The organism is Mycobacterium sp. IS-1496, assembly GCF_001499995.1.
Classification (GTDB): domain Bacteria; phylum Actinomycetota; class Actinomycetes; order Mycobacteriales; family Mycobacteriaceae; genus Mycobacterium.
Genome location: NZ_LQIU01000005.1, coordinates 56,747 through 114,417, shown reverse-complemented (window position 1 = coordinate 114,417; position 57,671 = coordinate 56,747). Strand labels below are relative to the sequence as shown.

The 57,671-nt window shown below is 70.3% G+C and carries 42 protein-coding genes (2 of these 42 running past the window's edge); 16 read left to right on the top strand and 26 right to left on the bottom strand.

What is annotated here, in order from left to right:
• Positions 1–97, bottom strand: partial view of a hypothetical protein gene (locus AU195_RS04275; RefSeq protein ID WP_059157816.1) — the start only. 152 nt of this gene lie to the left of the window's left edge; 97 of the gene's 249 nt are visible here — the first part of the coding sequence; the start codon lies at positions 95–97; its stop codon lies off the left edge, out of view.
• 131 nt (positions 98–228) lie between these two features.
• Positions 229–2,391 carry an acyl-CoA dehydrogenase family protein gene (locus tag AU195_RS04270; RefSeq protein ID WP_059157815.1) on the bottom strand — a complete coding sequence of 721 codons (2,163 nt, stop codon included), beginning with the start codon at positions 2,389–2,391 and terminating at the stop codon, positions 229–231.
• Between the two features lie 161 nt (positions 2,392–2,552).
• Between AU195_RS04270 and AU195_RS04265 the strand changes: the two genes are divergently transcribed.
• Positions 2,553–3,776, top strand: a complete 1,224-nt coding sequence (locus tag AU195_RS04265; RefSeq protein ID WP_059157814.1) for an alpha/beta hydrolase — start codon at positions 2,553–2,555, stop codon at positions 3,774–3,776.
• A 26-nt stretch (positions 3,777–3,802) separates the two neighbouring features.
• Entirely contained in the window at positions 3,803–5,221 is a 1,419-nt protein-coding gene (locus AU195_RS04260; RefSeq protein WP_059157813.1) for a WS/DGAT/MGAT family O-acyltransferase, read from the top strand.
• 16 nt (positions 5,222–5,237) lie between these two features.
• Here AU195_RS04260 and AU195_RS04255 read toward each other — a convergent pair whose 3' ends face one another.
• Positions 5,238–6,458 carry an alpha/beta hydrolase gene (locus AU195_RS04255; RefSeq protein ID WP_059157831.1) on the bottom strand — a complete coding sequence of 407 codons (1,221 nt, stop codon included), beginning with the start codon at positions 6,456–6,458 and terminating at the stop codon, positions 5,238–5,240.
• 142 nt (positions 6,459–6,600) lie between these two features.
• Entirely contained in the window at positions 6,601–7,344 is a 744-nt protein-coding gene (locus AU195_RS04250; RefSeq protein WP_059157830.1) for a lysophospholipid acyltransferase family protein, read from the bottom strand.
• Positions 7,345–7,511: 167 nt separating this feature from the next.
• Between AU195_RS04250 and AU195_RS25605 the strand changes: the two genes are divergently transcribed.
• From AU195_RS25605 to AU195_RS04225, 5 genes are all read left to right on the top strand, one after another.
• Positions 7,512–7,847 carry a DUF8129 domain-containing protein gene (locus tag AU195_RS25605; RefSeq protein ID WP_059157812.1) on the top strand — a complete coding sequence of 112 codons (336 nt, stop codon included), beginning with the start codon at positions 7,512–7,514 and terminating at the stop codon, positions 7,845–7,847.
• 104 nt (positions 7,848–7,951) lie between these two features.
• Complete coding sequence (locus AU195_RS04240) at positions 7,952–8,893, top strand: pentapeptide repeat-containing protein (RefSeq protein ID WP_059157829.1); 942 nt, start codon at positions 7,952–7,954, stop codon at positions 8,891–8,893.
• A gap of 30 nt (positions 8,894–8,923) precedes the next feature.
• Positions 8,924–9,703 (top strand): crotonase/enoyl-CoA hydratase family protein, encoded by a 780-nt coding sequence (locus AU195_RS04235; RefSeq protein ID WP_059157811.1) that lies wholly within the window; start codon positions 8,924–8,926, stop codon positions 9,701–9,703.
• Positions 9,700–10,302 (top strand): hypothetical protein, encoded by a 603-nt coding sequence (locus AU195_RS04230; RefSeq protein ID WP_059157828.1) that lies wholly within the window; start codon positions 9,700–9,702, stop codon positions 10,300–10,302. The genes AU195_RS04235 and AU195_RS04230 overlap by 4 nt, the downstream gene beginning before the upstream one ends.
• 38 nt (positions 10,303–10,340) lie before the next feature.
• Entirely contained in the window at positions 10,341–10,586 is a 246-nt protein-coding gene (locus tag AU195_RS04225) for a hypothetical protein (RefSeq protein ID WP_059157810.1), read from the top strand.
• A 4-nt stretch (positions 10,587–10,590) separates the two neighbouring features.
• On the opposite strand, the gene AU195_RS04220 is transcribed toward AU195_RS04225, so the two are convergent.
• Positions 10,591–11,424: a DUF1206 domain-containing protein gene (locus tag AU195_RS04220; RefSeq protein ID WP_059157809.1), complete on the bottom strand. Its 834-nt coding sequence runs from the start codon at positions 11,422–11,424 to the stop codon at positions 10,591–10,593.
• Positions 11,425–11,440: 16 nt separating this feature from the next.
• Complete coding sequence (locus tag AU195_RS04215; RefSeq protein WP_059096717.1) at positions 11,441–11,635, bottom strand: CsbD family protein; 195 nt, start codon at positions 11,633–11,635, stop codon at positions 11,441–11,443.
• Positions 11,636–11,768: 133 nt separating this feature from the next.
• On the opposite strand from AU195_RS04215, the gene AU195_RS04210 reads away from it, so the two are divergent.
• On the top strand, positions 11,769–12,593 hold the full coding sequence (locus tag AU195_RS04210) for an arylamine N-acetyltransferase family protein (protein WP_059157808.1): 825 nt from the start codon (positions 11,769–11,771) through the stop codon (positions 12,591–12,593).
• Here the strand turns inward: AU195_RS04210 and AU195_RS04205 are convergent, their stop codons facing one another.
• The gene (locus AU195_RS04205; RefSeq protein ID WP_059157807.1) at positions 12,594–13,604 is read right to left on the bottom strand and encodes an acyl-CoA dehydrogenase family protein; all 1,011 of its coding nucleotides are present in this window, start codon (positions 13,602–13,604) and stop codon (positions 12,594–12,596) included.
• A 28-nt stretch (positions 13,605–13,632) separates the two neighbouring features.
• A complete protein-coding gene (locus tag AU195_RS04200) occupies positions 13,633–14,790 on the bottom strand; it encodes an acyl-CoA dehydrogenase family protein (RefSeq protein ID WP_059157806.1) in 1,158 nt (385 codons plus the stop codon).
• A 79-nt stretch (positions 14,791–14,869) separates the two neighbouring features.
• Here AU195_RS04200 and AU195_RS04195 point away from each other — a divergent pair, with 79 nt between their 5' ends.
• Together AU195_RS04195 and AU195_RS04190 are read left to right on the top strand one after the other, a co-directional pair.
• Positions 14,870–15,787 (top strand): helix-turn-helix domain-containing protein, encoded by a 918-nt coding sequence (locus tag AU195_RS04195; protein WP_059157805.1) that lies wholly within the window; start codon positions 14,870–14,872, stop codon positions 15,785–15,787.
• Position 15,788: 1 nt separating this feature from the next.
• A complete protein-coding gene (locus AU195_RS04190) occupies positions 15,789–16,310 on the top strand; it encodes a dihydrofolate reductase family protein (RefSeq protein ID WP_059157804.1) in 522 nt (173 codons plus the stop codon).
• Between the two features lie 5 nt (positions 16,311–16,315).
• Here AU195_RS04190 and AU195_RS04185 read toward each other — a convergent pair whose 3' ends face one another.
• The 4 genes from AU195_RS04185 to AU195_RS04175 form a co-directional block, all read right to left on the bottom strand.
• Complete coding sequence (locus AU195_RS04185; protein ID WP_286149120.1) at positions 16,316–16,930, bottom strand: TetR/AcrR family transcriptional regulator; 615 nt, start codon at positions 16,928–16,930, stop codon at positions 16,316–16,318.
• 10 nt (positions 16,931–16,940) lie between these two features.
• On the bottom strand, positions 16,941–17,072 hold the full coding sequence (locus tag AU195_RS26110; RefSeq protein WP_286149119.1) for a hypothetical protein: 132 nt from the start codon (positions 17,070–17,072) through the stop codon (positions 16,941–16,943).
• A gap of 214 nt (positions 17,073–17,286) precedes the next feature.
• Positions 17,287–18,765, bottom strand: a complete 1,479-nt coding sequence (locus AU195_RS04180; protein ID WP_059157803.1) for an aldehyde dehydrogenase — start codon at positions 18,763–18,765, stop codon at positions 17,287–17,289.
• 46 nt (positions 18,766–18,811) lie between these two features.
• On the bottom strand, positions 18,812–19,573 hold the full coding sequence (locus AU195_RS04175) for a class I SAM-dependent methyltransferase (protein ID WP_059157802.1): 762 nt from the start codon (positions 19,571–19,573) through the stop codon (positions 18,812–18,814).
• A gap of 84 nt (positions 19,574–19,657) precedes the next feature.
• Between AU195_RS04175 and AU195_RS04170 the strand changes: the two genes are divergently transcribed.
• A complete protein-coding gene (locus AU195_RS04170) occupies positions 19,658–20,818 on the top strand; it encodes a glycosyltransferase family 4 protein (RefSeq protein WP_059157801.1) in 1,161 nt (386 codons plus the stop codon).
• 112 nt (positions 20,819–20,930) lie between these two features.
• On the opposite strand, the gene AU195_RS04165 is transcribed toward AU195_RS04170, so the two are convergent.
• Complete coding sequence (locus AU195_RS04165; RefSeq protein ID WP_502687313.1) at positions 20,931–22,571, bottom strand: MmpA family trehalose lipid delivery protein; 1,641 nt, start codon at positions 22,569–22,571, stop codon at positions 20,931–20,933.
• A complete protein-coding gene (gene pgfA / locus AU195_RS04160; RefSeq protein ID WP_059157799.1) occupies positions 22,571–23,773 on the bottom strand; it encodes a cell envelope lipid trafficking protein PgfA in 1,203 nt (400 codons plus the stop codon). Before pgfA ends, AU195_RS04165 begins: the two co-directional genes overlap by 1 nt.
• Before the next feature lie 131 nt (positions 23,774–23,904).
• Here pgfA and AU195_RS04155 point away from each other — a divergent pair, with 131 nt between their 5' ends.
• Positions 23,905–25,083 carry an acyltransferase family protein gene (locus AU195_RS04155; RefSeq protein WP_059157798.1) on the top strand — a complete coding sequence of 393 codons (1,179 nt, stop codon included), beginning with the start codon at positions 23,905–23,907 and terminating at the stop codon, positions 25,081–25,083.
• Here the strand turns inward: AU195_RS04155 and AU195_RS04150 are convergent.
• On the bottom strand, positions 25,052–26,527 hold the full coding sequence (locus tag AU195_RS04150; RefSeq protein ID WP_059157826.1) for an AMP-binding protein: 1,476 nt from the start codon (positions 26,525–26,527) through the stop codon (positions 25,052–25,054). The genes AU195_RS04155 and AU195_RS04150 overlap by 32 nt on opposite strands.
• A 148-nt stretch (positions 26,528–26,675) precedes the next feature.
• Between AU195_RS04150 and AU195_RS04145 the strand changes: the two genes are divergently transcribed.
• Positions 26,676–28,277 (top strand): MFS transporter, encoded by a 1,602-nt coding sequence (locus tag AU195_RS04145; protein ID WP_059157797.1) that lies wholly within the window; start codon positions 26,676–26,678, stop codon positions 28,275–28,277.
• On the opposite strand, the gene AU195_RS04140 is transcribed toward AU195_RS04145, so the two are convergent.
• From AU195_RS04140 to AU195_RS04135, 3 genes are all read right to left on the bottom strand, one after another.
• Positions 28,252–32,421 carry an alpha-(1->3)-arabinofuranosyltransferase domain-containing protein gene (locus AU195_RS04140; protein ID WP_216636374.1) on the bottom strand — a complete coding sequence of 1,390 codons (4,170 nt, stop codon included), beginning with the start codon at positions 32,419–32,421 and terminating at the stop codon, positions 28,252–28,254. The two genes, AU195_RS04145 and AU195_RS04140, sit on opposite strands and share 26 nt — an antisense overlap.
• 64 nt (positions 32,422–32,485) lie before the next feature.
• Positions 32,486–32,659, bottom strand: coding sequence for a DUF2613 domain-containing protein (locus tag AU195_RS25045; RefSeq protein WP_011557654.1), 174 nt, complete (start codon positions 32,657–32,659; stop codon positions 32,486–32,488).
• Between the two features lie 25 nt (positions 32,660–32,684).
• Positions 32,685–33,179 (bottom strand): universal stress protein, encoded by a 495-nt coding sequence (locus AU195_RS04135; RefSeq protein WP_059157796.1) that lies wholly within the window; start codon positions 33,177–33,179, stop codon positions 32,685–32,687.
• An 88-nt stretch (positions 33,180–33,267) separates the two neighbouring features.
• Here AU195_RS04135 and AU195_RS04130 point away from each other — a divergent pair, with 88 nt between their 5' ends.
• Positions 33,268–34,461 (top strand): glycoside hydrolase family 3 N-terminal domain-containing protein, encoded by a 1,194-nt coding sequence (locus AU195_RS04130; protein WP_172800467.1) that lies wholly within the window; start codon positions 33,268–33,270, stop codon positions 34,459–34,461.
• 6 nt (positions 34,462–34,467) lie between these two features.
• On the opposite strand, the gene AU195_RS04125 is transcribed toward AU195_RS04130, so the two are convergent.
• Entirely contained in the window at positions 34,468–35,637 is a 1,170-nt protein-coding gene (locus tag AU195_RS04125) for an amidohydrolase family protein (RefSeq protein WP_059157794.1), read from the bottom strand.
• A gap of 97 nt (positions 35,638–35,734) precedes the next feature.
• Between AU195_RS04125 and AU195_RS04120 the strand changes: the two genes are divergently transcribed.
• Positions 35,735–36,391 carry a TetR/AcrR family transcriptional regulator gene (locus tag AU195_RS04120; protein ID WP_059157793.1) on the top strand — a complete coding sequence of 219 codons (657 nt, stop codon included), beginning with the start codon at positions 35,735–35,737 and terminating at the stop codon, positions 36,389–36,391.
• On the opposite strand, the gene AU195_RS04115 is transcribed toward AU195_RS04120, so the two are convergent.
• The 4 genes from AU195_RS04115 to AU195_RS04100 all read right to left on the bottom strand — a co-directional run bounded on the left by AU195_RS04115 (position 36,388) and on the right by AU195_RS04100 (position 40,220).
• Positions 36,388–37,476, bottom strand: a complete 1,089-nt coding sequence (locus AU195_RS04115) for a methyltransferase (RefSeq protein WP_059157792.1) — start codon at positions 37,474–37,476, stop codon at positions 36,388–36,390. The genes AU195_RS04120 and AU195_RS04115 overlap by 4 nt on opposite strands.
• 50 nt (positions 37,477–37,526) lie before the next feature.
• A complete protein-coding gene (locus tag AU195_RS04110; protein WP_059157791.1) occupies positions 37,527–37,925 on the bottom strand; it encodes a hypothetical protein in 399 nt (132 codons plus the stop codon).
• An 86-nt stretch (positions 37,926–38,011) separates the two neighbouring features.
• Complete coding sequence (locus tag AU195_RS04105) at positions 38,012–38,857, bottom strand: MaoC family dehydratase (protein WP_059157790.1); 846 nt, start codon at positions 38,855–38,857, stop codon at positions 38,012–38,014.
• A gap of 1 nt (position 38,858) precedes the next feature.
• Complete coding sequence (locus tag AU195_RS04100) at positions 38,859–40,220, bottom strand: 3-oxoacyl-ACP reductase (protein WP_059157789.1); 1,362 nt, start codon at positions 40,218–40,220, stop codon at positions 38,859–38,861.
• Positions 40,221–40,330: 110 nt separating this feature from the next.
• On the opposite strand from AU195_RS04100, the gene AU195_RS04095 reads away from it, so the two are divergent.
• The gene (locus AU195_RS04095; RefSeq protein ID WP_059157788.1) at positions 40,331–41,632 is read left to right on the top strand and encodes an acetyl-CoA C-acetyltransferase; all 1,302 of its coding nucleotides are present in this window, start codon (positions 40,331–40,333) and stop codon (positions 41,630–41,632) included.
• A 415-nt stretch (positions 41,633–42,047) separates the two neighbouring features.
• On the opposite strand, the gene AU195_RS04090 is transcribed toward AU195_RS04095, so the two are convergent.
• The 3 genes from AU195_RS04090 to AU195_RS04080 all read right to left on the bottom strand — a co-directional run.
• Positions 42,048–43,883 (bottom strand): acyl-CoA dehydrogenase, encoded by a 1,836-nt coding sequence (locus tag AU195_RS04090; RefSeq protein WP_059157787.1) that lies wholly within the window; start codon positions 43,881–43,883, stop codon positions 42,048–42,050.
• 274 nt (positions 43,884–44,157) lie between these two features.
• Positions 44,158–48,288, bottom strand: a complete 4,131-nt coding sequence (locus tag AU195_RS04085) for a serine/threonine-protein kinase (RefSeq protein WP_082702957.1) — start codon at positions 48,286–48,288, stop codon at positions 44,158–44,160.
• 150 nt (positions 48,289–48,438) lie between these two features.
• On the bottom strand, positions 48,439–57,671 hold the 3' portion of the coding sequence (locus AU195_RS04080) for a type I polyketide synthase (RefSeq protein WP_059157786.1). Its footprint extends 1,792 nt past the window's final position; the window shows 9,233 of its 11,025 coding nt (coding positions 1,793–11,025); its start codon lies beyond the right edge, outside the window; its stop codon occupies positions 48,439–48,441.

Genomic DNA, 57,671 nt, shown 5'->3' with positions numbered 1-57,671 from the left:
CGGGTCCGGAGGGGGCGGCCTGGGCGGGGGCGGCGAAGGCCAGGAATCCGGTGGCCAGTCCGCCGGCGATGATGGTGGCGAATCCGAACTTGTTCATGTTCTTGCCTCTTCGTGTCCGTTCGGTCTGGAGGGATTTCCTGGCCGGTCTGACTGCATCAACCTGCAGGTCAGCGCCATCCATCCCGTTGGCAGTGATTGACCGACGGCTGGCAGGAACCGATCGCCGGGTCAGCGCAGCAGCGGATCGCGCGGCAGGCCGAGGATCCGCTCGGCGATCGTGTTGCGGGTGATCTCCGAGGTGCCGCCCGCGACCGTCATCGCGCGGTTGCCCAGGTAGGCGCGGGTCAGCAGCGGGGTCTGGCCGACCACGGCGGCGGCGCCCGCCAGATCCATGCCGAGTTCGGTCTGCCGCTGGCACTGTTCGGCGACCAGAAGCTTGGTGACGTTGCCCTCCGGGCCGGGTTCGGCACCGGCGATGGCCCGGAGGGCGCGACGCAGGTTGAGCAGCCGCAACGTGTGCGCCTCGGCGATCACCGCACCGGCGCGACGTACATGAGCGGCGGCGACGTCGGCGGGTGCGGCGTCGAGCAGTGCCACCAGGTCGTCGGCCGAGAAGCCGGTCGGCGCCCCGGAGCCGCCCCCGATGGAGATCCGTTCGTTGCCCAGCGTCGCGCGGGCCACCAGCCACCCGCGGTTGACGTCGCCGACCACGTCGGCGTCCGGCACGAACACGTCGTCGAAGAACACCTCGTTGAAGTGCGCGTCACCGGTGAGCCCGCGCAGCGGATTGACCGTCACCCCGTCGGCGGACATGTCGATCGCCATCATCGTCACGCCGGCGTGTTTGGGCGCCTCCGGATCGGTGCGCACCGTCGCCAGCCCCCACTGGCACAGGTGCGCCAGGCTGGTCCACACCTTCTGGCCGGTGACCCGCCAGCCGCCCTCGACCCGCTTGGCGGCCGTGCGCACCGCAGCGGCGTCGGATCCGGCGCCGGGTTCGGAGAACAGCTGACACCACATCACCTCGCCGCGCAGCACCGGTTCGACCCAGCGTTGTCGCTGGTCGTCGGTGCCGGCCTGGGCGATGGTCAGCGTGACCCACCCGGTGATCCCCATATCCGGGATGTCGACGTCGCGGAACTCCTCCTCGATGACCAGTTGTTCGAGTGGCCCGGCCGCCCGCCCCCACGGTTTCGGCCAGTGCGGCACCAGATACCCGGAGTCGACCAGGAAGTCGCGCCTGCGGTCGTCGGGCAACGCACGCCACTCCGCCGCCGCCTCACGCGCCGCCGCCCGGTACTCCTCGGCCTCGGCGGGCAGCGTGAACGAGGCGCCGCGGGCCCGGCCGTCGCGTTGGGCGTTCACGATGTCGGCCAGTGGATCGGATCCCTCGCCGAGCAGCGCGGCGAGCGAGCGTGCCCGCCGCAGGTACAGGTGGGCGTCGTGCTCCCACGTGAAGCCGATACCCCCGTGGAGCTGAATGTTGTTCTGCGCGAGGAACACCGACGCGCGGATGGCGTGCGATGCGGCGACCGCGGCGGGAAACCATGCGCTGTCGAGGTCGTCGGCCCGCGCGGCGTCCCACACGGCCGCGGTGGTCTGTTCCGCGTCGACGAGCATGTTCGCCGCGTGGTGCTTGACGGCCTGGAAGGTGCCGATGGTGCGGCCGAACTGCTCGCGCACCTTCGCGTACTCGACGGCCATGTCCAGGCACGCCCACCCCACCCCGGCCGCCTCGGCCGCGCCGAGGATGCGGAACACCGTCCGCGCGTGGCGGGCAGCCCCGGTCAACACCCGGGCGGGCGATATCCGCACATCACGGACGGTGACGGCGCCGATGGAGCGGGTGGTGTCGATCCCGTCGAGGGCGGTGACGGTGACGTCCGCCGCGTCGAGCACCACCACGTCGTCCCCGGCGACCAGGACCAGCAGGTCGGCGTCGGGCGCCCCGAGCACCGTGGGCGCCTCCCCGGCCACCGATCCGTCCGGACCGATGGTGAAGGTGCCGGTCAGACCCAGGGCGGCGACCGCGTCGCCGTTCGTCAGCGCTTGCAGCAGATCGGCCCGCACCTCGTCGCCGGCGCACCGGTCGAGCACCACCGAGGCCGCGACGGACGGCAGGAACGGGCCCGGGGTGAGTTCGCGGCCCTGTGCCTCCAGCACGATCGCCAGTTCGGCGAGTCCGAAGCCGGCTCCGCCGTACTGTTCAGCCACCGCCAGACCGGTCCACCCCAGGTCAGCGGCCGCGCGCCACAGATCGTCGGGGTGCGCCGGCCTCTTCTCGAGGGTGGCCCGGGCGGCTGCCCGTGACCCGGACCGGTCCAGCCGGCCGAGCGCCGATTCGGCGAGCGCGATGTGGTCGTCGGTGATCGCCAGGGCGGATTTGCGCACAGTTGGTCCTCTGATTTTTTTCGGCCGGATCGGCTGACGCTAACCCATAAGGGCCGGTCAGCACAGGTGTGAGCGACGTTACAAAATCGCTGTCGAAATGATGGGTAGACAACTTGGCGATCTTGTCGTTTGGGAATTCGCCACAGGGGTACAGTCGCGCCATGACGGTACGACCGGACACCCGGTATCCCGGTCCGACATTGTGGTCTCGCGCAAGGTGGTTGCTCAACGCCAAGCCGGCTGATCACATGCTCGCGATGAGCGTCGCCTCGGCTTCGCTGCCGGTCATCGGCAAGCATCTCGAACCCCTCGGCGCGCTGGCGGCGATGGGGGTGTGGGGTTACCGCCAGATGCCCGAGCTGCTCTCGGCGTCGGCCAAGTCGTGGTTCGACCCCGGTAACGCCGAAGTTCGCCAACGTGAGCGCGACCTGACCCACCAGGTCTCCGATCAGGCGCTGCGCGGAGTGGTTCCCGCCGCCGATCTGGCGATCGACTGGCCGGCGCCCGAGAAGGTGCCGCCGCTGTGGAAGACCTTCGAACACCGCCGCAACGTCCACAAGTCCTCGGTGCGCTACGGGCCGCTGCCCTCGCAACTGCTCGACGTCTGGCGTCCCAAGAAGCTTCCGACCGAACCGGCCCCGGTGTTGGTGTTCGTCCCCGGCGGCGCGTGGGTGCACGGCAGCCGCCTGCTGCAGGGATACGCGATGATGTCGCACCTGGCCGAAATGGGCTGGGTCTGCCTGTCCATCGACTACCGGGTGGCGCCGCACCACCCGTGGCCCGCCCACCTGCACGACGTCAAGACCGCGATCGCCTGGGCGCGGGCCAACGTGGACAAGTACGGCGGCGACCGCAATTTCGTCGCGATCGCGGGGTCATCGGCCGGTGGCCACCTCGCCGCGCTGGCCGGCCTGACGATCAACGACCCGGAGATGCAGTGTGAGCTGCCGGAGGGTTCGGACACCTCCGTCGACGCGGTGGTCGGCATCTACGGCCGCTACGACTGGGAGGACCGGTCCACCGCCGAGCGTGCCCGCTTCGTCGACTTCCTCGAACGAGTCGTGGTAAAGCGCAAGATCTCTCGGCATCCCGAACTGTTCCGTAAGGCATCGCCGATGGCGCAGGTGCACTCGGAGGCGCCGCCCTTCCTGGTCATCCACGGCAGCGGGGACAGCGTGATCCCGGTCTGGCAGGCCCGCAGCTTCGTCGAGAAACTCCGGGCGAAGTCGAGGTCGGTGGTCAGCTACATGGAACTGCCCGGCGCAGGACACGGTTTCGACATGATCGACGGCGCCCGAACGGGTTCGATGGCCACCGCAATCGGGTTGTTCCTCAACCAGATCCACAAGAACCGTACTCTGATCGGCGCGCGAGAGGTTATATAGACGCCTCGAGCAGGAGGAGGCGATTCGTGAAGCGGCTCAGTGGGTGGGATGCGTTCTTGCTGTACAGCGAGACGCCCACGGTGCACATGCACACGCTCAAGCTGGCGGTGATCCAGCTCGACGACCTGGGTGGCCGCAGCTTCGGCGTCGAGGAGTTCCGTCAGGTCATCCACAGCCGGCTCTACAAACTCGACCCGTTCCGCTACGAACTGGTCGACATTCCGTTCAAGTTCCACCACCCGATGTGGCGGGAGAACTGCGAGGTCGACCTTGAGTACCACATCCGCCCGTACCGGGTCGAAAGCCCAGGCGGGCGACGGCAACTCGACGAAGCGGTGGGCCGCATCGCCAGCACGCCGCTGGACCGCAGCAGACCGCTGTGGGAGATGTACTTCATCGAGGGGCTGGCCGACGGCAAGATCGCCGTGCTCGGCAAGATCCACCACGCACTTGCCGACGGCATCGCCTCGGCCAACCTGATGGCCCGCGGCATGGACCTGCAGCCCGGCCCGCAGCACGACCGCGACTCGTACGCCACCGACCCGGCCCCGAGCCGCGGAGAGCTGGTCCGCACGGCGTTCCGCGACCATCTGCGCCAGATCGGCAGGCTGCCGGCCAACTGGCGCTACACCGCCCAAGGCCTGCAAAGGGTTCGGCGGAGTTCCCGCAAACTCTCACCGGAACTGACCCGGCCCTTCACCCCGCCCCCGTCGTTCATGAACCACAAGGTCGACGGGGTCCGCAAATTCGCCACGGCCACACTGGCTCTCGCCGATATCAAGCAGACCGCCAAACACCTCGGGGTGACGCTCAACGATCTGGTGCTGGCCATCTCGGCCGGAGCGCTGCGGACGCTGCTGCTGCGCTACGACGGGAACGCCGACCACCCGCTGCTGGCATCGGTGCCGGTGAGCTTCGACTTCAACCCCGAGCGCATCTCGGGTAACTACTTCACCGGTGTCCTGGTGTGCATACCCGTGCAGATCGAGGATCCGCTGCAGCGCGTGCAGGAGTGCCACAACGCCGCGGCGTCGGCCAAGGAGAGCCACCACTTGATCGGCCCCGAACTGGTCAGTCGGTGGTCGTCGTACTTCCCGCCCGCGCCGGCCGAGGCGCTGTTCCGGTGGCTGAGCAACAAGGACGGTCAGAACAAGGTCCTCAACCTGCCGATCTCCAACGTGCCGGGCCCGCGTGAGCGGGGCCGCGTGGGGGGCGCCCTGGTGACCGAGATCTATTCGGTCGGCCCGCTGACCACGGGCAGCGGGCTGAACATCACCGTGTGGAGTTACGTCGACCAGCTGAACATCTCGGTGCTCTCCGACGGCGCGACCGTCGAGGACCCGCATGAGCTGACCGACGCCATGGTCGAGGCGTTCATCGAGATCCGTTCGGCGGCAGGCCTTTCCGATGATCTGACGGTGGTCGAGACCGCGATGGCGCCGTGAGGGGCGGTTCAGCGGCTCAGCGGTGCTGTGCGTGCACCCAGGACAGGAAGCGTTCGATCGCCCGAGCGGTGTAGTGCCCGCGCGGGGAACCGAAGAAGTCGAATGCGTGCTGGGCGTGCGGGATCTCCGAGTACGCGACCGGAGCCGTCGACACCTTGCGTAGTTCCTCCACGAACTCCCGGCCCTCCGGAACGGGGATGATCGAGTCGTCCTCGCCGTGCAGCACGAAGAACGGTGGTGCGTCCGGGTGCACCTTCGTGATGGGGGAGGCGTCGAGGTACTCGCGACGGTTGCCCCGGAACGGCTTCTTGACGACGAACTTCTGCAGGAACGCGATGAACTGCGGCCGGCCTTCCCCGTCGCCGGAGAACCAGTCGTAGCGGCCGTAGACCGGGACCGCGGCCCGCACCGACGTGTCGGCGTCGGCGAAGCCGGGTTGCCACTGCGGGTCGTTCTGGGTCAGCGCGGCGAGTGCGGTCAGATGCCCGCCGGCCGATCCGCCGGTGATCGCGACGAAATCGGGGTCACCGCCGTAGTCGGCGATGTTCTCCCGGATCCAGGCCAGCGCCCGTTTGACGTCGACGATGTGGGCCGGCCAGGTGTGGCGCGGGCTGATCCGGTATCCCATCGACACGCAGACCCAGCCGCGTTCGGTGAGGTGGCTGAGCAGCGGATAGGCCTGCGGGCGGCGCATTCCGATGGCCCACGCGCCGCCGGGCACCTGCAGCAGCACCGGGGCGCGGCCGTCGCGCGGGAGGTCACTGCGGCGCCAGATGTCGGCGGTGTTCGCCCGGTGCGGGCCGTACCGCACGGTGCCCTTCTTCTCCACGTACCGCCTGCGGGACCACCCGGTCCGGAAGATGCCGCCGCGACGGCGCGCGGGTTGGGACTCCGCCGCCACCGACGTGTAGTCCTCGCCGAGCGCCTCCCGGAGGCCGACCTCGAAATGCGGTTCGGACTTGATGTTTCGATGCTGGGTGAGCGCGAGCAGGCCCCAGGTGAGGATTTTGAGCACCAGTGCGGCGCGGCCGGTCGGGGTCCTGAAGTGCCCGCGCAGGCCCCGACGGACGGCGTCGAGCACCGAACCGGTCAGATACAGCGGGGCGAGTTCCGACGTCGGCCAGCCGAACGCGAACGTCGGTATGGTCACGTAACCCTTGCGGCCCAACGGCTGTACGGCGTTGGCGGCGTTGAGCAGTTCGGCGCTCGTGGCGAGCAGCGGCCTGGGCTTCGACAACACCCGCCTCGGCTTCGCGGTCTTGCGGGTCACGTAGTCGAGCACCGTGATGTCTCTGTGCACTGTGTGATTCGCCAGATTCTCTCGGACGTGCAAAATCGGTCCCCCGGGGGTAGCCGGTGCACGGGCGGTCGAAACGCGGTCAGCCCAGCACCGGGAAGCGACGCTCGGCGGCCAGCTCGTCGAGCGCCCGCTGCATGACGTGACGGACGTGGGCGTCGACCTCGTCGATGTCGGGTTCCTCGCCGAACTCCGCGGTGATGTCGATGGGCGGGAGCACCCGGGTGACGATCTTGGTGGGCAGCGGCAGGTTGACCGGCAGCACAGCGGAAAGGCCGAAGGGAAAGCCGAACGAGATCGGCAGGATCTTGGCCCGCAGCAACTTGTCCAGGCGGATCGTTTTGGCCAGCCACTCACCGCGGCTGAGGTAGAACTGGCTCTCCTGACCGCCGATGGACACGGTCGGCACCAGGGGCACGCCGGCGTTCAGCGCGGCCCGCACGTATCCGGTGCGCCCGCCGAAGTCGATCTTGGACTCGGCCAGCGTCGGCCGGTAGACGTCGTAGTCCCCGCCGGGGAACACGATCACCACGCCACCCGAGCTCAGCGCCTCGTCGGCGTTCTCGTGGTTGGCGCGGATGAAGCCGATCCTGGTGAAGAACTCGGCCGTCGGCCCCGTCATCAACAGGTCGTGCGACAGCGTGAAGACCGGCCGGTCGTAGCCGAACTGCTCGTAGAAGCCGGCGGCGAAGACCGGCACGTCCATCGCGAACAGGCCACCGGAGTGGTTCGACACGACCAGCGCGCCGCCCGCGGACGGGAACTCCTCGAGACCGCGCATCTCGGCGCGGTGGTAGGTCTTGAGCAGCGGTCGCAGCACGCCCATCACCCGTTCGGTGAAGGCCGGATCCCATTTCGCGATGTCCGACGACGGCACGGCTCTCCCCCTCGGGTCGAATTGAAACGTGTTCTAGTTTTATGGTACCCAGCCCAGCCGCGCTTTCCCAACCGCGCGCCTGGTTATCGAGCGGCCCCGGTGGGCACCCGTAGCGTATGGCTACCCGTGACGAACTCCCGCTGAAGGACTACGACCAGCTGGCGCTGCCCGATCTGCGGCACCGCATCCGGTCGCTCGACGAACCTCAGCTGCGGTCGTTGTTCGACCACGAGACCGAGCACGGCAACCGGATCCCGGTGCTCGAGGTGCTGCACGCCCGGCTCAAGGAACTGCACGGCGGGGCGGAGCCGTCGGGCGGTGACCAGTCCAACGCGCCAGGGGTGAGCGGCACCGCGGGCGGCTCGCGAGTCCAGGAATCGACCGCCGCCGAGGCCAGCACGCCGCTGCGTCACGGCGTCGCCAACCAGACGCCGTCGCGGGGCAAGCCCTGAGAGGCACGTAAGACTCTCGTCAGCACTCCTTGCGTTTGTAGCTACTACGGGCAGTGAATCTCACGGTCACCATCCGCCTGTTCCGCACCTCACCAGGAGTGACCATGAAAGTCTCCGCCCGTTCGTATCTCATCGCCGGTGTCTCCCTCGCCGGCGCGGGCCTGATCGTCGGCGGGTCCAACGCCCCCGTCCTGGACCCCACCCGGGCCGACGTCGCCGTCGCGCCGATGGCGGCCAGCACCACCGTCTCGCCGGTGAACGGACCCACGGTGGGATCCGCGGCGGCCGCCTCCGGATCGGTCACGGCGGCGTTCGTGGCGCCCGCGCCGGAACCGGACGTCTCCGCGCGGATCGCGCTTCCCGACGTCGGCGGCCTCGACCCCGAGGACGGCAGGCCGGGTATCCAGCTCAGCCTGCTCACCGGCACGCCCAACCTCGGCTACGGCAACGAGGGTCTGTTCAACGCCGGGGCCAACAACACCGGTGATTTCAACATCGGCGGCGACAACGACGGCGACTTCAACATCGGTACCGGCAACGTGGGCGACTTCAACATCGGCTACGACAACGACGGCGACTTCAACATCGGCGGCGACAACGAGGGCGACTTCAACGTCGGGTTCGACAACCGTGGCGGCGAGCGCAATTTCGGCGCGGGTAACACCGGTTCGTACAACGTGGGGTTCTTCAACACCGGCGAGTTCAACTTCGGAGTCGGCAACACCGGTGTCGGCAACGTCGGGTTCTTCAACACCGGCGACTACACCGTCGGCGCCTTCAACGTCGGCATCCGCTACGCCGGGAACCCGGGCATCAGCACCGGCCGCACCGCCGACACCGGCGACGAGGAGCCGAGCACCAGCGCGCTGAGGACCACGGCCGCCCAGGATGAGGACGACACCGGCGGCGAGGCCGTCACCCGGAGCGGCCGGAAGGCCGAAACGGGCGCCGCCGACAACGACGACAACGGTGGCGGCGACGGTGGCGACAGCGGCACCGCCAAGGCATCGGACACCAAGGACAACGGCGGCGGCGACGACGATTAGTCGACGACCACGCGGGTTAGCATCAGCCGCGTGAGCAACGAAGCCAACAGTGAAGACGTCGTCCTCGTCGAGCAGCGGGATCGCATCCTGGTGATCACCATCAACCGGCCCAGGGCCAAGAACGCGGTCGACGCCGCGGTCAGCCGGGGCCTGGCGGATGCGATGGACCGGCTCGACGGGGACGCCGGCCTCTCGGTCGGTGTCCTCACCGGTGCAGGTGGGAGCTTCTGCGCGGGAATGGATCTCAAGGCGTTCGCCCGCGGTGAGCGGGTCGACATCGAGGGCCGCGGGCTCGGTTTCACGGAGCGGCCGCCGGTCAAACCGCTGATCGCGGCCGTCGAGGGTTACGCGCTGGCGGGCGGCACCGAACTGGCGCTGGCCACCGACCTGATCGTCGCGTCCCGCGAATCGGCGTTCGGCATCCCCGAGGTCAAGCGCGGTCTGGTCGCCGGGGGCGGCGGGCTGCTGCGACTGCCGCAGCGCATCCCCTACGCGATCGCGATGGAACTCGCCCTCACCGGGGACAACCTGCCCGCCGAGCGCGCCCACGAACTCGGGTTGGTCAACGTGCTGGCCGAACCGGGCGGTGCGCTGGACGCCGCGCTCGCGCTCGCCGAGCGCATCACCGCCAACGGGCCGCTGGCCGTGGCCGCGACCAAACGCATCATCGTCGAGTCGCGCGGCTGGAGCCCGGAACAGCAGTTCGCCGAACAGATGAAGATCCTGATGCCGGTGTTCGCGAGCAACGACGCCCGAGAAGGGGCGGTCGCATTCGCGGAGAAGCGGCCACCGAGGTGGACCGGCAGCTGAGACACGTATTCACCGGCCACATCGCCGGGTTCGGGACCGAGGCAGGCGTGCGCATCGTCGTCGGCAGGTGGCAGACGTCGCCGCTCGGTGCGTTCACCGACGTGATGGTTCAGCAGCCCGACGAACAGCGCGTCCTGTTGGCCCCGGGCGACGCGGTGGCCGACTTCGTCGCCTCGACCTATCACTTCGACCGGGTCGAGGTGGGGCCGGTGGCCGCGACGCTGGAGAGCGACCGGTTGAGCGTGCGCAGCGCGGCACTCGACGTCGACGTGTCGATCGGGGGGCCCGCGCCGCTGGACCGGCTGCTGCGGCTGATCCCCGGCAGGCTCGCGACGGCGCCCTGGTGGCTGCGGGCCATCGACCCGGTGGCGTCGCGCCTGGTGCGCGGCGTGCACACCGCGGGCACGGCGGGCAACGGCCGACGGGAGTTCTACGGGGTGCGTCGCTCCCGCCGCATCACCGCGGTCACGGGCCGTTACCGGGATACGGATTTGATTGCGCTGCAACCACTTCGGCCGCCGGTGAACTTCGGCTTCGCCTCCGCGCCTGCCGCCCCGCAGCTCGTCTCGGTCACCACGACGATCGTCGAGACCGGTTGACGGGTTTTTCGAGGGCCGGTCGCGGGCACAGTGACGGCATGGACACGGTGAATCGACTCCGGCACGCCCAGCAGCGACTCTTCAAGGTGCAGCGGCGGCTGTGGCTGGCGCAGCTCGCGATGTGGCCGACGCTGATCGTCACCGGGGTGGCCGTCGCCGCCGGTGTGGTGTGGCTGCTGCGCAGACGCTCCGCCGGTGGCCGGCACGAACTGCCCGAGTCCCCCGGTGCGCACCGGGTCGAGACGGTCGCCGAACACGACGGGCAGGGCGTCATTCCGGAGTGAGCGCTCACATCCGCGCGTAGCGGGTGAGCGCGAAGCTGTACAGGCCGTAGGCGGCGAAACCCGCCGCGGCGACACCGATCAGCACCGAACCGGCCGGCATCTGCCCGAGCGCCTTGACCGCGCCGTCGAGTCCGGTGGCCTTCGACGGATCGGCCCGCACCGACGCCACGATCACCAGCACCCCGGCGACCGCGAGCACCAGGCCCTCCGCCACATGTCCCAATGCCCCGAGCACCGTGAGCAGCCGTCCACCGGAGATGTTGAGGTCGCCGCGGAATCGCCGCGACGCACCCTTGAACGCGAAGTAGCAGCCCACCGCGGTGATGCCGAGACCGATCAGCGCGAGCACCGCCTTGCCTTCCGGCGTGCGCATCAGCCAGGTGCTCAGGCCCACGCTCCGCTCGGCGCTGGAATCGCGGCTGCCGAGCGCGAACTGTACGGCCATCGCCGCCACCGCGGCGTACACGGCAGCCAGTCCGAGCGCCTTGAGCCGGTTGATCATCAGGAAGTCGTCGGGGTCCGGATTCGGCTCGTGGTGTTCGCCGGGATGCAGGCCGAGAACCGTCTCCGCCAGCCGCCACAGGGTCAGCGGCACCAGAGCCACCGCGACGCCCCACAGCGCGACGAACCCTCCCTTCGTCGCGGCGAGCGTGGCCAGCGCGCCGGACTGGTCCGCGTCGTCACCGTTGCCGGAGCCGATCGCGATACGGAAGATGATGTAGGCGATCAGCAGATGCAGCACGCCGTTGATCAGATAGCCAGTGCGCGCCGCGATCTGCGCCCCCCGATGGTTCGTCGCGACGCGAACCGCACCGGCGGCGCCGGTCTCGTCTGTCACCGCCGGTGGACTCCGCTCAGTACCCGCGTGGCCGGCGACGCGACCGGAAGGCGTCCTTGACCTTCTCTCCGGCGTCCTTGAGATGTGCGATCCGCTCGTCGCCACGGCCCCGCGCCCGCATGTTGGGATCGCCGACCGCGCCGCCGGCGCCCGCCCGCATCCGGCCCTGCAGTTGCTGCAGCTTGTTCCTCGCCTTACCGCTGAAGCCCATGTCGTTGCCCCTCGTATCTCGGTGTCCCGGTAGTCGAGACGCTCGAGGAGGGGTTACCCGTTCCGGCGCATCGGCATCGCGGAAAATCGGGCGAGGTTGACCTCAACCACTCTTGAGGTCACACCATGGAGTCATGACCGACACCGCGGCGTACCTCACCAGGATCGGCCACCGGGGCACGGCGGACCCGACGCTCGAGACCTTGCGGGCGCTGATCGCCGCACACAACCGGTCCATCCCGTTCGAGAACCTCGACCCGCTGCTGGGCACACCGGTCGCCGATCTCGGCGCGGACGCCCTGACCGACAAGCTCGTGTACCGGCGGCGCGGCGGCTACTGCTACGAGCACAACGGGCTGATGGGTTACGTGCTCGAGGATCTGGGCTTCGGCGTCGAGCGGATCGCCGGGCGGGTGGTGTGGATGCGCCATGACGACGCACTGCCCGCCCAGACCCACCAACTGTTGGTGGTGACGGTGCCGGACACGGTCGGCCGCTTCCTCGTCGACGTCGGCTTCGGCGGCCAGACGCTGTCCTCGCCGCTGCGCTTCGAGACCGGCGTCGAACAGCGCACCAGACACGAGCCGTACCGGATCCGCGACCACGGCGATGGTCACGTCCTGGAGTCGCTCATCCGGGGCGAGTGGCGTCCGCTGTACCTGTTCACCGACCGGCCGCAGCCGCTGATCGACCTCGAGGTCGGCAGCTGGTACGTCTCCACCCATCCCGCTTCGGTGTTCGTGGTGGGCCTGACCGCCGCGCTGGTCACCGACGAGGCCCGGGTCAACATGCGGGGCCGTCACCTCACGGTGCACCGCGCCGAGGGCAGCGAGCAGACCAGGTTCGACACCGCCGCGCAGGTGCTCGACGCGCTCACCGAGCGGTTCGGCATCGACGTGACCGACCTCGGTGACCGCGCCGACGTCGAGCAGCGCATCCACGAGGTCCTCGACAGCTGACTACGGCGCGACCAGCACATCCCATGGATTGCCCGCCGACAGCGCGAGCCGCCCCAGTTCGCGGGCGTGCCGCGCGGGTGAGCCGAAATCGTCGACCCAACCGCGGGCCCGCATCGTCGACAGCCACAGCGGGTGCTCGACGGTCACCCCGATGGCCCCGTGCAGCTGATGGGCGATCGTCGTGACCGGTTCGACGGCGCGCCCGACGGTCACCTTGGCCACCGTCACCGCGTAATCCGTTGCGGGCGCGCCGAATCCGTACTGGGCCGCCGCCGCGACGGCGAGGTCCGTGGTGGCACGGGCGCGTTCGATCTCGCCGGCCATCGCCGCGAGTGCATGCTGGACGGCCTGGAACCTGCTCAGCGCCCGGCCGAACTGGACCCGCTCCCTGGTGTGGGCGGCGGTCAGGTCGGCGGCGGCGTCGAACGCACCGATGGTCTGAACGCACCGCGCCCACGCACCCCGCCGCATCAGCTCGTCGGCCAACGCGACATCCACCCGCGCACAGGCGTTCTCGGGGACGTCGACGCCGACCTCACCGCGGGGCTCACCCGCCAGATCCACCCCGTCGGTGATCGCGGGGTCGTCGAGCACGGTGACCTGAAGGCCTCCATCCGTCCGCACCGCGGCGACGACCGTCGCATCGCGCGGCCACGGCACCCGGCGCGCTGTCCCGGTGACCCGTCCGTCGCGTACCACGCCGTCGCACGCGGCGACGGTCAGCGGACCCGACGCGGGGACGTCGAGGCCGGCCGCACCGGCCAGCCATGCGGCCAGCAGATCGGTCTCGGCCACCGGGACGGCGGCGCTGCGCCGCGCGAGGCCGGCCAGCACGATCGCCGACTCCGCGGGTCCGGCGTCCTCGGCGGTGGTCAACCGGCTCAGCCCGGTCTCCTCGAGGTGCCGCCACAGATCGGCGTCGAAGGTCTCCGGGCGGGTGCGCTGACCCATCCGCGCGTCGTACGAGCGACGCGCGAGATCGTCGACCAGATCGCGTAATTCGTCGCTCATCTGCTTCCTCGGCTCTTCGCGCAAGCGCTCATCGCACCCCCAACCCGCGGGCGACCACTCCCCGCAACACCTCATTCGTCCCGCCGCGCAGCGTGAACAACGGGGAGTGCAACCGGCCCGTCGCCAGCAGTCCGCGCAACCGGTCGGCCTCGGGCGCGTCGTCGTCGAGGTAGGCGAGCAGATCGGCGACGATCTCCACGGACTCCTGTTCGAAGCGGGTGCCGAGATCCTTCACCAGCGCCGCCCTGGTGTTCGCGTCGCGCCCCGCGGAGAGTTCGCGGGCCACGGAGATCGACAGCTGGCGCAACGACACCATCCGCGCCATCAGGTCGCCCACCTCGGCGGCGGTGCGGTCGTCGACGTCGCCGCGACCGAGGGCGGCCACCGCCTCGAACACCAGCGTCGCCGTCGACAGAATCCGTTCCGGGCCGCTGCGCTCGAACCCGAGTTCGGCCGTCACCTGGTGCCAGCCGTTCCCGATCTCGCCCAGCACATCGGCATCCGGGACGAACACCCCGCCGAACAGCACCTCGTTGAAGTGGTGTTCGCCGTTCATCAGCACGATCGGGCTGATCGTCACCCCGGGTGCGTCGGTCCGGACGATGAACTGGCTGAACCCCGCGTGCCGGTGGTCGGGGTCGACCGGAGCGGTGCGCGCCAGCACCACGACCTGGTCGGCGACGTGGGCTCCGCTGGTCCACACCTTCGTCCCGTCGATCCGCCAGCCGCCGTCGACCTGCGTGCCGCGGGTGGCCACCGCGGCGAGGTCCGAACCGGCGCCGTGCTCGCTCATCCCGATCGCCGAGGACAACCGGCCCGCGGCGATGCGGGGCAGCAGGCGTCGGCGCTGGTCCTCCGTGCCGTACGCCAACAGTCCGGGCGCCACCTGGCGGTCGGCGATCCAGTGCGCGGCCACCGGTGCACCGTGCGCCAGCAGTTCCTCGGTCACGACGTAGCGGTGCAGATGCCCCAGGCCGTGTCCGCCGTACTCGGTGGGGATGGTCAGCCCGACGAACCCGGCCTCGGCCAGCCGCACGCTGAACGCCGGGTCCCACGCCGCCAGCCAGCAGTCGACGGCGGGCTGCCAGCCGTACGCCGCGCGATCGGCGGCCAGGAACTCCCGGATCGACGTCCGCAGCGTCGCCAAATCGTCGTTGTTGGCGCACAGCGCCTCGAATTCACTCACTGGCGGTGAAGTGTAGTGAGCACGCACGCAGCAGGAATCGTCATGTCCCTCTGGGCGGGCGGCGACCATACTCGGATCCGTGAGTGAGCACGCCACGACGCCGGCGCGGCGCGACCGGTTACGCGAACTGCTCGACGCCGTCGTCGACGCGTCCAACGCCGAGGTGGGCGACATGGCGCGCAGCAGCTACGCCTCGGAGTTCCACTTCTCCCGAGAGGTGCGCCGGCTCACCGGCGAACCACCGGCCGCGTTGCGCCGACGGATCATGCTGGAACGCGCGGCCTGGCGGCTGCGCTGCGGCGAGACCGTCGCTTCTGTGGCCGCCGATGAGGGCTGGTCGTCGCCCGAGGTGTTCTCCCGGGCCTTTCGCCGGACGTTCGGCGTGCCGCCCTCGCGCGCCGGCGACGTCGGGTTCCGGGTGCCCGCACCCAACGGACTGCACTTCCATCCGCCGCAGTCGCTCTGGCTCGACGGCGACGGCACCGATAAGGAGCCCGACCCGAGCCGGCTCATGGTGGCCCACGACATCGCCGACACGGCCCACCTCATCGACCGCGCCCGGCTGTTGAGCGACGGGCAGTGGCGCCAGGAGGTGTCACCCGGTCAGGTGGTGCTGCACTGGGACGGCCCGGAACCCAGTGTGGGCGCCGTGCTGGGTGCGCTGGTATGGACCAAGGAGGTGTGGCTGGCCACCATCGAGGGCCGCGACTTCCCCGCGCGTGACGGATCCCTGACGGCCGACGAACTCGCCGCCCGGCACGCGGACATCGGAAGCCGTTGGGTCGCCATGGTTTCGGAGTATTCGTCGGCTGGACGGATGGGTGACACCGTGATCGACGCGCTGTGCGATCCGCCCGAGTCGTTCCAGCTCCACGGCATCGTCGCGCACGTCCTGACGTTCTCGGCGCATCGACGCGGCCTGGCCCGGTCCATGCTCGCCGCACTGGGCGTGCCGACGGAACAGGGAGATCCGCTGGACTGGATGAGGAGGCACTGAGTTGGCGACCGTGTACTACACCGCGTCGAGCCTGGACGGCTACATCGTCGACGGCGACGACAGCCTGGACTGGCTGATGTCCCGCGACATCGACCCCGAGGGACCGTTCCACTACGACGCGTTCGTCGAGACCGTCGGCGCGCTGGTGATGGGGGCGGCCACTTACGAGTGGATCGTGAAGAACGAACCAGGCGAATGGATGTACTCGCAACCGACCTGGGTGGTGACCCACCGTCCGCACATCGTCGCCGCCGGGCACCCCGTGCAGACCTTCGCCGGGGATGTGACCGAACTGCATGCGACGCTGGTGGCTGCGGCCGGCGGCAAGCACGTGTGGGTGGTCGGCGGAGGTGACCTGGCCGCGCAGTTCGTCGCCGCGGGTCTGGTCGACGAGATGATCGTCAGCTATGCGCCGTGCACACTCGGGGGTGGTTCGCGCGTCCTTCCGGTGCGGTCGGAGTGGCGACTCGTCGAGTCGGCGGTCAATCGCGAATTCGTCTGTGCGCGTTGGCGGGTGGCGTGAACCGATCAGTTGGTGCCCGTGGGTATGCCGTTGCGGCGGATGAATTCTCGTGATTTGAGCAAGAATTCGAGCTGGGTGTGCACCTGGCGCAGCGGGTCCAGGTCGCGGGTGGCGCGGCACAGCACGACGGCGCCCTCGAGCGCGGCGATACTCGTGATGGCCAGCGACGCGGCCTCGGCCTGCTCGCATCCGTCGACCTCGAAGGCGCGGGTCAGCGCATCGCGCCAGTGGCCGAAGATCGCCCCGGCGACGGTGGTGAGTTGCGGTCCGTCCTCGGATGAACCGATCGCCGCGGCGACCACCGGACAGCCCGCGGTGAAATCGCTGTCGGCCAGGACGCGGTCCCAGAATTCGACGAAGCGGTTCACCAGGTGCAGGCCGCCCTTGGTGGCGGCCTCGTCGATCAGCGAGGTGATCGACTCCCCGGCGAACTGCAGGGCCTCGGAGACGATCTGGTTGCGGCCCTCGGGGAAGTGGTAGTAGACGCTGCCGCGCGGTGCGCCGCTGCGCTGCAGCACCTCGTCGATGGTGACGCCGGCCGCGCCGCGCTCGCGGAGCACCTCGGCGGCGCCGATGAGCATGTTGGTGCGCGTGGAACCGCGCTTGGTGGAGGTCTTCATCAACTCTCGGTCAGGCGACACGGGACGGGCGCTGCGGCGTCGCTCGCCAGGCGAGCCCGCGCGGGGAGAGCAGGAGGCGGCGTCGACGCGGTAGGTGATGGACGAACCGCAGACCGGCGATGTTGAGCTCGACCACCCACATGACGTGCCTCTTTCTCTATGACGAAAAGCATAGAACAGGTCAGAAAATGGCACAACCTGCCACCTGCGCACCCGGGATTGGCGTCCGAATATGAGTGTGTGCATAATGATCTCCGGCGCCCGCCCCGGCGGCCCCGGGGCGAGCGCCACACCAACTTCAGCAGCCGCGAAAAGGGCTCCCACCCGCAGGTGGGAGCCCTTTTTTCGGTCGTGGACTACTCCGGGGTGTAGCCGAACGGCAGCAGCGTGCTCTTGGCCTGGCAGTACTGTTCGATGCCCTCGGGGCCGTTCTCGCGGCCGATGCCGGAGTTCTTGTAGCCGCCGAACGGCGCACCCGGGTCGAATGCGTACATGTTCACCGCATAGGTGCCGGTGCGGATCTTGCTCGCCACCTCGAGCGCCTTCTTGTTGTCCGTGGTCCAGACGCTGCCCGCGAGCCCGTACACCGAGTCGTTGGCGATGCGGATCGCGTCGTCCTCGGTGTCGTAGGGGATCACCGCGAGCACCGGTCCGAAGATCTCCTCCTGGGCGATGGTCATCGAGTTGTCGACGTCGGCGAACACCGTCGGCTGCACGAACCACCCGCTGTCGAGCCCGTCGGGACGGCCGCCTCCGGTGACCACCCGGGCGCCCTCCTCCTTGCCCTTGGCGATGTAGCTCTCCACGCGTTCACGCTGCTTCTCGCTGATCAGCGGTCCGATGGCGGCGTTCGGATCGTCGGGCAGGCCGACGGGCATCGCGGCCACGAAGTTCGCGAGCTTCTCGACCAGTTCGTCGTAGCGCGACCGCGGCGCGAGAATGCGGGTCTGGGCGACGCAGGCCTGACCGGAGTTCATCACCCCGGAGAACGCGAGCATCGGCAGCGTCGAGTCCAGGTCGGCGTCCTCGAGGACGATCGCGGCCGACTTGCCGCCCAGTTCCAGCGTGCACGGCTTGAGCCTCTCGGCGGCCAGCTTCCCGATCTCCTTGCCGACCGCGGAACTGCCGGTGAAGGTGTACTTGTCGATCTCGGGATTGGCGGTCAGCGCGCGTCCGGTCTCCGGGCCGCCGGGCACGATCGAGAGCACGCCCTCGGGCAGTCCGGCCTCGAGGAACATCTGCGCCATCGCGAACACCGACAGCGGCGTCTCGGCGGCGGGTTTGAGCACGATCGTGCAGCCGGCCAGCAGCGCCGGGCCGAGCTTGTTGGCGGCGAGGAAGAACGGCACGTTCCAGGCGGTGATCGCGCCCACCACGCCGATCGGCTCACGGGTGACCAGCGTCTGGCCGTAGATGCCGTCGCGGATCTCGCTCCACTGGAACTTGTCGGCCGCGCCGGCGTAATAGGTGAACGCCGACATCGCCGCCCCGTACTGCATGATGTCGACGATCGTCTGGGGCTGACCGGTCTCAGCGGCGAGCAGGTACTTGAGTTCGGCGCCGCGCTCCTCCATGAGTTTCACCGCGGCGCCGAGCACGGCGGCGCGCTCCTCGGGCGACATCCTCGGCCACGGCCCCTCGTCGAAGGCCTTGCGCGCGGCGGCGCATGCGGCGTCGACGTCGGCCTCGGCCGCCATCGGAACCTGACCGACCTTCTCGCCCGTGGCGGGGGAGAAGACGTCGATCACCTCGTCGGTCGACGGTTGCACCCACTGGCCGCCGATGAAGAGCTTGTCCCACGTCGTCTTGTGAGCTGTCTGCACGGTCTGTGTCATGGACGTCACACTACCGACTGGACGGGGAAACGAGAACCTGTTGCAGTCAGGGCCGCAGGACCAGCACCTGATTGCTCACGACGAACTCCCGCAGACCTGGCACGGCGTCGGTCCACCACGCCCATCGCGGGTGGTAGCGGGGGAATGCGGCGATCAGGGCGCCGGTGCTCGCCGCCCACTCGAGGCCGTCCCGCGCGGTGACCGCGAACAATGACGAACCGTAGTCGTTCTTCGGCCGGTGTCCGTGTCTGCGGGTGTACCGCTCGGCGGCCCGGGCGCCGCCCAGGTAGTGGGTCAGGCCCATCTCGTGGCCGCCGAAGGGCCCCAGCCAGACGGTGTAGGACAGTACGGCGAGGCCCCCGGGCCGGGTGACGCGCAGCATCTCGTTGCCCAGTCGCCAGGGGTGACGGACGTGTTCGGCGACGTTCGAGGACAGGCACACATCGACGCTGCCGTCAGCAAAGGGCAATGACATACCCGAGGCGCGCACGTACCTGGCGGATCCCGCAGTGGCCGCGGGGCCGGCGTGCATCTCCCGCGGGTCCGGCTCGACGCCGACGTAGTCCATCCCCCGGCGGGCGAAGGCGGCGGCGAAGAACCCGGGGCCGCCGCCGACGTCGAGCACCGTGCGGCCACCCGGCGTCGTCCCCGTCGCGCCCTGCCAGAGGTCGGTCACCATCGCGGCGGTGTCGTCGGCCAGCGCGCCGTAGAACCGGGGCGGATCGGACTGCTCGAAGCGGAATTCGCGGAGCAACCGGACCGACCGGGACAGCGTCGCCCGTCGCGCGAACAGCGTGGTGGCGGACACGCGACCGACCCTACGCAGCCGCCGGGCCGGCGGAGAAAAGCTCGAGGCGTTCGCCGCGGGGTAGGCCGGTTAGGCTGTCGGGCGATGTCTGCGCCCCCGCTTCGTTCCGTCCTGCTGCTGTGTTGGCGGGACACGGGGCATCCGCAGGGCGGCGGAAGCGAGATGTACCTGCAGCGGATCGGTGAGCAGTTGGCCGCGTCCGGAGTGCGGGTCACGCTGCGGACGGCCCGCTACGACGGGGCCGCGCGCCGCTCGGTGGTCGACGGGGTCCACATCAGCCGCGGCGGTGGTCGGTACTCGGTGTATCCGTGGGCGCTGCTGGTGATGGCGCTGGCGCGGATGGGTCTCGGTCCGCTGCGCGGGGTGCGCCCCGACGTCGTCGTCGACACCCAGAACGGGGTGCCGTTCCTGGCACGGTTGGTGTACGGCCGGCGGGTGGCGGTGTTGGTGCACCACTGCCATCGGGAGCAGTGGCCGGTGGCCGGGCGGCTGTTCGGACGGATCGGGTGGTTCGTGGAGTCGACGGTGTCGCCGCGGGCGCACCGTCGCGCGCAGTACGTGACGGTGTCGTTGCCGTCGGCGCGGGATCTGACCGATCTCGGGGTGGACGCGGGCCGGATCGCGGTGGTGCGCAACGGGCTCGACGAGGCGCCGGCGTCGACGTTGGCCGAACCGCGTTCGGCGACACCGCGGATCGCGGTGCTGTCGCGGCTGGTGCCGCACAAGCAGATCGAGGACGCGCTGGATGCGGTGGCCGCGCTGCGCCCGATCATCCCGGATCTGCACCTCGACGTGCTCGGGGGTGGTTGGTGGCAGCAGAAACTCGTCGACCACGCCCGGTTGGCCGGGATCTCGGATGCGGTGACGTTCCACGGCCACGTTGATGACGTGACGAAGCACCTTGTGCTGCAGCAGAGTTGGGTGCATGTGTTGCCGTCACGCAAGGAGGGCTGGGGCCTCGCGGTGACCGAGGCGGGGCAGCATGGTGTGCCGACGATCGGGTACCGCTCGTCGGGGGGGTTGACGGATTCGATCGTCGACGAGGTGACGGGGCTGCTGGTGGACGACCGGGTGGAGTTGGTCTCGGCATTGGAGCGGCTGCTCGGTGACCATGTGCTGCGGTCGGAGCTCGGCGCCAAGGCGCAGGCGCGCAGCGTGGAGTTCTCGTGGCGGCAGACCGCTGCGGCGATGCGGTCGGTCTTCGAGGCGATGCTGGATGGGCGTTTCGTCAGCGGCGTCGTCTGACCTCGTCTGTCACATCTGCACCGAACTCCGGGCGGTGTGTGCGGCTGGAATTCGCTATCGCCGGTGATATCCAATTCGAGAGGGACATGCCCTTCCGGCGCGCTGCGGCGCCTCAGCGGAGCCCGCGCACCCTGCCGATGACCCCGACCGCCGATGCGCCGACCCACAACCCCAGCCACGCGGCGTGTGCCGCGATCAGCAACCCCCGATCCGGCGAGCCCGGGCGGTCCCCGCCGACCCGGTACACCGCCAGCTCGTCGTCGCGGTACGCGACCGGCAGATCCAGTGCGGCGCCGCCGGATTCGACCACCACCCAGCCCACCCCGGCGTCAGCCAACTCCGCCACCGGCGCCCCCCGCATGACGAGGTCCTGTACCGCCCGTGCGCGCACGCCCTCGCCGGGGACCGTCTCCCCGCCGATCACCAGGTCACCGGTGCTCAACACGTCGGCGCGCACCCAGCGCGGCAACGGATCGAGCACCGGCGCCTCGCCTGCCCACGCGAACTGACGCATACTGTCCGGCGGCAGCACCGCCACTGGCCGCGGATCGGCGTTGATCACCGCCGCCGCGGCCGCCCACCCGGGCGGGTACTGCACCGCCCGCAGCTGTCCACCCACGCCGAACGCCAGATCCGGCAGTACCGCGATCAACGCCGCACAGCACACCGCACCCGACACCGCCGGAGACACCCGCCGCAGCGCCGGCACCACACCCGCCCCGGCGACGGCGTAACCGGGCAGCGCCAACGCCACCCATTTCTGCCCGTCCCGCAGCACGCCGAGCCCCGGCAGCGCCCGCACCGTGTGCTCGAGCACCGCGAGTCCCGGACCCGTGGCCATCAGCGCGGGAAGGACCACCGCGGCCGCGGCGAGGACCAGCAGGGGCAGAGCCCCGGGCCGCCGCCGCACCACCGACACCCCGGCGGCCAGCACCGCGAGCAGCACGGCCGTCGCCACCACCGCGAATACCGTTGTGCGCGAGCCCGGTACCGCATCGGCGTTCCAGATGCCGCCGAGCCCGGCCAGGCTGCCCAGCGTTCCGAGGCCCGGCTCGGCCCGCGCCGCGAACGCAGGCAACCCCGCGGCAGGCGACACGGCCAGCGACCCGGACACCGCCGCCGCGACCAGCCACGGCAGGGCGCTCACCACCGCCGCTGCGAGCGCCGCGCCCAGCACGGCGACCCGACGGCGGCCCTCACCCGGCGCGCACACCGAGACCGCCGCGACCACCGCAGCGAGCAGCAGCCCGGTCGGGGTCAACCCGGCCACGGCGATCCAGAACGGCAGCGGCCACCACGGACCGGACCCGTCGCGCAGCCGCAGCACCGCATGCGCGACCCACGGCAGGCAGCCGTACCCGACCAGCAGGCTCCAGTGCCCCTGCAGCAGGCGTTCGGCGACGTAGGGATTCCACACCGCGACGGTGACCGCCACGCACTGCCCGGCCACGCCCGCCTCGGGCACCACCGTCGACGCCAGCCGTGCCGCACCCCATCCGGCCAGCCACAGCCCGGCCACCAGCAGCGCCTTGACCACCACACCGCCGTCGAGCACCTGCGACGCCAGGGCCATGAAGAAGTCCTGCGGCAGCGCGCGGGGCGCCGCCTCGGAGAGGCCCAGCGCCGCATCGGACAGATACGACCGCGGCGTCGACACCGCATCGCGCAGCAGCAGGTAACCAGGCGCAAGCAGCGGCGCGGTCACGATCAGCGACAGCGCCAGCGCGTAGACCGGCGGGAGGTGGCGGGAGATCAGACCGGTCTGTCGGGCGGTAGATCGGTCGGCCGCTGGGCCGGCAGTTTCTCGGTCTTGGCCTCGGCGCCCGGCACCGGTTCACCGGCGTCGTCGCGCTGGAAGAACCCGTGGTCGGCCTCGTCGAGTCCCGGATCGATCAACGCCGACTCCGCGCGCAGGCTGAACGATCCGAGCAAGGCGCCGCCCACGAGCAGCACCAGTCCGACCGCCGTGAAGGTGATCGGCAGGATGCGGCCCCACAGCGCGACGCGGTCGCGTTCACTGCGGGCGCTGGCCACCTGGGACTCGACCGACTCCTCGTTCGTCGTGATCCGGTAGTCCGCGAACGTCACCTCGGGCCGCAGGGCGTCCCGCGCGTAGTAGTGGTAGGCGTGCTCGTCGGATTTGACGATGGTGCCCGACACCGGATCCACCCACAGCGTGCGCTCGGCGGCGTAGAACCGGCTCATCGTGATCGGCTCTTCCGGATCGCCCTCGACACCCCACAGCGCGGCGCGAGCGGTGACCTGGGCGTCGGCGTCGTCTTCGTACAGTGAGGCGTACTTCACCGGTTCGACCAGCTTGCCCTCGGCGTCGTATCCGACGTTCTGGGTGAACTTCAGGGTGGTCAGGCCGTTGACGTCCTCTTCGCCGTCGTAGTTCGCGTCGAAGGCCTTCTGGGCGATCGGGTCGAACAGCGGGTAGGTCTTCTTCTCCGTGTCGAACGGGAACCGGTAGGTCAGCCCTTCGTGCGGCAGCGCGATGTTGGTCGGCGGCTGGTCGTCCTCGATGGCCCGCGGTTTCTGCACCGCGCCACCCGGATTGCTCTCGCTCGACACCGCCATCGCCGATGACCGGTCCATGGTCACGGTGTCGACCATCGCCAGCAGCAGACCGTTGTCCTGCTGCTTGTCGGTGCGCCGAAGCGAGCTGCCGACCTGCAGGGTGACCACGTCCGCGTTCGACGGCGACTCCACGGTGATCTGCTGCTGGAACGACATCGGGATGTCGCGGTCCACGACGAAACGCTCGCCCAGCAGCGACGCCGGATCGAAGGCCGTGCCGGTTCCGTCGCTGACCAACGTCGTGTCGATGTCGAGCGGAACCTTGGCGATCTTGCCCTTGGTATAGGTGGACAGCAACAGCGCGGCGATCAGTAGGGCAGCACCGAGCCCCATGAGTCCGCACGCCGCGATCCGCAGCGCCACTGCGCGGTTCAAACCGTGCCTCCTTCGGCTCGGGCCGGCAAAACCCGTTTGACCCTAACAGCAGACATTAAGGCGGAACTTACTGGAGACCGGCGAGGCCTTCCCCGCCCGAACCAACCCGCCGCGCTGGCACACTGGTCGCCGTGACGAGCAGCCAGGAGATCGGCGGGACGCGGTCGTTCCTGCCCGCCGTCGAAGGCATGCGCGCCTGCGCGGCCATCGGCGTCGTCGTCACCCACGTCGCATTCCAGACCGGGCACACCAGCGGGGCCGACGGCCGGTTCTTCGGACGGTTCGACCTGGCGGTCGCGGTGTTCTTCGCGCTGTCGGGTTTCCTGTTGTGGCGCGGCCACGCCGCCGCGGCGAGGGGGCTGCGGACCGCCCCGCCGACCGCCCACTACCTGCGCTCGCGCATCGTCCGCATCATGCCGGGCTACCTGGTCGCGGTCGTCATCATCCTGGCCTTGTTCCCGGACACCGATCCGGACCTGACCGTGTGGCTGGCCAACCTGAGCCTGACGCAGATCTACGTTCCGCTCACCCTGACCGCGGGACTGACCCAGATGTGGAGCCTGTCGGTCGAGGTCAGCTTCTATCTGGCGCTGCCCCTGCTGGCCCTGCTGGCGCGCCGCGTGCCCGTCCGGGCGCGCATCGCCGTCATCGCCGCGGTCGCGGTGGCCAGCCTGTTCTGGGTCTACATCCCGTCGGACCCCGACTCAGGCCACAACCTGTGGAACTGGCCGCCCGCCTTCTTCTCCTGGTTCGCCGCGGGCATGGTGCTGGCGGAACTGACCGTCACACCGGTCGGGTGGGCTCACCGGTTGGCGCGCCGACGCGTCCTCATGGCGCTGATCGCGGTGCTGGCCTTCACGGTCGCCGCCTCACCGCTGGCCGGCCGGGAAGGTCTGCAGCCGGGCACCATCGGCCAGGTCATCCTCAAGACGGCGATGGGTGCCGTGGTGGCCGGTGCGCTGCTGGCACCGCTGGTGCTCGACCGGCCGGACACCCCGCACCGGATACTGGGCAGCCGAGTGATGGTGACGCTCGGTCGCTGGTCCTACGGGCTGTTCGTCTGGCATCTCGCCGCGCTGGCGATGGTGTTCCCGATGGTCGGGGAGTTCGCCTTCAACGGCCACATGCCGCTGGTGCTGACGCTGACGCTGGTGTTCGGCTTCGCGCTCGCCGCGGTCAGTTACGCGCTGGTGGAAAGCCTTTGCCGCGAGGCGTTGCGGCGCTGGGAGTTCCGCCGCGCCACCCCGGTGCACCGGGCGCCGCCGCTGGACAGTGCGGTCAACGACGTGCCCGAGCCGATCTCGCGATGACCTCGGCGCGTACGGCGGAGCGGCGCGCCTTGCCCGCGTCGTCACGCAGCGGATGGTCGCTGAACTCGACGGTGCGCGGCACCTTGTAGCCGGCCAACCGCTCGGCGACGAACGCCGCCACCGCCGCCTCGTCGAGCGACGACCCCGCGAGCGGCTGCACGAGCGCGTAGGGAACCTGGCCCAGGTCGTCATCGGGTACGCCGACGACGAGGCACGACAGCACCTCCGGATGCGCCGACAGCGCCGATTCGATCTCGGCCGGGTAGACGTTGCGACCGCCGACGGTGAACATGTCGACGCGCCGGTCGTTGAGATAGAGGAAGCCGTCCTCGTCGAAGTATCCGAGGTCGCCGAGCGAGTCCCACCCGTCGCGGCTCTTCGCGGTGCTGCCGATGTAGCGGTAGGTCGGGGCGGCGCCCGGCGAGCGGCGCATGTAGATCTCACCGACGACGCCGGGCGGGCAGGGGTTGCCGTCGTCGTCGAGCACCGTCATCTCCCCGGCCACCACGGTGCCGACCGACCCGCGGTGGGTCAGCCACTGCTCGCCGGAGATGAACGTCAGCGCCTGTAACTCGGTGCCGCCGTACAGTTCCCACAGCGCCTGCGGGCCGAGGATGTCGATCCAGGCCTCCTTGACCGCGGGCGGGCACGGCGCGCCGACATGCCAGAACCGCCGGATCGACGACAGGTCGTAGGCATCGGGATCGGCCCGGTAGACCGGCAGCAGGCGCTGCATGATCGTGGGCACCGTGGTCAGGAACGTCACCCGGTGCTCGGTGACCAGGCGCAGGAACTCGTGCGGATCGAACCGGGGCATCACCACCACGTGGTGGCCCATCAGCAGCCCGATCGCGAACGTGGTGAACCCGGTGTTGTGGCTCAACGGCACCGACACCAGGTTGACGTCGCCCTCCTCGGCGCCCAGCGGCAGACCGATCGCCGACGGCACCCGGCTGTCGTTACCGGCCTCGATGAGCTTCGGCCTGCCGGTGCTCCCGCCGGAGGCCATCGACTTCCACACAGGTGAGACGGCCTCCGGCAGCGGCTCGGCCGGCAACGCCGGATCCGGCACGAAATCAGCAGGCACACTAGGGCATACACCGTTGGGGTCGGTGCGCCCGACGAGCAGGGCGGGCGGCCGAAGCGCCAGCAGGCCGGCCAGCTCGGCGTCGGGCAGCCGGGCGGACAGCGGCTGCGGCACCGCGCCGAGTTTCCACGCCGCGAGCACCGCCTGTACCCACTCGATCGAGTTGGGCAGCAGTACCGTCACGTAATCACCCTGTCGCACACCGAGTTCGGCGTATGCGCGGGCCAGGCGGTTGGTGGTCGCGTCGAGTTCACCGCGGGTGACGGTGCGGCCGGCGCAGGTGAACGCCGGCGCGTCGGGATCGCGCGAAGCCAGATGCGAGAACCGGGTCCCGATCGGCGGTACGCCGACGACCACGTCGGCAGCGGTGTTCAGCTGTGGCACAGGCCCGATGCTAGGGCTGCGGCCGCGTGCGGTGTCGGCGTTTGATGGGATCGGGCGCGATGCGGCCTCGCACCGGCCGCCGCAGTGGGTACCCGGTACCGACCTCAGGGAGGAACACCGCATGGCCACACCGCAACCACGACCTGTGGTGTCCTCGTGGGCGCCGCTGGCGTCACCGGTCTACCGGGCGCTGTGGATCGCGCAGTTCGTCTCGAACCTCGGCACCTGGATGCAGACAGTGGGTGCACAGTGGATGCTCGTGGGAGACCCCGGCGCCGCGGTGCTGGTGCCGCTCGTGCAGACGGCGACGACGCTGCCGGTCATGCTGCTGGCGCTGCCGTCCGGGGTGCTCGCCGATCTGATCGACCGGCGCAGGTTGCTGATCGCCACCCAGGGTGCGATGGCCTCAGGGGTGGCCGCGCTCGCCACGTTGAGCGGGTTCGGGCTCGCGACGCCGACGGTGCTGCTGCTCCTGCTCTTCCTGATCGGCTGCGGGCAGGCGCTGACCGCCCCGGCGTGGCAGGCCATCCAACCGGAACTGGTTCCGCGCGAACAGATCCCGGCCGCAGCGGCGCTGACCAGCATGAGCATGAACGGTGCCAGGGCGATAGGCCCCGCGATCGCGGGCGTCCTGGTGTCCGTGTCGGGGCCGACGACGGTGTTCGCGCTCAACGCGCTGTCGTTTATCGGCATCGTCATGGTGCTGCTCGCCTGGCGGCGGCCGGCGAGCGAGTCGATGATGCCCGTCGAGCGCCCACTGTCGGCGCTGAGCGCGGGTGGACGGTTCATCCGCAGCTCACCGGTGATCCGGCGGATCCTGCTGCGCACCGTGCTGTTCATCGCGCCGGCCAGCGCGCTGTGGGGTCTGCTCGCGGTGATCGCCGCGAATCAGCTGAACCTGTCGTCGTCGGGGTACGGGCTGCTGCTCGGCGCGCTGGGTGTCGGGGCGGTGCTGGGCGCGCTGGTGCTGTCGCGCCTGCAGGCGCTGTTCGGGTACAACCAGCTGCTGACCGCGGCCGCCCTCGGTTTCGCCGCGGCGACCGCGGTGCTGGCCACGGTTCACGTGCTGGCCGTCGTGCTGGCCGCGCTGGTGCTCGGCGGCCTGTCGTGGCTGCTGACGCTGTCGACGCTGAACGCCTCGATGCAGTTGAGCCTGCCCGCCTGGGTGCGGGCGCGTGGGCTCTCGGTCTATCAGCTGGTGTTCATGGGCGGTCAGGCGATCGGATCGCTGGTGTGGGGGCTGGTGGCCGGCGCGACGAGTGGGGTGACGGCGTTGCTGATCAGCGCCGCGTTGCTGGTCGGCTGTGCGGTGTCGGTGCTGTGGTGGCCGCTGCACGCGGGTACCGGAACCCTCGACGTCACGCCGTCGGCGCACTGGGGCGAACCGGCGTTGGTGTTCGAGCCGGACCCGCAGGACGGACCGGTCGTGGTGCTGCAGTCCTATCTGGTGTCGCCCGAGGACGAGGCGGGCTTCCTCTCGTCGATGCAGCGGGTGCGCCGCTCGCGGCAGCGGACCGGTGCGATGCAGTGGGGGATCTTCCGCAGCGGTGAGTCCGCCGACACGTTCGTCGAGCTCTTCGTCGTGCGCAGCTGGGACGAACACCTGCGCCAGCACCTGGTCCGGCAGACCGGGCTGGACTACGCCCTCGAGCAGGAGATCGCGCAGTACGTCCACGGCGAGTCGACGCTGCGGCATTTCATCGCGGTGCGGACCGAACGCTGAACGGCACCGCCGAGGCGGCCAGCGCCGCCACCGACAGCAGGGCCAGCAACTGCACCCCCGCCGAATGCCCGACATAGCCGTCCACCGACCGCCACGGATGTTGCGACAACACGGCGCCGGCCAGGGTCAGACCGCCCGCTGCGACGCCGAGCGTGAGCCGGTCGCGTAACCGCTCCCGACCGCGCAGCAGGTGGCCCGCCGCCAGCGCACCGCCGACGACCATCACGCCGGCCCACCCGGAGATCACCGCCCCCACCGCCAGGGCGCCCACCGCGGCCGCCGCCGCGGGGACCCGCCACGGCCGCGCTGGCTCGTCGTCCCGACGACGCCGCACAGGCAGCCAGGCCAGCAGCGCGAGCACCGGCAGCAGCGCCAGACCGCCGATCAGTCCGGCCCGGTAGAGCGTGTTCGAGCCGAACGACATCGCGATGACGCCCGCGTAGTCCGCGGGCACCACCCAGCCCTGCTGCCAGCCGTTGACGACGACGGGCGTCAGCACGCCACCGTCCGGACCGCGCGCCTGCCAGCCCGGGTTGACGCTCTCCGGGACCACCAGCACGCGGTCGCGCTGCGCGGAGGTCACCGACACCTCGCGGCGGTCCGCACCCCACGCGCCGGTGTCGGCCGGGGTCGTCGGCGCCGGGGTGATGTCGCGGGCCGTCGGGGCGGCCAGCTGCACCCCGTCGACGACGAAGGTGGCGCCGGGACTGACCAGGAGCTCCTGCTCACCCGCCGGCAGGTCGATCGGTCCGTCGCGGCAGGGCCGGGCGGGTACCGGTTCCCCGTCGAGCAGCGCGCCGACGGTGGTGGTGACCGCGGTCGGCACGAACTGACCGGCGACACCGATGATCGGCCCCTCCCCGCACGGCACGTCGACGGTGCGGGCGCGGTTCTTCCCCGCGTCGGCGGCTCCGATCGGGTTGCCGCGCCGGTCCAGGGCGGTCACCTCGGCCAGGCCGGGTGGTTTGAGCTGGTCGAAGCCCAGCGAGGTGCGGTCGATGATGTCGTTCCAGTCCAGCAGCGAGACCGCGATGGTGTCGGTGCGGTGCGGTGCCAGCTCGATCGTCTGCGCGCCGCCGTCACCGGAGAGCCGGCGCGTCTGCGGGCCGTTGCCGAGGTCGACGGCCACCATCCTCGGGTGGGCGGGCGGCTCCGTGGTGCTGGGCGTGATCCGCAGGGCGGCGACTTCGGCCGGGGCCGGCAGCGTCACGGTCAACGTCGGCGGGGTGCGGTGCTGAACGACGCGCTGGGGTGCGGTCCACGCGGTGCGCGGGTCGCCGTCACCTGCGGCGTAGGACGATCCGAGCACGTCGAGGGCGTCCGCGTCCCCGGCGACCACGGTGGTGCCCGGTTCGCGGATCAGTTCGGCCAGGCGCGGACCCTGCCGGGCGCGCACCCACACCGTCGGCCGCACGGTCGTCGGTTCCGGCACCGTGAGCGTCCGGCTCAGGTTCACCGGCTCCTCGGGCGACAGGGCCATGGCGGCCGCGCACTTGACGCCGTCCGGGCTGTCCACGCAGCCCGGCCGGCCCAGCAGTTCGGAGCCGAGGTCCCACAGCCCGACGGTGGAACCGGCCGGCGGGCCGGGCACCGCGACCGTGTGCCGCAACTGGATCGGGGTGGCGAAACCGTTGGCGTCGTACTGGGTGACCGACAGGTCGGTGATGCCGAACTGCACCCCGGCCGAACCGTCATCGGTGCCGGTAGCGGTGATCCGCACCCACGGGGTCTCGCCGTAGGGCAGCGCGACCGTCAGCGGTTTGCCCGCCTCCTCGAAACGCAGTGTGCTGGTCCCGTTGACCGTCGCGACCTCCATCCGCCGCACCTGCGCGCCGACGGCGGTGGCGCTGGGTGTGACGGTGAGGGTGGCGTTGGTGACGGGTTTGTCGAAGTCGACCCGCAGCCACTGTCCGAGCGCGGCCTGCAGCGCGTTGGACACCCAGCTCGTCGACGTGTCGGCATCGATGGCCGCGGTCGGACCGGTCGCCGGGGCGACGTTGGGCAGCGCGGTCGAGTCGGCCGCCGAACTCGACACCGACAGCCGGCCGCCCGTCCACCGGCCGTAGACGAGGTCGGCGCCCTCGGACGGATAGTCGGGCACCCGGTTGAAGGTGTTGCGCGGATCGTCGGGCGCGCGGATCGCCGACGAGTGGTCGTCGACGCGGCCGTAGTCGGTCTCGCGCGCCGTCGGGGTGTCGGTGACGGTCACCAGCGGCGCGGGCAGGCCGGCGCGTTCGGCGTCCGCGGTGAGCAACATCGGCCCCAGCGGCGGCCGGTCGAGCAGGCGGCGGCGTTCGTCGAGGCGCAGCAACGCCTCGGGTGCGCCGTCGACGCGCGCCATCGCGTCGGCGTCGACCAGATACGGGGACGACGGGTTCCGTTGTGCGTCCACGCGGTAGATCTCGACGGCGGGATACCGCGGCCGCAGCCCGCTGTCGGAGACGAAGCCTGCCAGGGTGCCCGGACCGACGGGGTCGCCGAACTGCGCGACGCGGGTCAGGCCGGGGGAGCCGTCGATGGCGCGGTGCACGAGGACCGGACGCGCCGAGCGGGAGGATTCGGGGTCCAGGTCGTTGCGCACCACGACATACGAGATGCCCTGGCGCGCAAGGGTGTCGGCAAGCCCGGCGGAGGGCCGGCCGGCGGCGAAGAGGCGCTGCACCGAGTCGAGGGCGCGGATCGTCTCCGGCGGGGTGAGGGGGATGGAGTCGCGCACCCCCCACGGGCTCTCGCCGAGGACCTGCAGGGGTTCGTCGTGGCTGCTGCCCCACACCTGGGTGGCGAACGGCGCTCCGGGCGCCACCAGCACCCGTCCCGCGGTGGGCTCACCGGTGTTGTTGGCGTCCAGCCACTGCGCGGTCTCGTGCCAGTGGTCGGGGATGGCGGTGAACGCACCCGGAGCGGTCAGCCGGCCCGTCCACGCCAGCGACGTGCCCGCGGTGAGGGCGGCGAGGACGACGATGCCCACCGCCACCCGCCGGTCGCGCTCGGGATGGGCGAACGCGTGCAGCCACACCGGCCGCGGTGCGCTGCCGGGCAGCGGGATCCGGGCCAGCAGGTGGACCACACCCAGCGCCAGCGGCAACCGCAGCACCGGGTCGAGCTTCTGCAGGTTGCGCAGCGGAGTGCCGTCCCCGTCGAGGAACGCCTGCACCGCCGACGCGATCGGCGAGCCCAGCCCGCCGGAGTAACCCGCCGCGAGCAGCGCCACCCCCACGAGCAGCATGGTGATCAGCCGGCCGCGGGCCGGCATCGAGCGCAGCGCCAACCCGGCCAGCCCGGCGGCCGCCACCAGCGTCGTCGCCAGCACGGCGAGGCTGCCGGTGACCAGCGTCGACCCCGCCGTCGCGCTGGGCGCCACGAACGGTGTCCAACTGCCGGTGCCGCGCAGCATCTCCGTCAGCGACATCCACTGCGTGGTGACGCCGGAGGATTCGATGAAATCGAGGAACGGCGGGCTGATCCGGCCGAGCAGCAGCAGCGGGATCACCCACCACAGCACCGCGAGCGCCGCGCATCCGAACCACCATGCGGTGAACCGCAGCCACCGCCGGTTGGGTCGGTGACACGCCCACCACAGCAGCGCCGCCAGGCATCCGGTCAGCGTGGCGACCGCGTTGACCGCGCCCATCAGCGCGATCGCCCCCGCCGAACGGGCGGCCAGCACGCGCGGGGAACCCCGGCCCCGGAGCGCCAGGATCACCGGCAGCAGCACCCACGGCGCCAGCATCATCGGCAGCGTCTCCGACGACAGTGCCCCCAGGGTGGTCAGCACCCGGGGCGACAGCGCATAGGCGACCGCACCGATGACCCGCGATGCCGGGCTGCCGAGGCCGAGCGCCTCGGCGACCCGCACCACACCCCAGAACCCGACGGTCAGCAGCAGCGCCCACCACAACCGCTGCGTCACCCACCCGGGCAGACCGAGGACGTCGCCGGCGAGGAAGAAGGCGCCGTGCGGGAACAGGTAGCCGTAGGCCTGGTTCTGCGCCTGGCCGAACGGCAGATCGCTGTTCCACAGATTCGCCGCGCGCGCGAGGAACCGCAGCGGATTCGCGGTGAGGTCGAGTTTGGTGTCGGGGGAGATCTGTCCGGGCGACTGGGCGAAAGTCAGGACGAGCGCCGCGATCGCGGCCACCCACATCCACCGCCGCGACAGCGGCTGCGCGGTGTGCGCGGCTGCGGACGTGTCAGCCGCGACCGGGGAACTAACTTCTGTCGCCGTACTCGACCCTGTTGAGCACCGATGACGCCGGATCGCCCGCCTGCAGCGGAGGCTTGCTGTCCTCCTGCACCATCAACGTCACCCCGAACACGGCCGCCGCCCCGAGCAGCAGGCCGACGACGATGCTGGCCGCGGCGGGGACGATGAACCGATCCATGGCGCCAAAACTAGCATGCGGGCGCTCAGCGGCCGGGGGGCACGATGAGCACCGGACGGTGCCCGTGACGCAGTACGCGATCGGCGACGCTGGACTGCAGCAGCGAACGCAGACCGGTGGTGCCGCGGGTTCCGGTGACGATCAGGTCGGCGTCCAACGTGTCCGCGGCCTCGATGATCGTGTTCCAGACGGTGCTGGTCGCGGGCACGCACAGGGGTTCGGCGGTCAGGCCGGCGGCCCGCGCCAGCGCGATGCCCTCGCCGTTGGTGCGCTGGGCGTCGGCGTAGGCGATGTCCTCGTCGTCGTCGGGAGCCGGGTCCGGCGGGCCGTCGAGGTCGAGCAGCGGCGGTTCGGGGCCCCGGTGCGCAGGCGACCACACCGTGAGCACCACTGCGCGGTTCGCGGACAGGAACCGGCCGGCGTAGTGCACGGCCCGGCGGGCGTTGTCGGTGCCGTCGTAGGCGATCACCATGACCTCAGGGGCGACTTCCGCGGCCGAGGCGTCGGCTTCGGCGGTCATCGCACCCCTCACAATCCCTTCGACCCCATGTCCCTCTTCGACCCTATGGCATCGACCCGCGCCGCCGGAGCCGTTAGTGTCAGAGCCCATGGCTTGGACCCGAGGACTGTGCGCACTGGTCGCGACGTCGGGGATGCTGCTCGCATGCTCGTCGCCGAAGCAGGAACCCGCGGCCGCGCCGCCCGATCCGGCGATCACCGCCGCACCCGTATCCGCGGCACCCGCCGTACCGCTGAAGGCCCCGGTGCCGCTGGCGCCCGGCGCCCAGCCGTGCGCTCAGGGCGCCGGGCTGCTCTCGGAGATGTCGACTCGGGACAAGCTGGCCCAGCTGCTGATGGTCGGGGTCTCGAGCGCCGCCGACGCCCGCGCGGTGGTCGACAACCATCGCATCGGCGGCATCATGATCGGCAGTTGGACGGACCTGTCGATGATGGGCGCCCCGCTGGCCGAGATCGCCGCCTCCGCGGCTCCGCTGCCGCTGGCCGTCAGCGTCGACGAGGAGGGTGGCCGGGTCTCGCGGCTGGCCTCGCTGATCGGCAGCCAGCCCTCGGCGCGCGCGCTGGCGCAGAGTTCGACCCCCGAGCAGGTCTACGGGATCGCGCTCGAGCGTGGCCGGGCGATGCGCGGACTCGGCGTGACCATCGACTTCGCACCGGTCGTCGACGTCACCGGGGCCAGTGCCGCCATCGGTGACCGGTCCTTCGGCGACGACGCGGCGACGGTCACCGAGTACGCCGGGGCGTACGCCCGTGGCCTGCGCGACGCCGGTGTGCTGCCGGTGCTCAAACACTTCCCGGGACACGGCAGCGCCTCCGGCGACTCGCACACCCAGGGCGTCACCACCCCGCCGCTGTCCGAACTCCAGAACTCCGACCTCGTGCCGTACCGCACGCTGACCGCGCAGGCGCCGGTCGGGGTGATGGTCGGGCACATGGAGGTGCCGGAGCTGACCGGCAGCGATCCCGCGAGCCTCAGCCCGGCCGCCTACCAACTCCTGCGGTCCGGCGGATACGGCGGCCCGGGCTTCAACGGCCCGGTGTTCACCGACGACATCTCCAGCATGCGGGCGATCACCGACCGCTACGGGGTGGCCGACGCGGCGCTGCGCGCCCTGCAGGCCGGTGCCGACACGGCGCTGTGGGTGACGACGGCCGAGGTGCCCGCGGTGCTCGACCGGCTCGAGCAGGCGCTGACCGCCGGTGAGCTGACGATGCCGCGCGTCGACCAGTCGGTGCTGCGGGTGGCGGCGATGAAGGGCCCGAACCCGCGCTGCGGCGGCTGAGCGGTCCTACAGCCCGTACACGCGTTCGGCGTTGCGCACGCCGATCATGTCGACGATGCGGATCGCATCGGCTTCGGTGCAGTCGCCGCGGCGGATCCAGTCGCCCAGCACCAGACCCATCGCCCGCCGCCACAGCAGCGAGCCGAGCAGGTGCAGTTCCGGCGCCCCGAACGCGTCCGACGAGTACAGCTGTTTGGCGAACGGCGCGGTATCGAGCGCCTCGGCGACCAGCGACACCGACCGCGGGCCCAGGAAGTTGACCGCCAGCCCGACGTCGAAGTGCACGTGGTCGAACGCCTGCGCGAGGTACCCGGCCTGCCGGTGGAACGGGTAGCAGTGCAGCAGCAGCACCGGCACGGGCGTCATCGTGCGCAGCAGCGGTAACAGCAGCAGCGGGTCGGTGCGGTGCAGATCCAGATCGCGGTCGCCGAAGCCGACGTGGAACTGGATGGGCAGCCCGTGCGCGGCCGCCTCGTGCACCCCGAACGCGATCAGCACCGGATCGTCGACGCGGGAAAGGCCCTGGCCGGGCCGGCCCGCTGACTCGACCACGTCGGCGTCGGCCGGGCGTGACCAGTCGATGTCGAAGCCGGTTCGGTAGGCCGCGATGGTCTTCGCCCCGACGGTGTCCGGGTCCGCCACGGCGTGGTCGAGCGCTTCCCGGAACGCCTCCGGGTAGTCCTCGGGCGACGTGCCCGCCTCGAGCAGGTCCTCGGCCAGGCGTTCCAACCGCAGGATCGACGACGACGCGACACCGCTTCGCGCCGTCATCTCCGGGGGCGTGGTGATCTGGTCGCCCCGAAAACCGGTGTCGACCACCCAGCGCGCCACACCCGCCGCGCGCAGGAAGCGTTCAGCGAGCTCATCGGGGCCCAGCTCGGCGCGCCGCGACCAGTACTCGTCGGCGCCGGCGAGTGGCTTCAGGCCGAGCACCGGAGCGCACCAGCGGCGGACGGCCAGCCCGAGCGGCGAGTCGAACTGCGACATGAACGCCGGGACCGTGTCGGTGGACGCCTCGTTGAGCGCGGCCTCGAACCCGGCCCGGTCGAGGTCCACGGTGAAGGCGCCGTGGACGTGGTGATCGATCAGATCGACGTTGTGCAGGTGTCGGGCCAGGGCGTCCGGCACCCGGTGACCGACGCCGGCGAACACATCGGTGGGTGCCGCTACCGGCATCGCATTCGCCCCCTCGACCTCGGCTTCTCAGGCGATTGTGCAGCAGCGGCGTCGTCCTGGCTCGGCCCCGGCGCCGTCGATTGCTTATCCTCGAACGATGGCCGGTGGAACGAAGCGTTTGCCCCGCGCGGTGCGCGAGCAGCAGATGCTCGACGCGGCCGTGCAGATGTTCTCGGTGAACGGCTATCACGAGACCTCGATGGACGCGATCGCCGCCGAGGCGCAGATCTCCAAGCCGATGCTGTATCTGTACTACGGCTCGAAGGAGGAACTCTTCGGCGCGTGTCTGGACCGTGAGCTCAGCCGGTTCGTCGACGAGGTGCGCAGCAAGATCGACTTCAGCCAGGGTGCGCGCGACCTGCTGCGCAACGCGGTGCTGTCCTTCTTGACCTACATCGACACCAACCGCGCGTCGTGGATGGTGCTTTACACCCAGGCGACCAGTTCGCAGGCCTTCGCCCACACCGTGCGCGAGGGTCGCGAACGGATCATCGACCTGGTCAGCCGGCTGCTGCGGGAAGGGACCCGCCACCCGGAGCCGGACACCGATTTCGAGATGATGGCGGTCGCGCTGGTCGGCGCGGGCGAGGCGATCGCGACCCGGGTCAGCACCGGCGACGCGGACGTCGACGAGGCCGCCGAGCTGATGATCAACCTGTTCTGGCGCGGTCTGAAGGGCACCCCGTCCGACAAGGACGGCGGGCACGAGCGCAGCGATCCGGGGATGACCAACACCGCCGTCGCGTCGAACTAGACCGCGGTGCCCTCGATCAGGCTGATCGGGCCGACGGTTGGCACCACCCGGGTCAGCCGGAAACCCGCGTCCCGGTAGAGCTTTCGGTATTCCGCCTCGGTGCGTTCCCGGGCGGCGGTCGCCATCAGCATCTCCATGTCCGTCCAGTTGCCGACGAACGCGCGGTGATGCTCGGGGATGACGAACTCCGCCAGCAGCAGTGTGGTGCCGACGTCCGCGGCGGCGCGGATGTTGCGCAGGATGGTGAGCGCGTCGGCGTCCGGCCAGTCGTGGATCACGTTCTTGGCGACGTAGGCGTCGGCGCCGGCGGGCACGCTGTCGAAGAACGATCCGCCGACGATCTCGACCCGGTCGGCCACACCGTGGGCGCGGAGCAGTTCGGGGGCGCCATCGACCACCTGGGGCAGGTCGTAGAGCACACCGCGCGCCGACGGGGTGGCCGCCAGGATCGCCGAGAGGAACCTGCCGTGGCCGCCGCCGACGTCGACGATCGTGGTGAACCGTCCGAAGTCGTAGGCGGCGGTCAACGGCACCACGGCCGCTTCGGAGAGGTTGGTCATCGCCTGGTTGAAGATGTCGCCCAGTTCCTGGTTCTCGGCCAGGTATTCGAACCCCGACATGCCCCGCAGCTTCGGGATGGTCGCTTCACCGGTGCGCACCGCGTTGAGCAACTGGCTCCAGTGCTCCCGGTGGGCTGGGTGTCCGACCATGCGCGCCATACCGGCCACGGACATCGCCGAGTCGGTGCGCAGGGCCGTGCCGAGTGCGTTGAGCCGGTAGCGGCCGTCCTTGCGCTGGGCGAAGATGCCCTCTCCGATCAACGCCCGCATCAACCGGGCCAGTGCGTCGGGATCCGCGCCGACGCGCCGGGCGAGTTCGTCGATGGTCAACGGCCCGTCGGCCAACGCGTCGGCCACCTTCAGGTCGGCCGCCACCGTGATGCCCTGGGCGACCCACGCGCCGAGGATCTTCTCCAACATCACCGCCGACGGCGGCGCGCTGCGTTGGCGCAGGCGGTCGAGGACGTGGCGCAACCGTTCGACGGCGCGGGCCAGGCGGACCGGCGGCACCTTGGGCGTGGTCACGGCAGCACTGTACGACGCTCCGGTGCGCCGTCGCGTCCTGTTCGCACGGATCAGAGGGTCGCGGAGACGGGACCGAGTTGTTGGCACAGGTGTGCGGGCGGCTGCCCGACCCACTTGCCGCAGCCCCTGCCCGTCGCGGTGTAACTGCTGCCCGGGACGTACGGCGCGAAGAGGACCTGCGCGTTGTCGCGGCCGCGCGCCTGCATGCAGGTGGTCGGCGACGCCGTGCCGCTGAGCTGCAGACATGCCACGCTGAACCCCGGTTCGGCGGGCCAGTCGCACTCGGCCGGCGCCACGGTGGCGGTAACCGCGGCGGCGCCTGCGTTGTCCACCACCACCGGGGTGGACAGGGTGTAGGTGCACGGTGGCACGGGCTGGGCGTGCGCGACGGCGGCGCCGGCGACGGTCAGGGTCGCGGCGGCCGAGAGAACCAGGCAGGCCCGGATCATGCCTGAAATGGTAGGGCGGCCCCCGCCGGCACTGCTGGGAGATCGCGAAATCTCGCCGATCCGCGATCTCCCAGCGGTCTCGCGGACTACAGCGCGCGCACGGTGCCCGTCAGGTGGGGTTCACCCTTCTTGTTCCGCAGGGTGAGGTCCCAGCCGCCGTCGGCGGCGCGTTCGACGTAGAGCCCTGCCTTGGCGGGCAGCACGACGGGTTTGCCGAAGCGCACCGAGTACTGCACCGCCCCGGGCAGCTGTCCCTCGATGTTGGCCAATACCGCTGCCGCCGAGAACATTCCGTGGGCGATCACCGTCGGGAAGCCGAACAGCTTGGCCGCGACGGGGTTGGTGTGGATCGGGTTGTGGTCGCCGCTGACGGACGCGTAATGCCGGATCTGGCCGGCGCTGATGTTCAGCAGCGCGTTCGGCGGGCCGAGCCTGGGCTGCTTCTGCGGCGGCGGCTTGGGCTCGTCCGACAGGCTGGTCCGCTGCTGGTGCAGGAACGTCGTCACCTGATGCCAGCCCAGCTCGTTGCCGACCTTCAGGTCGGTCACCACGTCGACCAGCAGTCCGCGACGGTGCTCACGCAGGTTCTCGGCGTGCACGGCAGCGGACACCGTGTCGCTGACCGAGATCGGCCGGTGCTGGGTGATGTGGTTCTCGATGTGCACCGAACCCATTGCCGCGAACGGGAAGTCGAACCCGGTCACCAGCGCCATCACGGTCGGGAAGGTCAACGCGAACGGGTAGGTCAGCGGTACGGTGTCGCCGAACCGCAGACCTGTCACGTCGGCGTACGCGGCGACGTTCGCCGGGTCGATCGACAACTCGTCGACGGTCAGTGTGCGCTCGGGCAGCGATTCCCCCCGTGGGACGAACGGCAGCGCACCCGCTGCCGCCCGCAACAGGTTCCGCGCTCCGCTCGGTTGTGCACTCACGTCAGGCTCCCAACATGGCTTGACCGCACACCCGGATCGTGTTGCCGGTCACCGCATTCGACGCCGGGTTGGCGAAGTAGGCGATGGTCTCGGCGACGTCGACCGGTTGGCCGCCCTGGTACAGGGAGTTGAGCCGGCGGCCCACCTCACGGGTGGCGAACGGGATCGCCTCGGTCATCTTCGTCTCGATGAACCCGGGTGCGACGGCGTTGATCGTGATGCCCTTGTCATGGAGCTTCTCGGCCAGCGCGTCGGTGAGGCCGATCATCCCGGCCTTGGTGGTGGCGTAGTTGGTCTGCCCGCGGTTACCGGCGATACCGGCCATCGACGACAGGCCGACCACCCGGCCGCCCTCGCTGAGCACCCCGCTGTCCACCAGGCCTTCGGTGAGCCGCAGCGGTGCCAGCAGGTTGACGGCGATCACCGAGTCCCAGCGGCCCTCGTCCATGTTGGCCAGCAGCTTGTCGCGGGTGATGCCGGCGTTGTTGACGAGGATGTCGAGTTTGCCGCCGTGGTGGGCGCGGACGTGTTCGGCGATCTTGTCGACGGCGTCGGGGGCGGTGACGTCGAGGGTCAGCGCGGTGCCGCCGACCTTCTCGGCGACCTTGGCCAGTTCATCCGTGGCACCCTCTGGAGCTTTCATGTCCACGGCCACGACCGCGGCGCCGTCGCGGGCGAACACCTCGGCGATGGTGGCGCCGATGCCGCGGGCGGCACCGGTCACCACGGCGACCTTGCCCGCCAGCGGCTTGTCCCAGTCCGCCGGCGGGGCGGCGTCGTCGGGGCCGACCCGGTACACCTGACCGTCGACGTAGGCCGACTTGCCGGACAGGATGAACCGCATCGTCGACTCCAGGCCGGTCGCGGCGGTCTTGGCCTGCGGGGACACGTACACCAGCGACGCCGTCGCCCCGCGCCGCAGTTCCTTGGCCAGCGAGCGGGTGAAGCCCTCCAGCGCGCGCTGCACGATCTGTTCGTGCGGGCTGCCCGCCTCGTCGGGGTCGGTGCCGATGACGACCAGGCGCGCGTTCGGCGTCAGGTTGCGCAGCAGCGGCGTGAAGAACTCGAAGAGTCCCTTGAGCCCCTCGGGTTCGGTGATGCCGGTGGCGTCGTACACCAGACCGCCGAACGCGTCGGCCCACTTGCCGCCGATGTTGTTGGCGACGACGTCGTAGTCCTCGGCCAGCGCCGCGCGCAGGGGTTCGACCACACGGCCCTCGCCCGCGATCAGCAGCGCACCGGGCAGCGGCGGTTCGCCCGGCTTGTACCGGCGCAGCGTCTCGGGCTGGGGGATTCCCAGTTGTTTGGCCAGAAACGAACCCGGGCCCGAGTGGACAATTTGGGTATAGATGTCGGAGGCCACTTCAGCTGCCTTTCGTCTGCGGAGTGGAGGTCCCACCCTGAACTTACTCCAGAGTAAGAACGGTGGGTAATATCGGGGATTAGATAACCGGAACGACAGTGGAGGCAAACGTGGCTGACAGCAGAAGCATGCGGCGGGTCGCCGTCCTCGGCGGCAACCGGATACCGTTCGCCCGTTCCGACGGCGCATATGCGAACGCGTCCAACCAGGACATGTTCACCGCGGCCCTGGGCGGGCTCATCGAGCGGTACGGCCTGCAGGGCGAGAAACTCGGCGCGGTCATCGGCGGCGCGGTGCTCAAGCACAGCCGCGACTTCAACCTCATGCGGGAATGCGTACTCGGCAGTGCGTTGTCGTCCTCTACCCCCGCGTTCGACATCCAACAGGCCTGCGGCACCGGTCTGCAGGCCACCATCGCCGCGGCCGACGGCATCGCCGCCGGACGCTACGAGGCCGCGGCCGCCGGCGGCGTCGACACCACCTCGGACGCCCCGATCGCCTTCGGCGACGACCTGCGCAAGACGCTGCTCGGCCTGCGCCGCGCCAAGTCCAACGTCGACCGCCTCAAGCTCGTCGGAAAGCTGCCCGCCACCGTCGGCATCGAGATCCCCGTCAACAGCGAACCGCGCACCGGCATGTCGATGGGTGAGCACGCCGCCATCACCGCCAAGGAGATGGGCGTCAAGCGCGTCGACCAGGACGAGCTGGCCGCGGCCAGCCACCGCAACATGGCGGCCGCCTACGACCGGGGCTTCTTCGACGACCTCGTCACGCCGTTCCTCGGCGTCTACCGCGACAACAACCTGCGTGCGGACTCGTCGGCCGAGAAGCTGGCCAAGCTCAAGCCGGTGTTCGGTGTCCGCCACGGCGACGCCACGATGACCGCGGGCAACTCCACCCCCCTGACCGACGGCGCGTCGGTCGCGCTGCTGGCCAGCGAGGAATGGGCGCAGCAGCACTCGATCGAACCGCTCGCCTACTTCGTCGACGGTGAGACCGCGGCGGTGGACTACGTCAACGGCCGCGACGGCCTGCTGATGGCGCCCACCTACGCGGTTCCGCGGCTGCTCGCCCGCAACGGCCTGACGTTGCAGGACTTCGACTTCTACGAGATCCACGAGGCGTTCGCGTCGGTGGTGCTGGCGCACCTGCAGGCGTGGGAGTCCGAGGAGTACTGCAAGGAGCGCCTCGGCCTGGATAAGGCACTGGGTTCGATCGACCGGTCGAAGCTCAATGTCAACGGTTCCTCGATCGCCGCCGGGCACCCGTTCGCCGCGACCGGCGGCCGCATCGTGGCGCAACTGGCCAAGCAGCTGGCCGAGAAGAAGAAGCAGACCGGTCAGCCGGTCCGCGGGCTCATCTCCATCTGCGCCGCGGGTGGGCAGGGCGTGGCGGCCATCCTCGAGGCCTGACGAACGGCCGCGAAAAAGTTCTGCGGAACCGTGTAACGCCCTGCGGCGCCGCGTCGATACACCTGGTAGCTCCGTGTTGCCGTCTGACCCCCCGACCCGACGGCAACACGGGGCCACTTTCTTGCGGTCGACCACTCACACCTCTGGTCAGAGGGGAATCCGAGGCGTACGATCGATCGCACGACGGGTTCGGGAGTGACTGATCCAAATAGCCGGTGCAGGGGTGAAGAACCGGCGGCGCGAGACACAGTGAAGACGCCCCCATTGTCCTCCCGGACCCGCCCTCTTTTTCTCCCTCGCGAGCAGACGCAGAATCGCGTCGTACGCGGGGTATCCACGTGAGTTCGTGTCTGCTCGCGCCCTCACGACACACAAAAGGCCCTCGCCGTGGCGAGGGCCTTCTGCGTGAAAGGGATCAGAACGCGGCTTCGTCGAGCTCCATGATCTCGCCGTCGAGGTTCTCGACGACCTGGCGGGTGCTGGTCAGCAGCGGCAGGAAGTTCTTCGCGAAGAACGACGCCACCGCGACCTTGCCCTCGTAGAAGGCGCGGTCGTCACCGGCGGCGCCCTCGTCGAGCGCGCCGATCGCCACCGCGGCCTGCTGCTGCAGCAGCCAGCCGATGACCAGATCGCCGACGCTCATCAGGAAGCGCACCGAGCCGAGGCCGACCTTGTAGAGCTCGGCCGGGTTCTCCTGCGCCGCCATCAGGTAGCCGGTGAGCGAGGCCGCCATCGCCTGGACATCCTCCAGCGCGGTCGCCAGCAGCGCACGCTCGGCCTTGAGCCGGCCGTTGCCCGACTCGCTCTTGACGAAGTGCTCGATCTGCCCCGCGACGTACGCCAGCGCCTGGCCCTTGTCCCGCACGATCTTGCGGAAGAAGAAGTCCTGCGCCTGGATCGCGGTGGTGCCCTCGTACAGCGAGTCGATCTTCGCGTCGCGGATGTACTGCTCGATCGGGTAGTCCTGCAGGAAGCCCGAGCCACCGAAGGTCTGCAGGCTCTCGGTGAGCTTGGCGTACGCCTGCTCGGAGCCCACACCCTTGACGATCGGCAGCATCAGGTCGTTGACGCGGACCGCTGTGTCGGCGTCGACGTCGTGCACGGCCTTGGCGACCGCCGAGTCCTGGAAGGTGGCGGTGTAGAGGTACAGCGCGCGCAGACCCTCGGCGTAGGCCTTCTGGGTCATCAGCGACCGGCGCACGTCCGGGTGGTGCGTGATGGTCACGCGCGGCGCGGTCTTGTCGGTCATCTGGGTCATGTCGGCCCCCTGCACGCGGCTCTTGGCGTACTCGAGCGCGTTGAGGTAGCCGGTCGACAGGGTGGCGATGGCCTTGGTGCCCACCATCATGCGGGCCTGCTCGATGACGTCGAACATCTGCGCGATGCCGTTGTGCACCTCGCCGACCAGCCAGCCCTTGGCGGGCACGCCGTGCTGGCCCAGCGAGAGCTCACAGGTGGCCGAGACCTTCAGGCCCATCTTGTGCTCGACGTTGGTGACGAAGGCGCCGTTGCGCTCACCCAGCTCACCGGTCTCGAAGTCCACGAGGAACTTCGGCACGAAGAACAGCGACAGCCCCTTGGTACCCGGGCCTGCACCCTCGGGGCGGGCCAGCACCAGGTGGAAGATGTTCTCGAACAGGTCGTCGGAATCGGCCGAGGTGATGAACCGCTTGACGCCGTCGATGTGCCAGGAGCCGTCCTCCTGCTTGACGGCCTTGGTGCGGCCGGCGCCGACGTCGGAGCCGGCATCCGGCTCGGTCAGCACCATGGTGGCGCCCCAGCCGCGCTCCGCGGCGAGCACGGCCCACTTCTTCTGCTCTTCGGTGCCGATGTTGTGCAGGATGTGGGCCATCCCGCCACCCATGGCGTACATGTACGCGGCCGGGTTGGCGCCGAGCACGTGCTCGATCAGGGCCCACTGCAGTGCGCGAGGCATCGGCATGCCGCCGAGCTCCTCGGGCATACCGGCCTTGTCCCAGCCGGCGTCGAACAGGGCGCGCATCGACTTCTTGAACGCCTCGGGCAGCTTCACCGAGTGCGTCTTCGGGTCGAACACCGGCGGATTGCGGTCGCCCTCGTAGAACGACTCGGCGATCGGACCCTCCGCGAGGCGCGCCATCTCGTCGAGCATCTCGCGGGCGGTGTCGGCATCCAGATCGGCGTAGTCGCCCTGGCCCATGGCCTTGTCGACGCCGAGTACCTCGAACAGGTTGAACACCTGGTCACGGACGTTGCTCTTGTAGTGGCTCACAATGCCTCCTCGATGAGAAATGCCACCTGCGGTTGGGTACTTCGGGCTAAGTTACCCACCAGTAACTGCGCCCGACTATACCGCTCGGTAACTTCAACGCAAAGCGGGGACGAGCAATTTCCACCGCCTAATCAACCGGGCGGTTGGCCGAGGTCGGCCTCCGCCCCCGATTTCCCTGTTGAGCTGGCCTTTCCTCCGAATGTGATGCTCATCACGCAGAGGTGATCAGGACGGACCCGAGGGCCGTCTCGCCGTGTGGGGAACGCGTGGGGGATCAGCGCAGGAGCGCCCTGGCGCGGGTGATCTCCGGCAGCGCGCCGTCTGCGGGCAGGCGTTTCGCCGCGGCCGCCAGGACGTCCCGCGCTGCCGCGCCGCGCACATCGAAGTCGTCCAGCGCAGCGCGCAACTCGAGCAGCGGGGCGTCTTGTTTGCGGGCCCACTCCCTCGCCGATGCCAGGTCCGCGGTGCGGGCCTCCATCTCGGGCTGTGTATGTGCCCGTGCCCGGAGCAGTTCGGCGTCGTGGAAGTGCATCCCGGTGTCCGTGGCGATCTGCAGCGCCGTGGCGATCCGCTGTCGCGCCTCGTCGCAGCGGCCGGCGGCCGTCAACAGTTTCGCGAGCACGCAGTCGTAGTGAGTCTGGTAGATGTACAGCCCCACTGCGCGCCAGAAGTCGATGAACTCGGTCATGGCCGTGATCAGCGCCTCGAGAGCCGTGCGGTCCGGATCAGGGTGGGACAGCGCGATCTCGGCGTCGACCATGCACTGTTCGGTCGCCCCGAACAGCTGCCAGAAGTCGAACCCGTGATGCTCGGCCTTCTCGATCATCTCGGCGACGAGTGCGCGGGCCCGGTCGAACTGACCGGCGTCCACGCGCATCCAGATCTCCATGTCGATCGCGTTGACGACGTTGTACGGCCCGAGCGGGACCCCCAGTTCCAGCGCGCGGTCCCGCGCGGCGGCGGTCGCGGCCTCCGCGCCGGCCAGGTCGCCGTGCCAGAGGCGGTCCATCGCCAGATGCTCGTGGGCCATCGACACCGGGTCGTGGGGGACGTACCAGAGGTCACTCATGCGCCGGCGGTCCTCGACCGCGACGCTCACCAGGGCCTTGCCGAAATAGTCGCGGGCCGCCGTCATCTCACCGCGCACGAAGGCGATGGTGCCGAGCGCGCCGTTGATGGCGGGCAGCAGCCAGGCCCGACCGGCGTCGGGCGCGGACTCGGCGAGCCCGAGGATCTGGGCGGCTCGGTCGAGGTCGGCGCGCGACATGTAGTAGCTGCTCACCGACACCAACGTGGACCACACGTCGTCGTTGCGCAGATCGGTTCCGGCCAACGCGAGGCAACGCTCGAAATCATCGGCCACGGAGACGCTCTGGTAGCCCTCCATGGCGGCCGCCAGGAATCCGCGTTCGAGTCGCGGCCGGATCTCGAGTCGGTCGCGGGCCGCCCCGGGGGGACTCTTCTCGAGCTCCGACAGCGCGTGGGTGAGGTAGGTACGCGCTTCGGTCAGCGCGCCGCGGAGGCGTGCCGCGGCGGACGCCTCGCGATACGCCGCGGCCGCGTCGACGTACCGGCCCGCGTTCTCGTAGTGCGTGGCCACCAGGCGCCAGTCGGGGTCGCCCGTGGCGCCGCCCATCAACGCGTCGGCGGCTCTGCCGTGCAGATCCCGTCGCACGCTGGGTGGTGCGAGCTCGGCGGCGACCTCGCGGAGCAGCTCGTGCCGGAACCGCCACCCGCCCGCGCCCTGGGGTTCGAGCACCTGGGCGTCCTCGAGTTCGTCGATGACGTCGTCGACGTCGTCTTCGGCGAGGCCGGACACCGCGATCAGCAGCCCGCGGTCGACCTGTCGTCCGATGACGGCGGCGGCCTCGACGACGGGCACCACGTTGGGCCGGGTCAGCAGGCGGGCGAACAACGGCTCGTAGAGCGGGTCCGGCACCGTCGGCCGGTTCTCGTCGGGACCGGTCTGGCCCAGCCCGCTCACCACCTGCTCGATGTAGAACGGGATCCCGTCGCATCGCTCGCGAACGGCGGTGCGCTCCTCGGCGGTGACGGTCGGATCCAGCGCGAGTATCAGTGCGTCCACCTGATCGTCGGTGAGCGGCACCAGGTCGAAGACCTTGACGGGCCAGTCGTCGGGGAGCCAGCCGCCGTGCCGGCCGGTGATGACGACGAGCAGCCGGCCGCCTGCGGTGCGCAGCATCTCGCCGATCAGCTCGAGTGTCGACGGGTCGAGCCAGTGGCCGTCTTCGACGACCACCAGGGCCGGAGCGTCGCCGATGCCGGCCGACAGATACCGGAGCACCGCAGCGGCGATCTCCTCCTGCAGCTTGCGGCCGTCGAACGGCGACGCCTCGTAGCCGTGCCCGGGTGCGACGCCCAGGACGGGTGCCAGCAGCGCGACGAACATGTCGGGGTCCAGACCCCGCAGCGCGAGCTCGGCGCGCAGGAGTTCGAGTCGCCGCCCCGGTTCGGTCAAACGCGTGATGCCGCAACGGCGTTCGAGCAGCGTGCGCACCGGGTGCAATCCGACGTCGGCGTGGAACGGTGACCCGGCCAGATCGATGACCGTGCCTCCGTCGGCCTCCACCAGTTCCACGACCCCGGTCACCAGGCGGCTCTTGCCGATCCCGGCCTCTCCACGGATCACCACACCGGGTGTGGTCAGCGTCCCGGCCTGGGCCCGCACCCAACCCCTGCGCAGGCGCGACATCTCGCGCTCGCGGCCCACGAGCGGTCCGGTCGGCCCGCGCGAGGACTCCGCGCGTTCGCTCACCACCCGGGAATGGCTGATGAGCCCTTTGACGCCCTTCACCGGCGCCGGGGGCAGCGGTTCCAGTTCGAAGGACTCCTTCACCAGCGGTTCCACCGAATCGGACACCACGACGCTGCCGGGCGGGGCCAGGCCCGAGACCCTGGCGGCCATGTTGGCCGCCAGCCCGAACACGTCGTCCTGCGCGGTGTCGAGGTACACCAGCCCGCGGTGCACGCCCACCCGCACGTTGATGCGGAGGCCGAACCGGCGCTCGGCCTGATCGCTCAAGCGCGCGACGTCACGGGTGATCTCCAGGCCGGCCTGCACCGCGCGCCGGACGTCGTTCTCGTGCGCGACGGGATAGCCGAAGACGATCAGCAGGCCGTCGCCCTTGGTGGAACCGACGTGGCCCTCGTACTTGGCGATGATGCGCAGCACCTGATCCCGGTACCGGCCGACGAGGAGGCGGTAGGTCTCGGGCTCGACTTCGGTCGACAGGACGGTGGAGTCGACGAGGTCGGCGAACATGATGGTCAGCCGCCTGATCTCCCCGGGTTCGGCCGGCGCGGCGAGCAGGTCTTCGGCGTCCGGGTCGGCCCGGTCGGCCTCGAGGGCAGGCGGCGCCGGGTCGCCCGAGCCCTCGCCCCGGTGGATCGCCGAGACCGTGTGATCGAGCAACTCGTCGATCGACGACCCTGTCCGCGGCCTCTCACCGGCATCCGGCAGCGTGGGAAACCCCAGGGGCGCCGGACGTCCCGCTCCGCAGTCGACGGTGACAGCCTCGTCGGTGCCCATCTGGTCGGCACGGTGGCGTCCCGCGCGCGTCGACGAGGTGAGCGTGGTCGTGACGGCCGCACGGGCGGCATGGGCCAGTTCCCTGGCCGTCTGATAGCGCTCGTCGGCGTCCTTGGCCATCCCCCTGGCGATGACGGCGTCGAATTTCTCGGGCACGCCGGGCAGGACGGTCGACGGTCTGGGCGGTGGGGTCATGAGGTGGCCGGCGATCTGCTGTTCGAGGCTGTCGCCGTGGAAGGGGCGCGATCCGGTCAGACACTCGTAGAGCACGCACGCCAGCGCGTAGGTGTCCGACCGCGCGTCGCCGCGTCCGTCGCGGAACCGCTCCGGTGCCATGTAGCAGAAGGTGCCGACCGCCCTGTTGACCGACGTGAGACCGGTGTCGTCGATCGGCCGGGCGATGCCGATGTCGATGAGGTAGGTGAAGTCGAATGCGGTCACCACGATGTTGGACGGTTTCACGTCGCGGTGTACCAGCCCGGATTCATGGGCGGCGTCCAGAGCGGCGGCCACCTGGTCGACGATCATGACCGCCCGGGCCGGGTCCAGCGGCCCGTCGGCGAGAAGTCGGTGGAGATCGCGGCCCTCGATCAACCGCATGTCCACGTACAGGCGGCCGTCGATCTCGCCGAAACCGTGGATCGGCACGACATGCGGATCGCTGAGCCGGGTCGCCGTATTCGCCTCACGCAGGAACCGCGCCCGGTACTCGGTGTCGTGCACGAGGTGGGCGGGCAGCACCTTGACCGCCACCGTGCGGTCGGTCGACGTGTCGTGGGCCCGCCAGACCTCGCCCATCCCGCCCCGGCCCATGAGTTCGACCAGCAGGTAGCGGCCGAAAGGTATGCCGTCCACTGTCCGCCCCCAGGAACCGTCAGCGATCACGCGGTCGATTCACCCTAAGGCCGCGCAGATGCCGACGCAGTTACTTCACGGGGCCGGTCTCGGATCCCCTTGACGACGCAATAGTCGACCGGAGTCGGCGCCGCCGCGGAGTCCTGGCAACTAACCGCCTTGCGCCACCGGGGCATCGGCGCCGTCCTCGACGTCCGCCGCCGGCTCGGTGGCCGGCTGTGCAGCCGGTTCGGGCGTCTCGGCATCGGGTAGCTGACCCACCAGGTACTCGGCGAGCCCCCCGATGGTCGGGTAGTCGAACACCGCGGTCGCGTTGATCGTGAACGCGCCGCCGAACTGACTGTGCAACCGGTTGCGGAGTTCGATCGCCATCAGCGAGTCGGTACCGAGATCCAGGAACCGGCTCGTCGCGGCGGGCGGCTGCGCGAGCCGGAGGAAGTTCTGCACCTCCCGCTGGAGGAACTCGGTGACGAACCCGGCGCGCTGCGGCACGGGGATCTCCTGCAACTGCCGAAGCAACTCGCTGTCGCCGGTCACCTCGCCTTCGGGGCGGGGCAGCACCAGATCGAGGATCGGCGGCCGGGACGCGCCCAGCACCTTGGCCGCACGCTGCCAGTTGGCCTTGATCACGGTGGCCTGGCCGGTGCCGTTGGCGACGACCTCGGCGAGCGCGCTCAGCGCCGCGGACGGTTCCAACGGAATGAGGCCCTGCGCACTGATGTTGGCGGTGGCGGCCTCCGACGAGGCCATCCCGCCCTGTGCCCACGGCCCGAAGTTGACACCGGTGGCAGGCAGGCCGTGCGCCCTCCGCTGTGCGACCAGGCCGTCGAGCAGCGCGTTGGCCGTCGCGTAGTTGGCCTGACCGGGGGATCCGAACAGGCTCGACACCGACGAGGACACGACGAAGAAGTCCAGATCGTCGTCCCTGGTGAGGCGGTCCAGATGGAGGGCGCCGAACGCCTTGGGCGCCAACGTGGTTCGGAACCGCTCCACGCTCTGCTGGGACAGCAGCGCATCGTCGAGGACACCGGCCAGATGTGCCACCCCGGCCAGCGGCGGCAGCTCCGCGCGAATGCGTTCCAGCAGCTCCTCGACCTGGGACTCGTCGCCGACGTCGGCGGCGAAGGTGTGGATGCGGCACCGGTGGCGCTCGGTGATCTCGTCGATCACCTGCTGCGCGTCGACGTCGGGTTCCCGACGGCTGGTCAACACGATGTCACCCGCACCGAGCTGGGCCAGATACGACGCGGTGTGCAGACCGATCGCGCCCAACCCCCCGGTGATCAGGTAGCTGCGGTCACCGCGCGGTTGCAGCGGATGCGGCATCTGCAGCACGATCTTGCCGATGTGGCGCGCCTGCTGCATGCGGCGGAACGCGGCCCTAGCCTCGGTCACCGGATAGATCTCCGCGGGCAGCGGTGCCCACTCGCCCTTGCCCAGTCCGTCCGACACCTCACCCAGCAGCCCCCGGATGCGCTCCGGCTCCTGAAGGGTCACCGTGTCCAGCGCCACGATCTCGTAGGAGATGTCGGGACGGGCCGCAGACATCTGTTCGTGTGTCCAGATGTCGCGTTTGGCGATCTCGGCGAACCGGCCGTTCTGCGCAGTGGCACGCACGGTCGCTTCGACGAACCCCTCGTTGGTCAGGCTGTTGAGCACCACGTCGACGCCGGCGCCGTCGGTGTCCGCCAGAATCTGGTCGGCGAAATCCGTACTGCGCGAATCGTAGACGTACTCCACACCCATCTTGCGCAGGGTCGCGCGCTTGTACGTACTGGCGGTCGCGAACACGACGGCGCCGTGCTGCTGGGCCAGCTGGATCGCGGCCAGGCCGACGCCGCCGCTGGCGGCGTGGATCAGCACCCGGTCGCCGGGCTCGAGCTGTGCCCAGTCGAACGCGAGGCGGGCCGTCAGCGCCGCAGCGGGGATCGTCGCCGCCTCGACCGCACCGACGCCGTCGGGGATCGGCGCCAGCAACTGGGCCGGCACGTTGAACCGGCTGGAGAACGCGCCCTGCATGAAGCCGTAGACGCGTTGTCCCACTTCGAGTCCGGTGACACCGTCGCCCAACTGCGTGACGATGCCTGCGAAGTCACCGCCGATCGGCCCCGGGTCGCCGGGGTAGAGACCGAGGACGTTGAGCACATCGCGGAAGTTGAGGCCCGCAGCCTCCACCCGCACCTGCACGTAGCCTTCGACAGGTGGTGGCACGTCCGTCTCGGTGAGCCGCAGGTTGTCGATCGCGCCGCGCTCGGTCGGAGCCAGGACGTAGTCGGACGCCCGGGGCACCGTGAGGTGGCCGCTGCGCGCCCAGTGCAACAGCCTCGATGCCAGCAATTTGCCCTGACGCAGTGCCAGTTCCGGCTCGTCGACCGGGGTGGCCAGCAGGCCGGCCATGGCGTCCACCGCCTCCGGGGATCCGTCGCAGTCGACGAGTCTGCAGCGAAGCGCCGGTTCCTCGTTGATCGTGGTGCGCCCGAGACCCCACAGCGCGGCCTGCACCGGATCGACGGGTTCGCCGGATTCGGTGGCCACGGCCCGCTCGGTGACGATCCAGAGGCCGTTCGGCAGCGTCACGCCGCCGCCCTGCACGGTGTGCACCGCGCTGAGCAGGTTGGCGATCTCGGTCTCGATCCGCTCGGCGGCGTCGGCGGTCGACTCGTCCGGCCTCGGTGCCGCACTGCGCCACACGACACCGGAGAACGCCATACCGCGCCTGTGCGCGTCCACCAGCAGTCCGCCGAGGAGCTCCGGGTCGGTGGTCCGGTCGAACGGGACGCACCCGGGCGCCGCGGCGGCCAGTTCGTCGAACCCGGCGATCAGCCAGGTGCCGCTCGGTGTCGCGGAATCGGCTGCGGGCAGGGGCACCTCGTGCCAGCCCAGGGTGTAGAGCAGCCGGGTGGCGTCGCCGCCGAGGCCGCGAAGCAGCGCCTCGCGCGGTGCGCGTTTGACCGTGAACTCGCGGATACCCCCGAGCGGGCGGCCGTCGCGGCTGATGAAACCGAGGTCGAAGACCTGCGTTTCGCTGTCCAGCGCACTGTGGTGCCACCGCGCCCGGCAGTAGAACCGCCGGGGCATCTTCTCCCGCAGCATCACCTGGCCGTACCGCAGCGGCAGGAACAGATCGCTCACCCCCTGCTCGGCGGCCAGGAGTGCCGGGAACGCCGGGAAGGCGACGCCGGTGCACAGATCCATCAGCACCGGGTGGATCGGCTCGCCGCCGAGTTGTTCGGCGAGCTCGTCGCCGACGAGGACGTCGCCGATCGCCTCACCGTCACCGAGCCAGAGCGATTTCAGCGATCCCGACCAGGTCGGGCCCCACGCCAGTTCCATGTCGGCGAACGTCTCGAACAGCTCCTGCGGACGCATGCGGTTGCACCGCTCGATCGCCTCGTCGACGGGGTCGTCGTGCGCGTCCGGTTGGTCGTCGACACCTCGGACGACGGTGCCTTCGGCGTTCAGCGACCATTCGGCGTCCCGCACGCCGTACGGGCGGCTGTGCACCTGGAACTTCTGCGCGCCGTCCTCGAGCATGCGCAGCGTCAGCTGCGCTTCGCGCGACGCCTTCTCGGGCAGGATGATCGGCTCGTAGAAGAACACGTCCTTGACCCGTGCGGGGGTTCCGACGGCGGCCAGCGCCATCGCGGCATACGTCGCGCCCGGGACGACGACGGTGCCGTAGATGACGTGGTCGGACAGCCAGGGCTGCGATTTGACCGAGATCCTGCTCGTGTAGACGGTGTCGCCGGACGCGAGTTCCTTGGCGCTGCCCAGGATTCCCGACACAGCGGGGCCGTCCACCGTGATGCCCGAGGTCTTGGGCCAGAACCGGCGACGCTGGAAGGGGTAGGTGGGCAGTTCGAGCTTCCGATGCGTGTGACGGTGCAGCGCAGCGAAGTCGGGACGGTGGCCGCCGACATAGGCCGCGGCCAGCGCGTCGGCGATCTGGCGCCGGTCGCCGACGCCCTTGCGCAGCGAGGCGATCGCCCGCGGGGCGGCCAGATGCTCCGGCCAGATCTGCACCGCGGCCCCGGTCAGCACCGGCTGCGGACCGATCTCCATCAGCACCGAACACCCGAGCGCGGCGACGGTGCGCACACTCTCGGCGAACTGCACCGGCTGGCGGGAATGCCGTCGCCAGTACTGCGCGTCGAGCGGGTTCTGCGCGGTGAGCACCGCACCGGTGCGGTTGCACACCAGCGGCATGGTCGGGGCGGCGAACTCGAATTGCGCTGCGTACGACTCGAACTCGTCGAGCACCGGGTCCAGCAGTTCCGAGTGGAAGGCGTGGCTGGTCTCCAGCCAGGTGCAGCGGATGCCCTCGTCGGAGAACCTGGCGACAACCTGTTCGAGATCTTCGCCCGGGCCGGAGAGCACGGTGTTGGGCCCGTTGTAGGCGCCGACGGACACCCGCGCGAACTCTCCGGCAACCTGCTCGACCTGTTTGGCGTCGGCGAAGATCGCCACCATCCGGCCACCTTCGGGCAGGCTGCCGAACATCCGGCCGCGTTCGGCCATCAGCCGTGCGCCGTCCTCGAGGCCGAACACGCCGGCCACGCACGCCGCGGCGTACTGGCCGACGCTGTGGCCGAGCACCACGTCGGGCACGATGCCCCACGACTGCCACAGCCGGGCCAGACCCATCTCGACGGCGAACAGCGCCGGCTGGGCATACGACGTGTGCCGCAACCGTTCCCCGGTCTCACGGTCGGCGGCGAACAGCACCTCCAGCAGCGGTGTGGGCAGGATGTCCGCGACCGCGTCCGCGCACCGGGTGACGGTGTCGGCGAAAACCGGTTCGGCGTCGAACAACTCCCGCGCCATCCCGGGATACTGGCTGCCCTGTCCGGTGAACAGCCACGCCGTGGTCGGCCGGTGGGTGTGCTCCCCCCGGAGGACCCCGGGCCGCGTGCGGTTGTCGGCCACGTCGGCGAGACCCTGGCGCGCGCTGTCGACCGAATCCACGACCATCGCGGCGCGATGCTCGAAATGCGAACGGCCGGACCCGGCGGTGAGGCACACCCCGGCGAGGTCGGCATCCGGATGAGCGCTCAACCAAGAATCGTACCGTCGGGCCAACTGCACCAGGGCTTCCGGCGACCGCGCGGACAGCGGCAGCACGTGGACCTGCCGATCGTCGTCGCCGGGCTCCTCGTCCACGGTGACCGGTGCCTGCGGCGCCTCTTCGATCAGCACGTGCGCGTTGGTTCCGGTGAACCCGAAGGAACTCACACCTGCGCGCCGCGGCCTGCCGTTGGCCTGCCACGGCACCGCCTCGTCCACCACCCGAACCGGAAGCGAATCCCAGGGGATGTGCGGCGACGGGGTGTCGAAGTGCAGGCTCTGCGGCAGCACCCCGTGCTGCAGCGACAGCACGACCTTGATCAGACCGGCTGCGCCGGAGGCGGATTCGAGGTGGCCGATGTTGCTCTTGACCGATCCCATGAGCAGCGGCCGGCCCGGCTCGCGGGAGGCGCCGTAGGCGGCGGCCGCGGCCTGCACCTCGATCGGATCGCCCAGCGGGGTACCCGTCCCGTGCGCCTCGAGGTAGTCGACATCCGCGCCCGTGAGCCCGGCGCGCGCCAGCGCCGTGCCGATGAGCCGTTGCTGCGCACCGCCGTTGGGCACCGTCAGGCCACTGGACGCACCGTCCTGGTTCACCGCGCTACCGGGTATGACGGCGCAGACCCGGTCACCGTCGCGCACCGCATCGCTCAACCTCTTGAGCACCAGGACGCCGCAGCCTTCGCTGCGCACGTAGCCGTCGGCGGAGGCGTCGAAGGTCTTGCACCGGCCGACGGGGGAGAGCATCCTGGCACGCGACGCGGCGACCACGGTCACCGGGCTCAACAGGACGTTCACGCCGCCGGCCAACGCCAGATCGCAGTCCCCGGAGTGCAGGGCCTGCACGGCCTGGTGGACGGCCACCAACGCCGAACTGCACGCGGTGTCGACCGCGACCGCCGGACCCTCCAGTCCCAGCGCGAAGGCGACCCGGCCGGAGATGGCGTTGAGCGCGTTGCCCGTGATGAAGTGCGGTTCGATCTTCTCGATCGACTCCGACGACAGCAGGTGCGCGTACTCGTTGGCGGCCACGCCCACGAAGACACCGGTCCGGCTGCCCCGCAGGTCCGCCGGCGAGTACCCGGCCCTCTCGAGGCCCTCCCATACCGTTTCGAGCATCAGCCGCTGCTGCGGTTCGATCCAGACGGCTTCACGCGGGGAGATGCCGAAAAACTCCGGGTCGAATCCGTCGATCCCGTCGAGGAATCCGCCGAACCGGGTGTAGGTCTTGCCCGCGGCGTCCGGATCCGGGTCGTAGAACTCGTCGATGTCGAACCGGTCCTCGGGGACCTCCCGGATCGCGTCGACGCCGCCGGCGAGCACCTCCCAGAAGGCCTCCGGGTCCGGCGCTCCGGGGAACCGGCACGACACCGCGACGATCGCGATCGGATCGTCGGTCCGGCTGGAGGTCAACGACGCCAGCACAGGCCGTGATTCGGCGCTCGCCTGTTCGGCCAGCCCGAGCACCTCACCGAGCAGGTAGTCGGCCGCGTCGGACAGCCGGGGATGGTCCATCACCAGGGTGACCGGGATCTCGTGTCCCACACCCTGTTCGAGGCGCCGCCGGAGTTCGACGGCCATCAGCGAATCCATGCCGAGATCGAAGAATCCGGCGTCCTCGCGGATCTCGGAGGGATCGACGCGCGTCACCTCGGCGACCGCGTCACGCAGGTAGTCGGTGAGCAGGCGCTTGCGCTGCTGAACGGGGGCACCTGCGAGCCGCTCGACGAGCGGCGTCTTCCCGGACATGGTCACCGCCGGCGCCGCGTCCGGCGCGAGCGGCACTTCACGCTCCAGTTCGGACAGGAACGCGCGCCTGCCCGCCTGCTGGTACAGCGGAAGGAAACGGGCCCAGTCGATCCGCGCGACCACACCCTGCGCCGCGGGGCCCGAGACGACGTCGGCCAGTCCGGCCAGTGCGTCGGCGGGTGCGAGGGTGCGGACTCCGCGCTGCTCGAGGCGCGCGCGCGACTCGGCGTCGGCCATACCCGCCGACCACGGTCCGAAGTTGACGCTGGTCGCGGCGATGCCCTGGTCGCGCAACCGCCAGGCGAGACCGTCGAGGAAGGCGTTCGCCGCGCCGTAGGCGGTCTGGCCGAATCCGCCCCAGACCGAGGCGATCGAGGAGGTGCTGATGAAGAAGTCGAGCCGCAGGTCGGCCGCGGCTTCGGCGAGATGCCAGGCACCCCAGACCTTTCCGGCGAACACCCGGTCGACCTCGGCGTCTTCCAGTTCGCTGAGCGGGGTGGTGCCGATCTCGCCGGCGGCGTGGACGATACCTGCCAGCGGCGGAAGATCGGCCCGCCCGCCTGCGAGCAGGCGGGCGACGTCGTGCGCATCGGCGACGTCGGCGGCGAGGACGCGGATGGTGCAGCCGTACTGGTCGCACAGCGCGTCGATGCGTTCCCGTGCGGCCTCGCTCGGCATGCGCCTGCTGGTGAGCACCAGGTTGCCGGCGCCGTGCGCGGCCAGGTGACCGGCGATCTCCAGGCCGATCGCTCCCAGCCCGCCGGTCACCAGATACGTTGCGTCGGTGCGCAGTTGGAGCGGCGTTCCGCTGGGTTGTCCGGTGCGCCGGACCAGCCGCGGCACATGGACGGCGCCGTCGCGCAACGCGATCTGGTCTTCCCTGACCGCGGCCGGAGGCGCCGTGAGCCGGTCGAGCAGCCGAACCCATTCGCCCGCCCCGGGACCGGCCGACAGGTCGGCCAGTCCGCCCCACAGGTGCGGAAGTTCCAGCGACGCGGCCCGTCCGAACCCCCACAGTGCGCTCTGGTCCGGCGCGACGGTGTCCGCGGCGGTGACGCGCTGTGCGCCACGGGTCACCAGCCAGATCGGGATACGCAGTCCGGTGCCGGTCGCGGCACGGAACAGCCGCCGCGTCCCGCCGAGGATCCGGTGCTGCATGCGCAGCAGGGACCGCATCGACGGTGCGGTCGCGGACTCCAGTGCCGCGACGTGCAGCACCCGCAGCGCCGACTCATCGTCATCGGCGGCCCGCAACACGTCGACGAGGTGAGCCTCGTCGGCGTCGGTCGCCGGCAACCCGACGATCTGGTGCCGGTCGCCGCGTGCGGTCAGCGCGTCGATCAGGGGGCCGACGGCGTCGGTGTCGTCGCCGACGAGGATCCACGTGGACGGCCCGCCGGTCTCCCCCCGAGCCGCGGGCAGTTCCTCCCAGCGGATCTCGTAGCGGTCGTCGGTGATCGACTGACTCGTCCGTTGCCGGTTGTGTTGTGCGGCAAGCCGGGTCAGGACATCGATGACCTGCTGATCACCGCCGGAGTCGCCGAGGAGGGCCGCGAGTTCGGGGATCCGGCCGTCCTCGAGGAGGCCGACGGTCTCGGTGCGCGCGGCATGGTGCTCCCGGACGGCGGCCTGATCGCGACGGTCGGCCTGCTTGTCGCGGAACCAGTACTGGCGGTGCTCGAACGGGTAGGTGGGCAGGTCCAGCTTCTGCGCGTCGGCTTCCCGGACAGCGGCGAAATCGGGCAGGTGACCCAGGACGTACGCGTCGGCGAGGGCTTCGGTGATCTGCCGGTGGTCGGCGGTGTTCGCCCGCATCGAGGCGATGGCCCGCGGTGTGGTGGCCGGATCGGGCCATGCCGCAAGGGCGGCGGCGGTCAGCACCGGTCGCGGACCGATCTCGAGCAACACCTTGCAGTTCAGTTCGGCGAGTGTGCGCACGCTCTTGGCGAATTCCACGGGCTGACGCGCGTGCCTGCGCCAGTAGGCCCCGTCGAGGCGCACACTCCTGCCGAGCGCGGTTCCGGTGCGGTTGTCGATCAGGATGCGCTGCGGCGCGGCGTAGTCGAACTGCTGGGCGTAGGCCTCGAACTCGTCGAGGATCGGGTCGAGCAGCGCCGAGTGGAAGGCGTGGCTGGTGTCCAGCCAGTCGCAGCGGACACCGTTGGCCGCCAGGGCGGCCACCGCCTTCTCCAGATCCGCGGCGGGACCGGACAACACGGTGTTGGCGCCGTTGTAGGCAGCGACCGACAGGCTCGGGAACTCATCGGTCAGGTTCTCGACCCGCTCGGCGGCGGCGAACACCGCGACCATGCGGCCACCCGCGGGCAGGCTGCCGAAGAGCCGGCCGCGCTCGGCCATCAGCCGGGCGCCGTCCTCGAGACCGAGCACGCCCGCGACGCAGGCCGCCGAGTACTGGCCGACGCTGTGTCCGAGCACCACGTCGGGTTCGAAGCCCCAGGACTGCCAGAGCCGGGCCAGACCCATCTCGACGGCGAACAGGGCGGGCTGCGCGTACGACGTCTGCCGCAGTGTCGCGGCGGCCTCCGGGCTGCCGGAACCCTCTCCCGTCA

Coding starts and splice junctions, on each gene's coding strand:
- AU195_RS04265 (WP_059157814.1), top strand. CDS start 2,553: ATGACGGTACGACCGGACACCCGGTATCCCGGTCCGACATTGTGGTCT.
- AU195_RS04250 (WP_059157830.1), bottom strand. CDS start 7,344: ATGGGCGTGCTGCGACCGCTGCTCAAGACCTACCACCGCGCCGAGATG.
- AU195_RS25605 (WP_059157812.1), top strand. CDS start 7,512: ATGGCTACCCGTGACGAACTCCCGCTGAAGGACTACGACCAGCTGGCG.
- AU195_RS04240 (WP_059157829.1), top strand. CDS start 7,952: ATGAAAGTCTCCGCCCGTTCGTATCTCATCGCCGGTGTCTCCCTCGCC.
- AU195_RS04225 (WP_059157810.1), top strand. CDS start 10,341: ATGGACACGGTGAATCGACTCCGGCACGCCCAGCAGCGACTCTTCAAG.
- AU195_RS04215 (WP_059096717.1), bottom strand. CDS start 11,635: ATGGGCTTCAGCGGTAAGGCGAGGAACAAGCTGCAGCAACTGCAGGGC.
- AU195_RS04210 (WP_059157808.1), top strand. CDS start 11,769: ATGACCGACACCGCGGCGTACCTCACCAGGATCGGCCACCGGGGCACG.
- AU195_RS04205 (WP_059157807.1), bottom strand. CDS start 13,604: ATGAGCGACGAATTACGCGATCTGGTCGACGATCTCGCGCGTCGCTCG.
- AU195_RS04185 (WP_286149120.1), bottom strand. CDS start 16,930: ATGAAGACCTCCACCAAGCGCGGTTCCACGCGCACCAACATGCTCATC.
- AU195_RS26110 (WP_286149119.1), bottom strand. CDS start 17,072: ATGTGGGTGGTCGAGCTCAACATCGCCGGTCTGCGGTTCGTCCATCAC.
- AU195_RS04180 (WP_059157803.1), bottom strand. CDS start 18,765: ATGACACAGACCGTGCAGACAGCTCACAAGACGACGTGGGACAAGCTC.
- AU195_RS04170 (WP_059157801.1), top strand. CDS start 19,658: ATGTCTGCGCCCCCGCTTCGTTCCGTCCTGCTGCTGTGTTGGCGGGAC.
- AU195_RS04145 (WP_059157797.1), top strand. CDS start 26,676: ATGGCCACACCGCAACCACGACCTGTGGTGTCCTCGTGGGCGCCGCTG.
- AU195_RS04140 (WP_216636374.1), bottom strand. CDS start 32,421: ATGTGGGTGGCCGCGATCGCGGCGCTCGTCCTGACTTTCGCCCAGTCG.
- AU195_RS25045 (WP_011557654.1), bottom strand. CDS start 32,659: ATGGATCGGTTCATCGTCCCCGCCGCGGCCAGCATCGTCGTCGGCCTG.
- AU195_RS04135 (WP_059157796.1), bottom strand. CDS start 33,179: ATGACCGCCGAAGCCGACGCCTCGGCCGCGGAAGTCGCCCCTGAGGTC.
- AU195_RS04130 (WP_172800467.1), top strand. CDS start 33,268: ATGGCTTGGACCCGAGGACTGTGCGCACTGGTCGCGACGTCGGGGATG.
- AU195_RS04125 (WP_059157794.1), bottom strand. CDS start 35,637: ATGCCGGTAGCGGCACCCACCGATGTGTTCGCCGGCGTCGGTCACCGG.
- AU195_RS04120 (WP_059157793.1), top strand. CDS start 35,735: ATGGCCGGTGGAACGAAGCGTTTGCCCCGCGCGGTGCGCGAGCAGCAG.
- AU195_RS04110 (WP_059157791.1), bottom strand. CDS start 37,925: ATGATCCGGGCCTGCCTGGTTCTCTCGGCCGCCGCGACCCTGACCGTC.